This is a genomic window from Microvirga sesbaniae, from assembly GCF_025460805.1.
Classification (GTDB): Bacteria; Pseudomonadota; Alphaproteobacteria; order Rhizobiales; family Beijerinckiaceae; genus Microvirga; species Microvirga sesbaniae.
In genome coordinates this window covers 80,825-136,500 of sequence record NZ_JAMXFJ010000015.1, presented here as the reverse complement: position 1 = coordinate 136,500, position 55,676 = coordinate 80,825, and the positions used below count along the sequence as shown (strand labels likewise).

Below are 55,676 nucleotides of genomic sequence, written 5' to 3'. Positions count from 1 at the left end.
CCTTGTTGTTTGAGACCGCGGTGATCTCTTCCGGATTCAGGCTGCGCGCCACGTCGATGTCGCCCTTCTCGAGGAGCAGGCGCTGGTTTGCCGTTTCCTTGATGTGGCGGTAAATCACGCGGGCGAGCGGGGTCTTCTTCTCGTAGTTCGGGTTGCGCTCAAGGACCAGGACCTCGTTGGCCTTCCAGTCGCGCATGATGTACGGGCCGGAGCCCGCATACTTGGTCTTCAGCCAGTTATAGCCCCAGTCGCCGTCCTTCTCGTTCTGCGTCAGCAGCTTCTTGTCGACGATGGAGGCCACCGAGTTGCCGAGGCAGTACAGGACCAGGGTGGGGGCGTAAGGCTTGTCGACCTCGAACGTCAGCTCAAGCGGGCCAGTCTGCTTGACCTTGTCCTTCACGTTGTTCTTATCGAGGCCGAACTGGCCCAGGATGAAGGCCGGCGACTTGTCGAGAATGACGGCGCGCTGCAGGGAATAGACCACGTCTTCGGCGGTGATCGGATTGCCGGAGGCGAATTTCCGGTTCGGCTTGATCTTGAACGTGTAGGTCTTGCCGTCCGGCGAGACTGTCCAGGACTCGGCGACCTGGCCCGAAATCTTCGACACGTCCTTGATGTCGTAGGTAATCAGGCGCTCATAGGTGTTGCCGTTGATCTCGGACGCGCTCAGCTCGAAGATCTCGGCGGGATCGAGGGAGATGATGTCGTCCATCTGCCAGGCCTGAACCAGGGTGTCCGGCGGGGTCGCCGCCATCACGGCGGAGAAGGAGGTCGCCATGGTGGCAACCAGAGCTGCGGATAGGAGAAATTTCGGAAGTCGCTTCATGGCCATTCCCTTCGGCGCTCGGAGCGCCTGTTGTTGCGCCAATATGAATGCAAATCACACAACAGCTGTCGAGTCCAGCAACTGGTTTTAAACTGGCAAACGTTGCGCAGTCTGCCCAACGGGCGGGCAGATGCCGATCCGGGTTGGCCTCCGGGGACAAAGTGTGGCAAAGGCGAGCCCGAGTCTCTTTCTGGGTGAACGACCGTGTCTGAAGAAGCCAAGAAATCCGGTGCCAACACCATGTGGGGCGGGCGGTTCTCGTCCTCGCCCAGCGCGCTCATGGAAGCCATCAACGCGTCCATCGATTTCGACAAGCGCCTGGCTTCCCAAGACATCCAGGGCTCCATCGCCCACAGCGCCATGCTGGCCAAGCAAGGAATCATCGCCGAGAGCGACCGGGACGCCATCCATCAGGGGCTCCAGCGGGTCCTGGGCGAGATCGAGTCCGGCTCCTTCACCTTCTCGACGGCGCTCGAAGACATCCACATGAACGTGGAAAGCCGGCTGCGCGAGATCGTCGGCGATCCGGCGGCCCGCCTGCACACGGCCCGCAGCCGCAACGACCAGGTCGCCACCGACACCCGGCTATGGGTGCGCGAGGCCCATGACCGGACCGACGAGCAGCTGACCATCCTGATCAAGGCCCTCCTCGACAAGGCCGAGGCGCACGCCGCCACGGTGATGCCGGGCTTCACCCACCTCCAGAGCGCCCAGCCGGTGACCTTCGGACACCACCTGATGGCCTATGTGGAGATGTTCGGCCGGGACCGGGGCCGGTTCCGGGATTCCCGCCGGCGCCTGAACGAGTGCCCCCTCGGGGCCGGGGCGCTCGCCGGCACGTCCTTCCCTATCGACCGGCACATGACCGCCAGGGCGCTCGGCTTCGACGGTCCGACCCGCAATTCGCTGGATACGGTCTCGGACCGCGACAGCCTGCTGGAGTTCATGGCGGCGGCTTCCATCTGCGCCGTCCATCTGTCGCGTCTGGCGGAAGAAATCATCATCTGGATGTCAGCCCCCTTCGGCTTCGTGCGCCTGCCGGACCGTTGGACCACCGGGTCCAGCATGATGCCGCAGAAGCGCAACCCCGACGCCGCCGAGCTGGTGCGCGGCAAGTGCGGCCGGGTCGTCGGCTCGCTGGTCTCGCTTCTGACCGTCATGAAGGGGCTGCCGCTCGCCTATGCGAAGGACACCCAGGAGGACAAGGAGCCGCTCTTCGACGCCGCCGACACCATCGAGATCGTCCTGGCCGCCATGACCGGCATGATCCAGGACCTGGAGCCGGTGCCCGAGCGCATGGCCGCGGTGGCCGGGGCGGGCTTCTCCACGGCGACCGATCTCGCCGATTGGCTGGTGCGCAGCCTCAACATCCCGTTCCGGGACGCCCATCACGTCACGGGGCGCATCGTCTCGGAGGCGGAGAAGCGCGGCTGCACCCTCGAGGAGCTGCCCCTGGACGCCATGCAGGCCATCGAGCCCAAGATCCACCAGGGCATCTACGACGTGCTGGGGGTCGAAAACTCCGTCCGCTCCCGCACGAGCTTCGGCGGAACCTCTCCGGTCCGGGTCGCCGAGCAGGTCGCCTGGTGGCGGGAGCGGGTCTGACCGGCTCGCCTGTTAACCCTTGTCATTCCGGCCCTGGCGGAAGGGTCCCGCGGGCCCTTGATAGGCCGGGACACCATCGCCATATTGCCGACAGCGGCTCCGTCCGGAGCCACTTGAGTGCCGCATCGGCGGGCTCAAAACCAACCGAAGTGCCTCTAACCTTGGGCTTCGAACATGTCGCGTCAGTCGCCCTTTGGGCATCCGTTCCTGCTAGGCTTCGATGAGATCGAGCAGGCCCTCGACCGTGTCGCCAAGGCGGCGGGAGACGGCTATCCGCCCTACAACATCGAGCGCCTGGCCCGCACGGAGCACGCTCCCGAGCGCCTCCGCATCACCCTGGCCGTCGCCGGTTTCACCCGGGACCAGCTGGAGGTGACCCTGGAGGAGAACCAGCTCGTGATCCGGGGCCGACAGTCCGACGACAAGACAAGGCACTTCCTTCATCGCGGCATCGCCGCCCGTCAGTTCCAGCGCACCTTCCTCCTTGTCGACGGCATGGAGGTCATGGGCGCGGACCTGTCCAACGGGTTGTTGTCGATCGATCTCGTCCGGCCCGAGCCGGAACGGATCGTCCGCAAGATCGACATCATCGCGTCGGACAAGGTGTGACGGCATCCGCACCAAGGAGATGTCCATGAACTTCGATATCAAACACCATGCCGAGCCGGTTCTCGGGGTCGCCGAACTGGCCTCCCTGGGCGTGGGGCAGATGGCTTACGTGAAGCCGCTCGAATCCGACGAGGTGGCGCGGCTGTTCCCCCAGGCTCCCAAGCTCGAGCCCGGCATGCGCCTCTTCGCCCTCCTGTCCGCCAGCGGCGAACCGATCCTGCTGACCGACAACCACGACGCCGCCGTGGCCAATGCCTGGGCGCATGACCTGACGACGGTGAGCCTGCATTAGGGCTCACCGTCTCCCCTGGCATCAGGCAATCCCCTCCACCGCAGCGATCAGCCGTTCGATGTCCTCCGGCCGGGAGAGCCGGTGGTCGCCGTCCTTGATCAGGGTCAGCGACACGCTGTCTCCCGGCAGGTGCTCGACGAGTTCGAGGGCGTGGCTCGACGGCACGTCCGGATCCTCCATGCCCTGCAGGATATGGACCGGGCAACCGGTCCGGATCGGACCTCCGAGGAGGAGATGCCGGCGCCCGTCCTCGATCAGCGTCCATGTGATCGGGTACGGATCGTCGGAATAGGCCGAGGGCCGGTGATAGACCCCGGTGTCCTGCACGCTCTTTTTGAGATCCTCGGGGAAACGCCGCCACATCAGCCGCTCGGTCATGTCGACCGCCGGGGCGATGAGAACGATCCCCGCGGGAGCGATCTCCGGCCGCTTTTCCATGAGGTGCCGGGCTGCGAGCAGGCTGATCCACCCGCCCATGGAGGAGCCGACGAGGACGGGGCGCTCCTTCACGAACCGCTCGATGACGGTCAGGGCATCCTCGAGCCAGCGGGAGATGGTCCCGTCCTCGAAGGCTCCTCCCGACTCGCCATGGCCGCTATAATCGAAGCGCAGGAAGGCGCGGCCATTCGCCTCCGCCCAGGTGTCCAGGGCGGTCGCCTTGGTCGCGCGCATGTCGGACTTGAAGCCCCCGAGCCAGACGACGGGCGGGCCCTTGCCCTCCCGGAACAGGACGGCGATGGGGCGGGCATCCTGGCCAGCCGTGACGCTTTGCGGCATGGTTAACTCATCCTCAACTGCTTTGAAGCAACCGTTTCTAGACGATTCTTTTCAGAAGGCTCTTACATCCGTGAGTTTTTCAGCGCGACCCGGCGGAGGGACGGCTTTTCCATCGTCCCATAGGCACCCGCTCGAGGGCCGGACCATCCTGCAGATCGTGCCCGAACTGGAGGCCGGCGGAGCCGAGCGGACCACCGTCGACATTGCCGAGGGGCTGGTCCATGCCGGGGCCCGCGCCCTCGTGGCCACCGAGGGCGGGCGGCTCGTCGGCGAGCTTCAGACCAAGGGAGGGGTGTGGATCCCGTTCCCGGCGGCGACGAAGAACCCGTTCTCCATGCTCCTCAACGTGCGCAAGCTCGCCCGCATCTGCCACAACGAGCGGGTGTCCCTGGTGCATGCCCGCTCGCGGGCGCCGGCCTGGGTGGGGCTGGGCGCTGCGCGCTCGCTCAACATTCCGTTCGTCACGACCTATCACGGCAGTTATTCCGGCCGCTCCTCGGTCAAGGTCCTCTACAATTCCGTCATGGCCCGGGGGGACGCGGTCATCGCCAATTCCGAGTACACGGGCGAGTTGATCCGCTCTGTCTATCCGCAGGCCGGAGAGCGAATCCGGGTCATCCACCGGGGAACGGATTTCGCCGTGTTCTCCCCGCAGGCCGTGGCGCCGGAGCGGATCGAGGCCCTGCGAAAGGCCTGGGAGGTCTCGCCCCACGAGCGCGTGGTGCTGCTCGCCGCCCGTCTGACCGGGTGGAAGGGCCAGAAGGTGCTGATCGAGGCCGCCGCCAGGCTGCGGGACGCGGGCCTGACGGACGTGGCCTACATCCTCGCCGGGGATCCGCAGGGGCGGGATTCCTACGTGAAGGATCTCGACGGCCTGATCGAGGCCCGGAGGCTGAAGGGCGTCGTGCGCCGGGTCGGGCACTGCACCGACATGCCGGCGGCCTTCCTGGCGGCCTCCGTGGTCACCGTGCCCTCGACCGAGCCCGAGGCCTTCGGCCGCTCGGCCGTGGAGGCGCAGGCCATGGGAACCCCCGTGGTCGTGTCCGATCTCGGGGCCGTGCCCGAGACCGTTCTGTCCCCGCCGGCCGTACCGCCGCACGAGCGCACGGGCTGGCGGATTCCGGCGGGCGATCCCGATGCGCTCGCCGAGGCGGTCGGGGCGGCGCTGAGCCTGGGGGCCAGCGCCAGAATCGCCCTCGGCGCCAGGGCCCGGTCCCATGTGGAGCGTCATTTCTCGCTCGAGCGCATGGTATCGAGCACCCTCGATGTGTATTCGGACCTTCTGACAGGCCGTTTTACCCATAGAACAAGTTGACTTCCCGCGCATTTGCGCGAAATGTCAGTTCATTCGTGGCAAGGCTGAGCATGCACCGCAGGGATTCCTTGGAATCTCCGATCCTCGGCCTAGCCCTCAACAGGAGATACGAGCCATTCGCAGACCAATGAGAGCCATGCCGGTGCCGCAAAAGGACGGACCGCGCGCCAACCGAGACATTCGCGGTGTTCGCGAAGTGCAGCTGATCGACGATGCAGGGCAGAACCGGGGCGTCGTCCCCTTCTTCGATGCCCTCAAGGTGGCCGAAGAGGCCGGCCTCGATCTCGTGGAGATCTCGCCGAACGCCAATCCTCCCGTCTGCAAGATCCTCGATTACGGCAAATTCCGCTTTCTCGAGCAGAAGAAGGCCGCCGAGGCCCGCAAGAAGCAGAAGACGGTCGAGGTCAAGGAAATCAAGCTGCGTCCCGGCATCGACGACCACGATTACGAGGTCAAGATGAAGGCGATGAAGGGCTTCTTCGAGGAAGGCAACAAGGTGAAGATCACCCTGCGCTTCCGCGGCCGCGAGATGGCGCACCAGTCCCTGGGCCTGAAGGTCCTCGATCGGGTCAAGGCCGATGTGGGCGATCTCGCCAAGGTCGAGATGGAGCCGAACTTCGAGGGCCGTCAGGTCGTCATGGTCCTGGCGCCGCGGTAAGCGGTTCCTCCGTCAGAGAAATTCATGGCCGTCGGGGTTCCGGCGGCCATTGCTTTTTGGGCGCGCTTCTGCCATAAGCCGCCCTTCATCGAACCGCCCGGCTGTGAGGGCTGCCGTGGCGGTTCGTTTTGCTCAAGCAGCAAGACTGGGCCTGCAAGGCGGTGAGAACCGCCCCATCGGCCTGACCAAAGGAGAGCCAAATGCCCAAGCTGAAGACGAAGTCTGGCGCGAAAAAGCGCTTCAAGATCACTGGCACCGGCAAGGTCGTCTACGCCCAGGCCGGCAAGCGCCACGGGATGATCAAGCGGTCGAACAAGCAGATCCGCAACCTGCGTGGCACGACCACCCTGTTCGAGGGCGATGCCTACAACGTGAAGAAGTACTTCCTGCCGAACGGCTAAGGCGGTTCTTCCCCCACATCCCGGATTTTGAAGGAGTTTTTCCATGGCCCGCGTCAAACGGGGCGTTACCGCCCACGCCAAGCACAAGAAGGTTTTCAAGGCCGCCAAGGGTTTCTACGGCCGCCGCAAGAACACCATCCGCATCGCCAAGCAGGCGGTCGAGAAGAGCATGCAATATGCCACTCGCGACCGTCGCAACAAGAAGCGCACCTTCCGCGCTCTCTGGATCCAGCGCCTCAACGCTGCCGTCCGCACGCATGGCTTGACCTATTCCCGATTTATCGACGGTCTCGGCAAGGCTGGGATCGAGGTCGATCGCAAGGTCCTGTCCGAAATGGCCATCCACGAGCCGGCGGCTTTCGCCGCCTATGTGGACGCCGCCAAGGCCGCCCTGCCGCAGCAGGCCGCCTAACGGTCGGATAGACCAGCTTCGGTGCGGCTGATCCTTCAGCCGCACCGCCTGACTCCCCCTTCTCCGAGACCATTCGCGCTGACGGCCAAAGGGCTGTCGGTCGCCACCACGCGGCTCGGAAGACTTGACGGTTCCCGCGCCGCGCCTCACTCAAAGCGCTTGCATCTGGCAAGGGACCGATGACTGACCTCAATCAACTCGAACGAGACCTGCTTTCCCAGGTCGATGCCGCCGGCGACGAAGCGGCCCTGGAAACCGTGCGCGTGTCCGCGCTCGGCAAGAAGGGCTCCGTCTCCGAACTGCTGAAAACCCTCGGCGCCATGACGCCGGAGGAGCGCAAGGAACACGGACCGCTCATCAACGGCCTGCGCGACAAGGTTCAGGGCGCCATTGTCGCCAAGAAGGAAACCCTCGCCGAGGCCGCGCTCGAAGCGCGCCTTGCCGCCGAGCGCATCGACGTGACGCTGCCGGTCCCGGAAGCTCCCGAGATTCGCGGGCGCGTCCATCCGATCAGCCAGGTGATCGAGGAACTGACCGCGATCTTCGCCGATATGGGCTTCTCCGTGGCCGAGGGGCCGGACATCGAGACGGATTACCTCAACTTCACGGCGCTCAACTTCCCCGAGGGGCATCCGGCCCGCGAGATGCACGACACCTTCTTCCTCGCCCCAGACGAGAAGGGCGAGCGCAAGGTGCTGCGCACGCACACCTCGCCGGTCCAGATCCGCACCATGACCTCGCAGAAGCCGCCGATCCGGGTGATCATCCCGGGCCGGACCTATCGCCACGACTCGGATCAGACCCACACGCCGATGTTCCACCAGGTGGAAGGCCTCGTCATCGACAAGCAGGCCAACATCGCGCACATGAAGTGGATCCTGGAAGAGTTCTGCAAGGCCTTCTTCGAGGTCGAGCAGGTGAAGATGCGGTTCCGCCCGTCCTTCTTCCCCTTCACGGAACCCTCCGCCGAGGTCGACATCCAGTGCTCGCGCAAGGGCGGCGAAATCCGCTTCGGCGAAGGCACGGACTGGCTCGAGATCCTCGGCTGCGGCATGGTCCATCCGAACGTGCTCCGCAATTGCGGGCTCGATCCGGACGAGTATCAGGGCTTCGCCTGGGGCATGGGGATCGACCGCATCGCCATGCTCAAATACGGCATGCCGGACCTGCGCCCCTTCTTCGAGGCCGATGTGCGCTGGCTGAACCATTACGGCTTCCGCCCGCTCGACATTCCGTCGCTGGTCAGCGGCCTGACTTCCTAAGCGGAGAGCACCCATGAAATTCACCCTCTCCTGGCTGAAGGATCATCTCGAGACCACAGCCTCCCTCGACGAGATCGTCGAGACGCTCACCCGCATCGGCCTCGAGGTCGAAGGGGTCGAGGACAAGGCGAAGTCCCTGGCGCCCTACACGGTGGCCTATGTGATCTCCGCCGAGCAGCACCCGAACGCCGATCGCCTGCGGGTGTGCATGGTCGATACCGGCGCGGGCGCCCCGATCCAGGTGGTCTGCGGCGCCCCGAACGCCCGCACCGGCATGAAGAGCGTGTTCGCGCCGCCCGGCACCTACATTCCGGGCAAGAACATCACGCTCGGCGTCGGCACCATCCGGGGCGTCGAGAGCGCCGGCATGCTGTGCTCGGGATCGGAGCTCGAGATCTCGGACGACCACGACGGCATCATAGATCTGCCCGAGGATGCCCCGGTCGGTCAGCCCTATGCGGCCTATGCGGGCCTCGACGACCCGGTGATCGAGATCAATCTCACGCCGAACCGCCCCGACTGCACGTCGATCCACGGCATCGCCCGGGACTTGGCGGCGGCCGGTCTCGGGACGCTCAAGTCCGATGCCGTCGCGCCCGTCGAGGGCAGGGGGCCCTGCCCGGTCTCCGTGACGATCGAGGACGAGACGCTCTGCCCGGCCTTCGCGCTCCGCCTCGTGCGTGGCGTGAAGAACGGCCCGTCGCCGGACTGGATGCAGCGTCGCCTGCTCTCCATCGGCCTCCGTCCGATCAACGCGCTCGTCGACATCACCAACTACATGACCTTCGATCGGGGCCGTCCGCTCCATGTGTTCGACGCCAGGAAGGTGAAGGGCAACCTGACCGTCCGCCGGGCCAGGGACGGCGAGGAGGTGCTGGCCCTCGACACCCGCACCTACAGGCTCGACCCCGGCGTCGTGGTGATCGCCGACGAGAACGGCGTCGAGTCCATCGGCGGCATCATGGGCGGCGAGCATTCGGGCTGCGACGAGAATACGACCGAGGTGCTGATCGAATCGGCTCTCTGGGACCCGCTCAACATCGCGCAGACCGGCCGCAAGCTCGGCATCATCACCGATGCGCGCTACCGCTTCGAGCGCGGGGTCGATCCGGCCTTCACGGTGCCGGGCCTCGATCTCGCCACCAGGCTCGTCATCGACCTGTGCGGCGGCGAAGCGAGCGAGGCCATGGTGGCCGGACAGGTGCCCGAGAACAAGCGCGTGATCGATTTCCCATGGAGCGAGGTCCCGCGCCTGTCGGGGCTCGACGTCAAGCCTGCCGAGTCCGAGCAGATCCTCACGAAGCTCGGCTTCGCCGTTCAGGGTTCGGGAGAGCGCGTCAGCGTGACGGCGCCGTCCTGGCGCCCGGATATCGAGGGCAAGGCGGATCTCGTCGAGGAGGTCATCCGCATCGCCGGCCTCGACCGCATCGAATCGAAGCCCCTCCCGCGCCTGGAGGACACGGTCGCCAAGCCCATCCTGACCCTCATCCAGAAGCGCACGCGGCTCGCCCGCCGGGCCTTGGCCGTACGGGGGCTGGTGGAGGCCGTGACCTGGTCGTTCATTGCCAGGAGCGAGGCGGAGCTGTTCGGCGGCGGCGACGGCCGGCTGGCGCTCGCCAACCCGATCGCGGCCGAGCTCTCCGACATGCGTCCGAGCCTGCTGCCGGGGCTCCTGAAGGCGGCGCAGCGCAATGCGGACCGGGGCTTTAGCGACGTGGCGCTCTTCGAGGTCGGCCAGACCTTCGCGTCCGACGAGCCGGAGGGCCAGTCGATCAAGGCCGCAGCCGTCCGTCGCGGGACGGCCCGGGCGGAGGGCGTCGGCCGCCATTGGGACGGCGGCGCGCAGAGCGTCGACGCTTTCGACGCCAAGGCGGACGTGCTGGCTCTGCTCGCGGCGTTGGGGATCCCTGCCGGGGGGCTCCAGATCGTCGCCGGTGGTCCGGCCTGGTTCCATCCGGGCCGTTCGGCCACGCTGCAGTTCGGACCCAAGAACGTGGTCGGGGCCTTCGGCGAGGTGCATCCGAAGATCCTGAAGGCGCTGGACCTGAAGGGCCCGCTGGTGGCCTTCGAGCTCAATCTCAACGCGCTGCCGCCGCCCAAGGCCAAGCCGACCAAGATGAAGCCGAAGCTGAGCCTGCCCGATTTCCAGCCTCTCACCCGCGACTTCGCCTTCGTGGTCGGCCGCAACGTGGCCGCGGGCGACATCGTGAAAGCCGCGCAGGGAGCCGAGCGCCAGCTGATCGTGGGCGTCGACGTGTTCGACATCTACGAGGGCACCGGCATCGATCCGGACAAGAAGTCCGTCGCCATCGCGGTCACCCTTCAGCCCACCGAGAAGACGCTCACCGACGTGGAGATCGAGGCCGTGTCGGCCAAGATCGTCGGCGAGGTGTCCAAGAAGACCGGCGCAGTGCTGCGCGGGTAAGAAAAGATCCGCCCGGACGCGGCTCAGGCCGTGTCCGGGCGTTCCGTTCCGCTCAGCGGGTTCGCCTCGTCCCATGCATAGCGAACGGCGTCGAACCGCATCGCGCGCGCATCGACCATCAGCAGGCGCCCGACGAGGCTGTCGCCGAAGCCGACGATCTCGCGGATCACCTCCATGGCCATCAGGCTGCCCATCACTCCGGCGAGAGCCCCGAGAACTCCGGCTTCCGCGCAGGTCGGAATGGCGCCGGCCGGAGGCGGGGAGGGGAAGAGACAGCGATAGGTGGGGTTCGGCTTGCCGTCCTGGCCGGTCTCATGGGCCCGGATCGTGGTGAGCGACCCGTCGAACTGCCCGAGCGCCGCCGTCACCAGGGGCTTCTTCTCGAAAAAGCATGCGTCGGACACCGCGTAGCGGGTGTCGAAATTGTCCGACCCGTCGGCCACGATGTCGTAGCGGCGGATGAGATCCCGCGCGTTCTCCCCCGTCAGACGGACGGGGTGAGGCTCGACCCTCACATGCGGGTTGAGCCGTTCAATCGCCCCGACGGCGCTCTCCACCTTGGGGCGGCCGAGATCCGGCGTGCCATGGATCACCTGCCGCTGCAGGTTTGACAGGCTCACCACGTCGTCGTCCACGACCCCGATGGTGCCGATTCCGGCCGCGGCGAGGTACTGGAGCAGGGGCGCCCCCAGGCCGCCGGCCCCGATCACGAGCACGCGAGCGGCCTTCAGCTTCAGCTGGCCTGGCCCGCCCACGTCGCGCAGGACGAGGTGTCGGGCATAGCGGTCGATTTCGTCCGATGCGAGAGCCATGTCATGACCTTACGGGAATCGGTTTAGCTATCAACTATTCCTTGAAGGAAGTCACATGCCGCCTTGACAGGGGCCTTGGCGTCGTGACCCTTGCCGTGCCATCGTCAGGGGGCAACCGGCAGAAAGCCGGCGTCTAACAGGGAACAAAGCCGATGACAGTTACCAAGTTCGGCCTCGCGCTCGCGGGGCTCGCCTTTTCCGCCTCGGCTGCCTTCGCGCAGCAGGCCGCCTTCAAGCCCGCCGTCGTCTACGATCTGGGCGGCAAGTTCGACAAATCCTTCAACGAGGGCGTTCACACGGGCGCCGAGAAGTTCAAGAAGGACACGGGCACCGACTACCGCGATTTCGAGCCGCAGAACGACGCTCAGCGCGAGCAGGCCCTGCGCCGCTTCGCCCGTGACGGCTTCTCGCCCATCGTGGCCGTCGGCTTCTCCCAGGAGACCGCGCTGAAGAAGGTCGCCGAGGAGTTCCCGAAGACCCAGTTCGCCATCATCGATGCCGTGGTCGAGAAGCCCAACGTGCAGTCCATCGTGTTCAAGGAGCACGAGGGCTCGTTCCTGGTCGGGCTCCTGGCCGCTCAGGCGTCCAAGTCGGGCAAGGTCGGCTTCGTGGGCGGCATGGACATTCCGCTCATCCGCAAGTTCGCCTGCGGCTACGTCCAGGGCGTGAAATACGCCAAGAAGGACGGCGAGGTGTTCCAGAACATGACCGGCACCACGGGGGCGGCCTGGAACGATCCCGTGAAGGGCGGCGAGCTCGCCAAGAGCCAGATCGATCGCGGCGCCGACGTGATCTATCACGCGGCCGGCGGCACCGGGGTGGGTGTCCTGCGCGCCACCGCCGACGCGGGCAAGCTCGGCATCGGCGTGGACTCGAACCAGAACGGCCTGCATCCGGGCAAGATCCTGACCTCCATGGTCAAGCGCGTGGACGTGGCGACCTACAACGCCTTCGATCAGGCCAAGCAGGGCGCGTTCAAGGCCGGCGTGGCAGTTCTGGGTCTGGCCGAGGACGGCGTCGCCTGGGCGCTCGACGACAACAACAAGTCGCTGATCACCGCCGACATGAAGGCCGCCGCCGACAAGGCCGCCGCCGACATCAAGTCCGGCGCCATCAAGGTGCACGACTACATGTCGGACTCCAAGTGCCCGATGTAAGATGAACCTCGTTTCGGCCGCAGGCCCGCAAAGGCCTGCGGCCGAATCTTTTTCGACCGGGTTCTGTTTTTCCGATAAGATCCGGCATTCATGTCCCCATTGCCGGCAGATCAATCGAGGCCGATGTCACCAGCCATTGAACTCATTGCCATCAACAAGAGCTTCGGCGCCGTTCACGCCAACCGGGACGTGAACCTGCGCGTGGAGCGCGGCACGATCCACGGCATCGTCGGCGAGAACGGCGCGGGCAAATCGACCCTGATGTCGATCCTGTACGGCTTCTACGAGGCCGATACCGGGGAGATCCACGTAAACGGCAAGAGAATTTCCATCCGCACGCCGAACGACGCCATTCATGCCGGAATCGGCATGGTCCACCAGCATTTCATGCTGGTGGAGCCCCTGAGCGTCGTCGACAACGTGATGCTCGGCGCCGAAGGCGGCGCCATGCTGCGCGCAGGCGAGGCCAGGGCCCGCGCCGAGCTCGCGCGGCTCGCCAGGGATTACGGCCTCGAGATCGACGTGGACGCGACCGTCGGCGACCTCTCGGTCGGCCTGCAGCAGCGCGTGGAGATCCTGAAGGCCCTCTATCGCGGAGCCGATATCCTGATCCTCGACGAGCCCACCGCCGTGCTGACGCCGGCCGAGGCCGATGCGCTGTTCGTCCTGCTCCGCTCCCTCAAGGAGCAGGGCAAGACCGTCATCCTCATCACGCACAAGCTGCGCGAGATCATGGCGATCACCGATCGGGTCTCGGTCATGCGGCGCGGCGAGATGGTCGCGAGCGTCGAGACGGCCGACACCTCGCCCCCGGAGCTGGCCGAGCTGATGGTCGGTCGTCGCGTGCTCCTGCGCGTCGAGAAGGCGGACAAGACGCCCGGTGCGCCGCTGCTCGAGGTCAAGGACCTCTCGGTCGTCGATTCCCGCGGCGTGGTGCGGGTGGCCAACGCGACCTTCGCCGTGCGCGCGGGGGAGATCGTCGGCGTCGCGGGCGTGGCCGGCAACGGCCAGAGCGAGCTGATGGAAGCGATCGCCGGCATGCGCCATCCCGCGTTCGGCTCGGTCCGGCTCGAGGGACGGGACATTCCGGCCTCGGAGCACAATCCCCACCGCATGCGCCAGCTCGGATTGCTGCACGTGCCCGAGGACCGGCTGCGCATGGGCCTCGTCCCGGCCTTCCCGGCTTTCGAGAGCGCCATCCTGGGCTTCAGCGACGAGCCCCATCTCGGCCGCGGGCCGATCCTCGACCATGACCGCCTGATCGCGGATCTGGCGAAGAAGATGGAGCAGTACGACGTGCGCCCGCCGGCCCCGCGGCTGAAATCCTCGAAATTTTCCGGCGGCAACCAGCAGAAGATCGTGCTGGCGCGCGAGATCGAGCGTAACCCGAAGGTGCTGCTCGTCGGCCAGCCGACCCGCGGCGTCGACATCGGGGCCATCGAGTTCATCCACCGGCGCCTCATCGGCCTGCGCGACGCGGGCGTCGCCATCCTCCTCGTGTCCGTGGAACTCGACGAGATCATGAATCTGTCCGACCGCATCCTCACCATGTGCGGCGGCAGGATCACCGGCGAGCGCCGGGCCTCCGAGACGAACGAGCAGGAGCTCGGCCTGCTCATGGCCGGCGTGACGGACGAGGCGGCGTGATGCAACCACGGCTGACCCTCGTCACGCTCGGCGTCTCCGATCTCGCGAAGTCCCGCGCATTCTATGAGTCCTGGGGCTGGACGGCTTCGAACGCCAGTCAGCCCACCGTTGTCTTTTTCCAGGCGAATGGGTTGGCGCTGGCTTTGTTCGGACGCGCTGCGCTCGCCGAAGACGCCCATGTCGAGGACAAGCCCACGGGCTTTGCCGCCATCACGCTCGCCTACAACGCGCATTCCAGGCAAGAGGCCGACGAGGTCTTCGCCCTTGCCGTGAAGGCGGGCGCGACGCCCATCAAGCCGTTGCAGGACGTGTTCTGGGGCGGTTATTCGGGCTATGTCGCCGATCCCGACGGGCACCTCTGGGAAATCGCCTGGAACCCGTTCTTTCCTCTCGATGAGCAGGGGCACCTGTTCCTGCCGGATAGTCAGACGTGAGCGCTCCACTCGACCTGCCCAAATGGGCCGACACGGTTCTCGTGCCCGCCATCTCCGTGGTGGCGGCTTTCCTCGTCGCCGGCCTCGTCGTGCTCGGCATCGGCGAGAACCCGCTCTCGGCCACCCGCTATCTCATCCAGGGCAGCCTCGGCACCGGGGAGGGGCTCGGCTTCACCCTGTTCTACATGACCGATTTCATCTTCGTCGGACTGGCGGTCGCGGTGGCCTACCATGCCGGGCTTTTCAACATCGGCGGCGAAGGGCAGGCGACCCTGGCGGGTCTGGGCATCGCGCTCGTGCTCAACAACCTGACCTTTCTGCCGGGCTTCCTGCTCATCCCGCTCGGCATTCTCGGGGCCGCGGCCTTCGGGGCGGCCTGGGCGGCCGTTCCCGGCTATCTCCAGGCGAAGCGCGGCAGCCACATCGTCATCACGACGATCATGTTCAACTGGCTGGCCAGCGTGCTCATCGTCTACCTCCTGGTGAACGTGCTGCGCGAGCCGCAATCCATGAACCCGGAAACCCGCGCCTTCCCTGAACAGTCCTATATTCCGTTCATGCACGACGTCTTCGCCGCGTTCGGCATCGAGATCCCGGCCTCGCAGCTCAATCTGACGCTCGTGGTCGCCCTGGCCGCGTCCTACTTCGTCTGGCTCCTCATCTACCGCTCGCGCCTGGGCTACGCGATCCGCGTCGTCGGATCGAACCCGACGGCGGCCGTCTATGCGGGCATCTCGCCCGCGCGCATCATCATCGTCGCGATGGTCATCTCCGGTGCGCTGGCGGGAGGCCTCGCGGTCAACGAGCTCATGGGCTATCAGCATCGCCTGCTGCTGGAATTCACCTCCGGCTACGGCTTCGTCGGCATCGCCGTGGCCCTCATGGGGCGGGCGCATCCCGTCGGCATCATCCTGGCCTCGCTCCTCTTCGGCATTCTCTACCAGGGCGGCGCCGAACTGGCCTTCGAGCAGCCGGCCATCACCCGCGACATGGTGGTGGTGATCGGCGGCATCATCATCCTGTTCGCGGGCGCCCTCGACGGGCTCTTCCGGCGCGCCGTGGCGCATCTGTTCACGCGCCAGAAGCTGGCGAGGGCCTGAGCCATGGATCTCAGCTCTCTCGTCACGGTCTTCGACTCGGCCCTGCGGCTCTCGATCCCGCTTCTCGCCGCGTGCCTGGCCGGGCTCTGGTCCGAACGCTCCGGCGTGGTGGATATCGGCCTCGAGGGCAAGATGCTGGTGGCGGCTTTTGCCGCGGCGGCGGCAGCCTATGCCTTCGGGTCTGCCTGGATCGGGCTTGTCGCCGGGATCGGCGCATCGGTGGTCTTCGGTCTCATCCACGGCTTCGCCTCCATCAGCCAGCGCGGCAACCAGATCGTCTCCGGCGTCGCCATCAACATGCTGGCCGCAGGGCTGACGGCCATCGTGGGCAATGCCTGGTACGGCCAGGGCGGGCGTACGCCGCCGCTCGAGGGCGTGCAGCGGTTCGGCGATGCGATCTTCGGCCATTCGGCCCTGGTCTACATCGTGCTGCTGGCCGTGCCGCTCACCTGGTTCGTGCTGGGGCGGACCCGCTTCGGTCTTCGCCTGCGCGCGGTCGGCGAGAACCCGGCCGCGGTCGATACGGCGGGCATCTCGGTGACCGGCCTGCGCTATACCGCCGTGATCATCGGCGGCGTCCTCTGCGGCATCGGCGGAACCTATCTCTCGGTCGGCCAATCGGCGGGCTTCCTGCCCAACATGACGGCCGGCAAGGGCTTCATTGCGCTCGCGGCCCTGATTTTCGCCAAGTGGCGGGCCTGGCCGGCGCTCGGTGCGTGCTTCCTGTTCGGGCTGCTCGATGCCATCGCGATCCGCCTGCAGGGAATCTCGCTGCCCGGCATCGGCGAGGTTCCGGTCCAGGCGATCCAGGCGCTGCCCTATCTCATGACCGTCATCCTGCTCGCCGGCGTCATCGGCAAGGCGATCCCGCCCCGGGCCGCGGGCGTGCCTTATGTGAAGGAGCGCTGACCATGGCATCGCTGGACACTCTGTTCGAGGCCGCCAAGGCGATTCAGGCCAGGGCCTATGCGCCCTATTCGCGCTTCAAGGTCGGGGCTGCGATCGCCACGCCCGGAGGTCGGGTCTTCACCGGATGCAACGTGGAGAACGCAGCCTATCCGGTCGGCTCCTGCGCGGAAGCCGGAGCCATCTCGGCGATGATCGCGGCCGGGGAAGGCCGCATCGCCGAAATCGTGGTGATGGGGGAGGGCGAGCACCTCGTCACGCCCTGCGGCGGCTGCCGCCAGCGCATCCGCGAGTTCGCCGCGCCCGACACGCCCATTCACATTGCCGGTCCCGAGGGAATCCGGAAGCGCTTCACGCTCGACGAGCTGTTGCCCTTTTCCTTCGGGCCCGACAATTTGACGGATCGCTAGATCGGATCCGAAGCCTTTTGCGACGATGAAAGGATGGCCTGCCGTTCAGGCCTGAAACGATGACGATGCACCAGATGATTCAGGAAGCGGCCGAATTTGTCCGTGCCCGTGGCTTCGACGGCCATTTCGACGCGGCATTCGTGCTCGGCACGGGGCTCGGAACCCTCGTCGACGAGCTGAGCGATGCGGTCAGCCTCCCATACGCTGAGATCCCGCATTTTCCGGGAAGCGGGGTTTCCGGCCATGCCGGCAAGCTCGTGACCGGATCCCTCGAAGGCAAGCGGGTGCTCCTGTTCCAGGGCCGCGCTCATTACTACGAAACGGGCGATGCAGGGGCGATGCGCATTCCGGTCGCCCTCGTGAAGGAGCTTGGCATTCCGGTTTTCGTGGCCACCAATGCCGCAGGATCGGTGCGCCCCGATATTCGTCCCGGAAGCCTCGTGGCGATCAGCGATCACCTGAACCTCTCGGGCGGCAATCCGCTCCTGCGGGATCACTCCGAGGGCCGCTTCGTCTCGCTCACCAACGCCTACGACTCGGACCTGCGCCAGATCCTGCAGCGCGCCGCGCGTAAGAGCGGCATCGACCTGCCCGAAGGCGTCTATGCGTGGCTCTCCGGCCCGAGCTTCGAGACCCCGGCCGAAATCAGGATGGTGCAGATCCTCGGCGGTGACCTGGTCGGCATGTCGACGGTGCCGGAGGTGATCCTCGCCCGCTATCACGGCCTGAAGGCCGCGGCCGTCTCGGTCGTCACGAACCTTGCCGCCGGCATCGAAGGCGCTTCGCCCTCCCATCAGGAAACCAAGGATACGGCGGCGGAAGCGTCAGAGAAGTTCAAGCGTCTCATCCGGTCCTTCGTTGCGGAGCTGCCCCATGTCTGATGCGACCATCGCAAGCCGCGCCCTGCGCAGTCTCGATCTCACCGACCTGACGGAGACCTGCACCGATCAGGCCATCGACGCGCTCTGCAAGAGGGCGGTTGATCCGCATGGGCCGGTGGCGGCCGTCTGCGTGTGGCCGCAATTCGTGAAGCGTTCGCAGGAAAACCTGCGGGGATCGCCCGTGCGCATCGCCACGGTGGTGAATTTCCCCGCCGGAGGCGAGGACGTGAGCCGCGTCACCGACGATACGCAGGAAGCCCTTTCCGACGGCGCCAACGAGATCGACCTCGTGCTGCCTTACGGTGCCGTGCGCCGCGGTGACTTGGCCGTGGCGACCGAGATGGTGGAGGCGGTGCGCGATCTCGTCGATCAGGGACGCCTGCTGAAGGTGATCCTTGAAACGGGCGAGCTGAAGGATCCGCACCTGATCGAGACCGCAAGCCGCATCGCCATCGCGGCGGGAGCGGACTTCATCAAGACGTCGACCGGCAAGACGCCTGTTTCGGCGACGCCCGAGGCCGCCGAGATCATGCTCAATGCGATCAGGGCGTCAGGCCGGTCCGTCGGGCTCAAGCCCTCCGGGGGCATCCGCACGGTTGCGGACGCGAAGATCTATCTCGACCTCGCCGACCGCGTCATGGGCCCGGGCTGGGCGACGCCGCGGACATTCCGCATCGGCGCGAGCAGCGTCTACGACGCGCTCATCGCCGCCATCGAAGGACGGGCCGGCACGGCGGCCACCGGAACCTACTGACATGACGCTTCTGCCCCAGGAAATCATCCGCCACAAGCGCGACGGCGGCACGCTCGATCCCGAGCACATCGAGCACTTCATCGAGGGCCTCACGGCAGGCCGCGTCACCGAAGGGCAGGCGGCGTCCTTCGCCATGGCGATCTTCTTTCAGGGGCTGTCCGTGCCGGAGCGCGTGGCCCTGACGCGCGCGATGATGCATTCGGGCACGGTGCTCACCTGGGATCTGCCGGGCCCGGTTCTCGACAAGCATTCGACGGGAGGCGTCGGCGACACGGTGAGCCTCGCGCTCGGTCCCGCGGTCGCGGCCTGCGGCGGCTATGTGCCGATGATTTCCGGACGCGGCCTCGGCCACACGGGCGGCACCCTCGACAAGTTCGACTCCATCCCGGGCTATGTCACGCAGCCCGATATCGACACGTTCAGGCGCGTCACGCGGGAGGTCGGCTGCGCCATCATCGGCCAGACGGCCGATCTCGCGCCGGCCGACAAGCGCCTCTACGCCATCCGTGACGTGACCGCGACGGTCGAGTCGATCGATCTCATCACCGCGTCGATCCTCTCGAAGAAGCTGGCGGCGGGGCTCCAGGGCCTCGTGATGGACGTGAAGTTCGGCACCGGCGCCTTCATGGACAATGCCGAGGATGCGCGCAAGCTCGCCGAGAGCCTCGTGCTCGTGGCCAATGGGGCGGGCCTTCCCACAAGCGCGCTTCTCACCGACATGAACGAGTCGCTGGCTTCTGCGGCCGGCAATGCGGTGGAGATGGCCTATGCGGTCGATTACCTGACGGGACGGCGCCGCGAGAAGCGCTTCCACGAGGTGACGGTGGAACTCTCCGCCGAGATGCTGCTGCTCGGCAAGCTTGCCGCCACCATCGAGGAGGCGCGCGACAGGATCGAACGCGCGATCTCGTCCGGGAAAGCGGCAGAAGTGTTCCAGCGCATGGTGGTCGCTCTCGGCGGTCCTGGCGATTTCCTGGAAAGGCACAAGAGCCATCTGCAGGCTGCGCCGGTCGTTCGTGACATCCACGCCGAGCATGCCGGAGTCGTGCAGAAGGTGGCCGCGCGCGGCATCGGCGTCGCCGTCGTGGCCCTCGGCGGAGGCCGCACCCGTCCGCAGGATCCGATCGATCACGCAGTGGGCCTCACTTACCTCGCGGCCATCGGCGAGACGGTCGACGCCCATCGCCCGATCGCTATCGTGCATGCCCGCACCGAAGCAGCGGCAGACGCGGCCGCGCGGGCGGTGCGCGCCGCCTACGTGATCGGCGAGGGCAAGGCTGCCCCCGGTCCCACGATTCTCGACCGGATCGGAGCGAGCGCATGAGCCTTCTTGTCGCCGTCACCTGGGAGACGCAGCCCTGGGTCGAGCGCTTCCGGCGCCACCTGCCGGATCGGGACATCGCCGTGCTGGGCGAGGATTTCGACAGGAGCGCCATCCGCTATGTGGCGACCTGGGGCCCGAAGCCCGGGAGCCTGTCCAACCTGTCGAGCCTCGAGGCGATCTTCTCGCTGGGCGCGGGCGTCGATCACCTGATGAGCTATCCGAATCTGCCCGACGTGCCCATCGTGCGCGTGGCGCAGGACGATCTCACCCATCGCATGAGCGAGTACATGGTGCTCCATTGCCTCATGCACCTGCGCGAGCAGCGCCGCTTCGACGAGGACCAGAAGGCGAAGCGCTGGAACCCCGACCGGGCGCCGCCGATCGCCGGAGACGTGCGCGTCGGCATCATGGGGTTCGGGGTGCTGGGGCAGGATTCCGCGCGCAAGCTGACGATGATGGGCTTCGATGTGGCCGGCTGGAGCCGCACGCCGAAAGCCGTCGAAGGCTTCGAGGTCTATGCGGGCGAGGGGGGATTGACCCCGTTCCTGAACCGAACCGACATCCTCATCGCGCTCATGCCGCTCACGCCGGACACGAAGGGCATCCTCAATCGCTCCCTGTTCGAGAAACTCCCACGCGACGGCAGGCTCGGCGGCCCGATCCTGATCAATGCGGGGCGCGGCAAGCTGCAAGTCGAGGCGGACATCCTCTCCTGCCTCGACGACGGCACGCTGATGGCGGCGACCCTCGACGTGTTCGAGACGGAGCCCCTGCCGGAGGCATCACCCCTCTGGTCGCATCCGCGCGTGACGATCACCCCGCACAACTCGGCGACGAGCGAGCCGGAAGCGACGGCGCGCTACATCGCGCGGCAGATCCGCCGCCATGAGGCCGGGGAGGCGTTCGAGAATGTCGTTGATCGGACGCGGGGCTATTAGAGCATTTTTCGGTGAAGTGGATTCGGTTCACCGTCAAAAAATGCGGCTCGGCAACGAAGAGAGATGATTCCACGTGAGTGGAAGCAGCTCCAATGAAGGCCCGTGACGTCAACGTCATCACCGGCCTTGTGCCGGTGATCCCGATTGGTTGTCGCGCCGCGCCTTTCCGTAGCGGGATGGCCGAGACAGGCCCGGCCATGACGAGAGAAATCGCCGAGAGGACAGTCCCGGCTGCGAGAGTTCAGCCGAGCCGCTTGATCGAGCTGATCGGCCCGTAGCTCGTCCGGCGGATACGCTCCTCGGCGACCGCGAGCGGCTCGATCATCACGGTCATGCTGTGGCCGGTGGCGTGGATGACGTTCGTGGCGTCCATCATCAGCCCCACATGGCCCTTCCAGAACACGAGATCGCCGCGCTGGAGGCCGCTGAGGCCCGGTGTCACCGCGACGGGCGTCCCGAGTGCGCGCTCCTGCATGTCGCTGTCGCGCGGAGCCTCGATGCCGGCGGCAGCCAGCACGGTCTGGGCCAGTCCCGAGCAGTCGATGCCGAGGCTCGTCTTGCCGCCCCAGAGATAGGGCGTGTGCAGGAAGCGCTCGGCGACGCTCACGTAATCGTCTTCGAACGTGTCGAGCCCGTCCAGGTGCGGGGCGAAGACCCAGCCGCCGGTGGCAAGCCGCGCGTAATCGCCCTGTGTTTCCGTCACGGCCACCGTGGAGTTCAGCGTCAGGTAGTCCTGAAAAGGCAGTTTCAGGTTGGGGCCCGGGTAGATGAAGGTCCGGATCGCCCGGACCCTGTGGGTTGGCGCGTCTCTGGCTTCCCCTAGAGCAACGCTCGACAGATAGCCCACATAGCCGTCGCCATGGAGTTGCACCCAGGCCCAGCCCTCGTGCTCGTCGTAGACGGTCACGCTTTCCCCAAAGATCGCCTGCGTGTCGACGGGCGCTTCGCGGGAGGGATGGCGGTGCAGGGGCGAGAACGGGGAGACGATGCGCCTGACCGTCCCGGTGGTGAAACGTTCGGCCTCGACCTGCCCGCGCAGGCGTTCATCGGCCAGGTCTGCGCGGACGGGCGTGATGCGGCGGTCGAAACTCATCGGGACGGCTCCGGAACGATCATGCCATCTTCTACCCTGTTCGAGGCATTTCTGCCATCCGGTCAGACGCCATAGCGCTCCTTCAGGAGAGCATACATGGCGCGGGCCGCCTGAACCTCGCCGCCTTCGGGCCGCGCGGGCCTGGTGGAATTGTTCCAGGCGAAGATGTCGAAATGCACGTGCGCCTGCGCGGACGACACGAAGCGCCGCAGGAACAGGGCCGCCGTGATGGAGCCGCCCATGGGCCCGCCGGTGTTGTTCATGTCGGCGAACTTGGAATCGAGCTGGCTCTGGTAGGGCGCCCAGAGCGGCATGCGCCATACGGGATCGTTCTCCGCCATGCCGTGGCGGGCGATGTCGGCGGCCAGCGCATCGTCATCGGTGTAGAAGGGCGGCAGCTCGGGCCCCAGCGCCACGCGGGCAGCCCCCGTGAGGGTGGCGAAATCGACCAGGAGGTCGGGGCTCTCCTCGTCCGCGAGCGCCAGGGCATCGGCCAGGATGAGCCGGCCTTCCGCATCGGTGTTGCCGATCTCCACCGTGATGCCCTTGCGGCTCGGCAGAATGTCTCCCGGCCGGAACGCGTTACCGGAGATGGAGTTCTCGACCGCCGGAATCAGCACGCGCAGGCGCACGGGCAGCCCGGCATCCATGATCATCGAGGCGAGCGCGAGGGTGGCGGCCGCACCGCCCATGTCCTTGCGCATGAGCAGCATCGAGGAGGCGGGCTTGATGTCGAGACCGCCGGTATCGAAAGCGACGCCCTTGCCCACCAGGGTGACGCGCGGCGCATCGGCCTTGCCCCAGGTGAAATCGATCAGGCGCGGCGGCGTGATCGAGGCACGGCCGACCGCATGGATCATCGGGAAGTTTCGCGCCAGAAGATCGTCGCCCACGATGCTGGTGAAGGCGGCGCCGTGCCGCTCGGCCAGTTCCCGTGCGGCCGCCTCGATTCCGTCGGGGCCGAGATCGCTGGTGGGCGTATTGACGAGGTCACGGCTGGCATAGACCGCGTCCGCGATGTGCGAGATCTCGTCGGCCTCGACGCCCTTCGGCGTCACGAGGCGAACCGACTTCTCGCCGCGCTTGCGATAGCGGTCGAAGCTGTAGCTGCCCAGAAGCCACGCGAGGGTCGCGAGCGTCGGGTTCGGCGGGTCGGTCTCGAAGCGGTAGTCCCCGTCGGGCAAAAGGGTCGGGAGCTTGCCGACGAGGAACGGATCGCTGTGCCTGGCATCCGTGCCGTTCAGGCCGAAGACGACGCCCGCGAGGCCGCCGTCCGTGTTGGGGAGCAGGCAGTGGCTCCCGGCCTTGCCCTCGAAGCCCTGCGCCTTCGCAAAACCCCGAGCGATCGGCGGGAGCTGCCCGGCGATCTCCGGCCAGGTCCGTTCGCTCACGAGCCAGATGGGCGTCGAGGCGTCATTTGCGGAGACGAGGAGGGGATGGGGCATGAGGTTCGACCTGGACCGTTGAGAACGATGGTTTGGGATGAGGTTTTAAGTGTGGAAGCGACCCGTGTCACCCCGGAGGGCTTCTGACGCCTTCGTGGGTGAGCGCCAGGCACGGGAGCGGCGTAACCGGGTGAGACCAGCCCGTCACACCCGTCCCGTCATGGCCGGGCTTGCCCAGGCCATCCCGATCCGCTGGGGCTCGGCGCCTTTCCGCATCGGGATCACCGGCGCAAGGCCGGTGATGACGCGGGGGAACGATTGGCCGGGAATCCTGCAAGCACATCGCTCCGACCGTGCGGCCTCCACCCTTCATGCCGCCGCAAGGGGGCAGGATCCCTGTCCGGGACGATCGGAAGCGTCACCCCAGGGCGTGCTGGCGCACGATCCGGGCCAGGCCGGCGATGAGGGCCTGCTGCGTGTCCTTGGTCCTCGTCTCGATGCCGTGCCGCTTGAGCGCGTGGGCGTAGAGCTCGGCGCGCTCCGGCGCGGCCAGGATCGTCACGGAGGCGGGGCGGCCGAACTGCGCCAGCGCGCCGTTGATCTCGTCGCCGGTCAGCAAACCGGAGAGATAAGGCGCCAGGAGGTTGCTGTTCATCCGCCCCGACACCACGGAGGCGCGGGCGCTGAACAGGAGGTGGAGCAGGCCGACCCTGTTCGCGCCGCTGTTGCGCTCGGCGGCATCCAGGCCGATGTCGAAGCCTGCCGGGTCTTCCGGCGCGGTGGCCGGTCGACCGATCATGGAGTGCTCGCGCAGGAGAGCGTACATCTCGCCGGTCATATAGGTGGCGAAACGCTCGATGCGCCCGTCCCTCATCTCGATCCATTTCGGGTGGGTGCCCGCCGAGCAGATCAACCCGTTCTCGATTCCGGCGCCGAGGACCAGCGTCTCCTCGCCGCGCATCACGTCGGCGGCGCCGGGAGCGGGCTCGCAGAACAGGCCGGGAATGATATAGCCCCGGCGGCCGTTCTCCAGATCCACCGGCACGAGCGCCCGGGCGATCTCGGCCGGGCCGGCCGGGCAGGTGGCATAAGGCGCCTCGACCCAGCCCTCGCGGCTTCCCACCATGCCGACGAGCAGCACCGGCGCATCCGGCTCGGCCTTCAGCCAATGCCCGCACTGGCGCAGGAACACGTCCCGGTGCTGGCCTTGTCGGAGGGCCGAGACGCCCTCGTTCGACGAGACCTGATCGAGAATGGTCTCGTCCTCGATCAGATAGCCACGAAAGCGGGTCGTTCCCCAATCGGCGACGATGAAGCGCAAGATGGACGATCCTTGATTAGCGCGTTCCGTACATCCGGTCGCCGGCATCGCCGAGGCCCGGCACGATGTAGCCGTGATCGTTCAGCCGCTCGTCGATGGACGCGGTCCAGATATGCACGTCCGGATGCGCGCCGCGCAGCTTCTCGATGCCCTCCGGCGCCGCGAGCAGGCAGACGAAGCGCAGGTCCTTGGCGCCGCGCTCCTTCAGCCGGTCGATGGCCGCCACCGCGGAGTTGGCCGTCGCCAGCATCGGGTCGAGCACCAGCACCATGCGGTCGGCGAGGTCGCTGGGAGCCTTGAAGTAGTATTCCACCGCCTGGAGCGATTCCGGATCACGGTAGAGGCCGATATGGGCGACGCGGGCGGCGGGAACCAGGGTGAGCATGCCGTCGAGGAAGCCGACGCCCGCGCGCAGGATGGGGGCGAAAACGAGCTTCTTGCCGGCGATCTGCGCGCCTTCCATGGTGGTGAGCGGCGTCTCGATCTGGATGCGCTCCATGGGCAGGTCTCGGGTGACCTCGTAGCAGAGCAGCATGCCGATTTCGTTGAGGAGCTGGCGGAAGCCCTTCGTCGAGCGCTCCCTGTCCCGCATCAGGGTCAGCTTGTGCTGAACCAGCGGATGATCGACCACCGTGACGCCCTGCATGCTTTTTCCCTCTTTGATCGTCGTCTGCTGATTCATCTAAAACACTGTCCCGTCACTGATCACGCTGAGAGGGGGCGAGCCGTCGCCGCGCTTCTCCTTCGCCAGTCTCCGCCCCGTCGCCCAGGTGCCGCCTTCCAGCACCTTGGCCAGGGGAAAATCTCCCGCGGCGAATCCTAGCTTCGCCCGGATGGGTTCGGCAATGCGGTCGAGAAGAGCGACGGTCAAGGCCCGCCATTCCACCACGAGCCTGGAATCCACCGCGTGGGAGCGGTCGGCATCGGCCGGATCCTTCAGGGCGATCACGCCCGTGTCGAGGAAGAGGCCGCCATTGCGGTATTCGGGCAGGCCCGTGAGGCCATCGATGTCGACGACCGTGAAGCTCGCCCATTCGAGCGGCTCGATCAGCGAATAGGACAGCCACTGGGACAGCTTGTGGAACGGGATCAATCCGTTCGTGGCATCCGGCGCCTCCACCAGGGGATGGCGCCAGGTGTCGCCGAGATCGATCCCGCCCAGGCTGATCCGTCCCGGCCAGATCGGTCCGAGATGGGTGAGCAGCGCCTCGAGAATGGATGTGGCCCTGATCTCGTCGTTCTCGGCGGTCGCCGCGATCACGTCGAACAGCCCGCCGGGCCTCGGATCGTCGACCTGCCCGAAGATGTCCGGGTTCGTCGCGACGACGCGGCCCAGGCGGTTGAGCAGGGCGGCGCGGCCTTCGAGCCCGACCAGCGGATTGTCACCCGAGACCTGGAAGCCTTCCGCCAGATCCTCGGCCGTGAGGGTCATCAGCACGTCCGCATCCACGCGGAACGGATCTTCCGGCCTGCTGGAGAAGGCACCGCTCACGAACAGGTCGAAGCTCGCCACCGCGAGGCCTTCGGAACGGATATAGGTCTCGCCCGTGCGGCCCTCCTCGTAGCGCCATTGCGCGCCCGCGCCTGCGTCGAGCAGGACGGACACGATGGCGAGGTCGAAGGCCGAGCGGGCCATGTCGGCGGCGGTTTCCCAGGGAGCGCCGTGCATCACCGCATCCCAGCGCTCGTGGCCGCCGGCGGCGAAATGGCGCCAGCGGGCGTGGAAGGGAATGTCGAGGGACGGGTAGGCGTCGCGGATCGTCGCCACGACCTCGTCGGCGCAGGGTTCGAGCCGGCCGAGATCGACCGTGAAATGATCGAGGCGTCCCTCGAGCCCGGCTCGCAGGAGCTGGTGCGAGCGGTCGCGCACCGCGGCGGCGGTCAGCAGGCTTCGGGCGGCTTTGGTCTCTGAAGACAGGTCAGGCTGGTCCGTCACGCAGGGCTCCGGTGCTCTCGGGTCGGGAGCGATAGCATAGTCTTTCGGCCGCGCAGCATCCCGGCGCGCGACCGTTTGACGAGAAGGTTAAGATGCCGGCGTCAGAACCGCTCCAGATCGCGGCCCTTCACGCGCTCGAGTTCCGATGCATCCGGCGCGCCGTCGGGCGTGTAATAGCCGGCGGCCTTCTTGGCCTCCAGTTCCACCTGCGCGTCCGGCGGCACCAGCTCGGCCGGGATCGGCACGCGCTCGACCACCTCGATGCCCGATCCGGTGATGGCGTCGTATTTCATGTTCGACATGGACATGAGCCGGTCGATGCGCCGAATGCCGAGCCAGTGCAGAACGTCCGGCATCAGCTGCTGGAAGCGCGCATCCTGGACGCCGGCCACGCATTCCGTGCGTTCGAAATAGGTGGAGGCCTGGTCGCCGCCTTCCTGCCGCTTGCGGGCATTGTAGACGAGGAACTTGGTGACCTCGCCGAGTGCCCGGCCTTCCTTGCGGTTATAGGCGATCACGCCGACGCCGCCCTCCTGCGCTTCCCGCACGCATTCCTCGATGCCGTGCACGAGGTAGGGCCGGCAGGTGCAGATGTCGGATCCGAACACGTCCGAGCCGTTGCATTCGTCGTGGACCCGGCAGGCGATGCGGGTCTTCGGGTCGCTCAGGCGCGACACGTCGCCGACCACGTAGACCGTGATGTTGCCGATGGGCGGCAGGAACACGCTCATGTCGGGCCGGGTGACGAGTTCCGGGAACATGCCGCCGGTCTGCTCGAACAGGGTGCGGCGCAACTCGCCCTCGGAGCAGCCGAAGCGCTGCGCGATGCCGGGCAGGTACCAGACCGGATCGACCGCGATCTTCGTGACCGAGATGTCGCCGGATTCGTGCAGGAAGCCACCGTCGGCCTTGAGGCGCTTCGCCCCCATGGCGCCGAGGATCTCGGGCATGTTGAGCCGCGCCTTGGTGACCGCGATGCTCGGGCGGATGTCGAGCCCGCCGGCGATCTCGTCCTTGTAGACCTCGCCGACCAGATGGCCCCAGGGGTCGAGGGACACGATCCGGCCCGGCTCCGACCATTGCGGATGCGGGCCGATCTCGGCGGTCGGGTGCGTGTTGTGAAGATCGGGCCGCGCCAGAGGATTGAGCGCCCGGGCCGAGATGGCGAGCGCCCGGTAGAGCGAATAGGAGCCGCCATGGGCGCCGATCACGTTGCGGTCGGCCGGATTGGTCACGGTTCCGATGATCGGGCCGCGCTCCCGGGGATCTGTCGCCCCCCACTTGATCGGATGCTTGATGGTGCCAGCGTTCGGCTCGGGATGGGAGGTGAGCCGGATATGGGTCGAGCGGTTAGGCGAGGTCATGAACGATCTTCCACGCAAAAACGGGAAGACTCCCTCGACCGATCGTCGGAGAGCCTCCATACGATCCTTGGCAGACTGATCCAAAGTTTCGGTGCCGTCAATGGCGGCAGGCGAAGGTGCGGCAGCTTGGCCTTTCCCGAGGACCGATGCCGCTGTTCATCCGTGGTCACCGGCCTCGTGCCGGTGATCCCGATGCGAGAAGCGCCGCGATTCACCGGATCGGGATGGGCTGGACCGATCCCGGATCGAGTCCGGGGCCGGCCATGACGCGCCGGATCAGAGCCATGGGGTGCCTTTGCCGGCACGCGGCACGCCCAGATGGGCCAGCACGCTCGCGCCGATATCGGCAAAGCTCTCCCGCCGGCCGATCGGGCCCTGGGGCACGCCCGTCCCGAAGCTCAGGATCGGCACGTGCTCGCGGGTGTGGTCGGAGCCCCGCCAGGAGGGATCGTTGCCGTGGTCGGCGGTGATGACCACGAGGTCGCCGTCCTTGAGAGCGGCCTCGATCTCCGGGATGCGCCGGTCGAAGGCCTCGAGGGCGGCGGCATAGCCCGGGATGTCGCGGCGGTGGCCGAACTCGCTGTCGAAATCGACCAGGTTGGCGAAGACGAAGCCGCCGTCCGGCAGGTCCTTGATCGCCGCGATGGCGGCGGACAGGCAGGCGTCGTTGCCGTTGGGCTTGACCTCCCGGCCGGTGCCGCGATGGGCGAAGATGTCGCCGATCTTGCCGACCGTGACCACCGGGCGCCCGGCCTTCGTCAATGTGTCGAGGATGGTGTCGGCCGGCGGCGGCGTGGCGAAGTCCTTGCGGTTGCCGGTGCGCCTGAAGCCCGCTTCCGACGATCCGACGAAGGGCCGGGCGATCACGCGGCCGATCTTGTAGGGGTCGCAGAGCTCGCGCCCGATCCGGCAGAGCTCGTAGAGCCGCTCCAGCCCGAAGGTTTCCTCGTGGGCGGCGATCTGCAGCACGCTGTCGACGGAGGTGTAGAAGATCGGCTTGCCGGTGCGCATGTGCTCGGCGCCGAACTCGTCGATGATGGCGGTGCCGGAGGCGTGCTTGTTCCCGAGAATGCCCGGTAGCGCGCCGCGCGCGATGAACGCCGCGATCAGCTCCTCCGGGAAGGTCGGGACGGTATCGGGGAAGTAGCCCCAGTCGAAGGTGACGGGAACGCCCGCGATCTCCCAATGGCCCGAGGGCGTGTCCTTGCCCTTCGAGGTCTCGACGCCGTAGCCCCAGGAACCCTTGAGGGAGCCCTGGGGCGCGAGGTTCGGCGGCATGCGCCCCGTCGAGGCTTCGCAGGCGAGGCCGAGGCCGAGCGCCGTCATGTGCGGCAGCCGCAGCGGCCCCGCGCGCAGGCCGGCCTGGTCGCCCCGTCCGGCCGCGCAGGCCTCGGCGATGTGCCCGACCGTGTCGGCGCCGGCGTCGCCATAGGCGTCCGCATCCTCGGCTCCGCCGATACCGACCGAATCGAGCACGATGAGAAGAGCGCGAGGCATGTCGTCCTGTCCTTCAAGCCACGAGAATCACGAGTGATACGGCATCGCGGGGAAAGATGCGATGCTCTCTAAGGGTGGGGGTGCCCCCCATGATCGTGCCCCTCATGATCGTGCCCCCCATGGACCTCGATAGGATCATCGAGCGGACATTCCGGGCCGTGATTGTCGGTGCCCGGCCGGTGAACCTCGATCTGCAGGGTCGCATGTCCGATGCCGAAATGGGCTTTCAGCTCCCGCTGCGCCTCGGCCAAGAACCGGTCGCCCGGGTGCCCGCCGGGCATGACGAGATGGGCCGTCATCGCCGTCTCGGTGGTGCTCACCGCCCAGACATGGAGGTGATGGACCCGGGCGACCCCGGGCATGGCCTCCAGGGCATTCCGGACATCGGGCACGGCGATCCCGCGCGGCACGCCGTGAAGGGACAGCGCCAGGGACTGCTTCAGCAATCCCCAGGTGCCCCAGACGATGACGGCCGCGATGACGAGGCTGAGCGCCGGGTCGATCCAGTCGGCGCCGGTCCAGAGGATCGCGAGGCCGCCGAGAACGACCCCGAGGGACACGGCCGCGTCCGCCACCATGTGCAGGAATGCGCCGCGGATGTTCAAGTCGTGCTGGCCGCCCATGAAGAGAAAGGCCGTGAACCCGTTCACCACGATGCCGATTCCGGCCACGATCATCATGGCGCCCGCCGCGACCGGCGTCGGCGCGATGAGCCTCTGGATGGATTCCCACACGATGCCGCCCACCGCGACCAGCAGGAGGAGCGCGTTGAACAGGGCGGCCAGGATGGAGCTCGAGCGCAGCCCGTAGGTGAAGCGCTCCGTGGGCGCGCGACGTGCGAGCAGGGCCGCCCCCCAGGCGATGGCGAGGCCGAGCACGTCGCTCAGGTTGTGGCCGGCATCGGAGAGCAGGGCCATGGAATCGGCCCAGAAGCCGTAGCCCGCCTCGATGGCCACGAAGGCGAGGTTGAGCGCGATCCCGATCGCGAAGGCGCGTCCATGGCCGGCCTGAGGGGCATGGGAATGCCCGTGATGATGGCCGCCTGAATGGTGGTGCGCATGCATGACGGAGAACGTTTGAATCCTATTCTCGAACGGCGTTCGAGGCGGCCGTCTCCAGATTGAAGGCGGCGGCGAAGAGCGCCTTGGTGTAATCGGTGCGGGGCGCGGCGAAGATGCTCTCGGCCGATCCTTCCTCGACGATCCTGCCGTTCTGCATCACCACCACATGGTTCGCGAGCGCCCGCACCACCTTGAGATCGTGGCTGATGAACATGTAGGCAAGATTGCGCCGCTTCTGGAGGTCGCGCAGCAACTCCACGATCTGCGCCTGCACGGACATGTCGAGGGCCGAGGTCGGCTCGTCGAGCATGATGAATTGCGGTTCGAGCGCCATGGCGCGCGCGATGGCGATGCGCTGGCGCTGGCCGCCGGAGAACTCGTGCGGATAGCGGTCCATGGTCGACGGGTCGAGGCCGACATCCTGAAGCGCCTTGGCGACGATCTCGCGGCGCTGGGCGTAGGAGAGCCCCTTGTCCTGGACGAGCAGGCCCTCCTCGACGATCTCGGCCACGGACATCCGCGGCGACAGGGAGCCGTAGGGGTCCTGGAACACCACCTGCAGGTCCTTGCGCATCGGGCGGATCGCCGTTCCGCGCATGCCGTCGATGCGGTTGCCGAGGAAGACGATCGGACCTTCCGACTGCACGAGACGCAGGATGGCGAGGCCGAGCGTGGTCTTGCCCGAGCCGGATTCGCCCACCACCCCGACGGTCTCGCCCCGGCGCACCCGCACGGATACGCCGTCGACCGCTTTCACGTGACCGACGGTCTTCTGGAAGAAGCCGCGCTTGATCGGGAACCAGACCTTGATCGGCCCGGCTTCGACGATGACCGGAGCGTCGTTCGGAACCGGGTTGGCGCGGCCTTTCGGTTCGGCCGCCAGGAGCCTCTGCGTGTAGGGATGCTGCGGGTTGCCGAACACTTCCGCAATCGTGCCCTGCTCGACGATCTTGCCTTTGAGCATCACGCAGACGCGGTCGGCCACCTTTCGCACGATGCCGAGATCGTGCGTGATGAACAGCATCGACATGTTGAGCCTGCTCTTCAGCTCGGCGAGCAGTTTGAGGATCTGCGCCTGCACCGTCACGTCGAGCGCGGTCGTCGGCTCGTCGGCGATGAAGAGGTCGGGTTCGTTGGCGAGCGCCATGGCGATCATCACGCGCTGGCGCTGGCCGCCGGAGAGCTGGTGCGGATAGGCGTCGAGGCGGCTTTCCGCGTCGCGGATGCCCACGAGGGTGAGGAGCTCGAGCGTGCGGGCGCGGGCTTGGCGGTCGGAGAGGCCGCGATGAAGCTTGAGGATCTCGCCGACCTGCCGCTCGATGGTGTGGAGCGGGTTGAGCGACGTCATCGGCTCCTGGAACACCATGGTGATGTCGTCGCCCCGGACCTTGCGCATCTCGTTCTCGTCCGCGGCGATCAGGTCCTTGCCCTTGAACAGGATGCGGCCGGACGGGTGATGGGCGGACGGGTAGGGCAGGAGCTTGAGGGCCGACAGAGCCGTGACGGACTTGCCGGATCCGGACTCGCCTACCAGCGCCACCGTTTCGCCCGGCATGACGTCGAACGACACCCGGTCGAGCGCCAGCATGTCGCCCGCGCCCTGGCGGAACGCGACGGAGAGGTCCTGGACGGAGAGGAGGGGCTCGGTCATCGGAACGTCTTCCGCGGGTCGAAGGCGTCGCGCACCGCTTCGCCGATGAAGATGAGGAGGCTGAGCATGATGGCGATCACGAAGAAGCCGGCGAGGCCGAGCCACGGCGCCTGAAGGTTGGCCTTGCCCTGCGCGAGCAGTTCGCCAAGGGACGGCGAGCCGGGCGGCAGGCCGAAGCCGAGGAAGTCGAGGGAGGTGAGCGTGCTGATCGAGCCGTTGATGATGAACGGCATGAAGGTCAGGGTCGCCACCATGGCGTTCGGCAGGAGGTGCTTGAACATGATGGTGCCGTTGGACAGGCCCAGGGCCCGGGCGGCGCGCACATATTCGAAGTTCCTGGCCCGCAGGAACTCGGCGCGCACCACGCCCACCAGCGACACCCAGGAGAACAGCAGCAGGATGCCGAGCAGCACGAAGAAGCTCGGCGTGATGACGGCCGAGATGATGATCAGGAGATAGAGCGACGGGATCGCCGTCCAGATCTCGATGAAGCGCTGGAACAGGAGGTCGGTCCAGCCGCCGTAATAGCCCTGCACGGCGCCGGCAAGAATGCCCACGATGGATGAAATGCCGGCCAGCGTGAGGCCGAACAGAACCGAGATACGGAAGCCGTAGATCAGGCGGGCGACGACGTCGCGGCCCTGGTCGTCGGTGCCGAGCCAGTTCCACTCGATGTCGCGGCAACCGGTGCCGCCGGTGCGCTCGGCGATGGGGCGGCATTGCGCGTCGGTGAGCATCCAGGTGGGCGGTGCCGGCGCTGGAACGGGAAGGTCGAGATTGTGCGTGTTGTAGGAGAAGCGGATCGGCGCCCAGAACAGCCAGCCGTTCTCCTGGATCTCCTTGGCGATGACCGGATCGCGGTAATCGGTCTGCGCCAGGAAGCCGCCGAACTTCTCCTCCGGATAATCCACGAAGGCCGGATAGAGCAGCTCGCCCTTGTAGGAGGCGAGGATCGGCTTGTCGTTGGCGATCAGCTCCGCAAAGAGGCTCAAGCCGAACAGGATCAGGAAGATCCAGAACGACCAGTAGCCGCGCCGGTTGGCCTTGAAGTTCTGCAGCCGCCGCCGGTTCAGCGGCGAGAGCCTGATGAAGCCCTCTTTCGGCAGGGGCGGGGCGACCGGCGAGGAGGCCGGCGAGACCAGGGGCACGTTCTCGTTCATCTCACGCCTCCCGGGTCTCGAAGTCGATCCGCGGATCGATCCAGGTATAGGTGAGGTCCGAGAGCAGGTTCACTGCCAGGCCCACCAGGGAGAAGATGTAGAGGTTGGCGAACACCACCGGATAGTCGCGGTTCACGATGGACTCGAAGGAGAGGAGCCCGAGGCCGTCGAGGGAGAAGATCGTCTCGATGAGCAGCGCGCCGGCGAAGAAGGCGCCGATGAAGGCTCCCGGGAAGCCCGCGATGACGATCAGCATCGCATTGCGGAACACGTGGCCGTACAGCACCTGTCGCTCGGACAGGCCCTTCATGCGGGCGGTCAGCACGTATTGCTTGCGGATCTCGTCGAGGAACGAGTTCTTGGTGAGAAGCGTCGAGGTGGCGAAGGCGCCGAGCGCCATGGCGGTGATCGGCAGCACCAGGTGCCAGAAGTAATCGGCGATCTGGCTGTACCAGGGCATGAAGGCCCAGTTCTCGGACGTGAGGCCCCGCAGGGGGAAGATCTGCCAGAACGAGCCGCCGGCGAAGAGCACGATCAGCAGGATCGCGAAGAGGAAGCCCGGAATGGCGTAGCCGATGATGACGATGGCGGAGGTCCAGATATCGAAGGAGGAGCCGTCCCGCACGGCCTTCTTGATGCCCAGCGGAATGGAGATCGCATAGGAGAGAAGGGTCATCCACAGGCCCAGGCTGATCGAGACCGGAAGCTTCTCCTTGATGAGCTCCAGGACCGAGATGTCACGGAAATAGCTCTTGCCGAAATCGAAGCGGGCATAGTCCCACAGCATCTTCAGGAAGCGTTCGTAGGCCGGCTTGTCGAAACCGAACTGCGCCTCGAGCTGCTTGATGAATTGCGGGTCGAGCCCCTGGGCGCCGCGGTAGCGCGAGGACGAGGCATCGCCCGCGCCGACCCCGCCGGGGCTCTGAGCGCCGAAATCGCTCCCGCCGCCGGAGATGCGCGAGGAGGCGCCGGAATCCTGGCCCTGAAGCTGCGCGATGATGCGCTCGACAGGGCCGCCGGGCGCGAACTGCACCAGCACGAAGGAGATGAGCATGATCCCGAGGATCGTCGGGATCATGAGAAGTATGCGGCGTGCGATATAGGCCAGCATCAGGTGCCTTTAGGATTGTCGGCCGATGCGGCCAGGAGAGAGGTCGGTGCAGCCGTCTGTATCGTCCAAGCCTTATCCTCTTCCGATCCGCTTCGCCTTCTCGGCGTCGTACCACCAGGTCCCCGGCGCGCCCGAGGCGAAGCGGGGCTTGGTCTGCGGGCGCGAGAACTGGTCCCAATAGGCCAGCCACTCGCTGGCCCGGTACCACATGGGCACCCAATAATGGCCCGAACGGAGGACCCGGTCCAGGGCACGGCAGGCGATGTTCAGCTCCTGACGCGACCGGGCGTTGCCGATCCGCTCGATCAGCGCGTCCACGGCCGGATCGGCGATGCCGGCGAGATTCTGCGCGCCCGGGGTCCTGGCGGACTGGGAGCCGTAGACGGTCCGCAGGCTGTCGCCCGGCGTCGTGGAGCCGACGAGGGCGCGGCTCGTCATGTCGAAATCGTACTCGTTCAGGCGCTGCTGATACTGGGCCGCATCCACGATGCGTGAGCGCGCATCGATGCCGAGGCGCTTCAGGTTGTTCTGGAACGGCTGGGTGTGGGGCTGGAGCGAAGGCTGAAAATCGAGGAACTCGATGGCGAAGGGCTGGCCGTTCGGCAGCTTCAGCACGCCGCCGTCACGCTTGCAGCCCGCCTGCCGCAGGAGCTCGTCGGCCCGGCGCAGCAGCTGCCGGTCCTGCCCGGACCCGTCGGAGACCGGCGGAACGACGGGATCCGCGAAGACCGAGGCCGGCAGCTTGTCGCGGAAGGGCTCGAGCAGGGCGAGTTCCTCCGGCGAGGGCTTGCCCACGGCCTTCATGTCGCTGTTCTCGAAGAACGATGTGGTGCGCCGGTAGAGGCCGAACATGATGTTGGCGTTCGTCCACTCGAAATCGAACGCGAGACCGATGGCCTCGCGGATGCGCGGGTCCTTGAAGGCCTCGCGGCGCGTGTTGAAGTACCAGCCCTGGATGGCAGAAGGAGAATCGTTCGAGATCTCTTCCTTCTTGACCCGGCCTTCGCGCATGGCGGGAAAGTCGTATCCGGTCGTCCAGGTGCGGGAGGTGTATTCCTCGTGATAGTTGAGCGTGCCGTTCTTGAACGCCTCGAACGCGACCGTGCGGTCGCGGAAATACTCGTACCGGATGCGGTCGAAATTGTTCTGCCCCACATTCACCGGCAGGTCCTTGGCCCAGTAATCCGGGACACGCTCGAACTCGATGAAGCGGCCCACCTCGAAGCGGCCGACCTTGTAGGGGCCGGAACCGAGCGGCGCCTCCAGGGTCGAGGCCTCGAAATCCTTGCCCTGCCAGTAGCGCTCGGAGAAGATCGGCATGCCGGCCACGATGAGATGGATGTCGCGGCTGCGCTGCGGCGTGAACTGGACACGCAGGATCTCGTCCGGTTCCGCTTCGGCCGACGCCATTTGGGCCAGGAGCTGGCTGAAGACGGGATGTCCCTTGGCCTTCAGGATGTTGAGCGAGAAGGCCGCATCCCTCGCGGTCAGCTTCGAGCCGTCGTGGAAGCGCGCCTCGGGTCGCAGGACGAAGCGGTAGGTGAGCTTGTCGTCGGAGATGCGGACGCTCTTCGCCACGAGCCCGTAAAGCGCGTCCGGTTCATCGGCCGAACCGGCCATCAGGGTGTCGAACGTCCCGGTCATCCCGGCCGCGCCGTCGCCTCGCAGCACGAAGACATTGAGGGTGTTGAAGGTGTCGAAATTCTGATTGCCGGTGGTCTGCTTGATCTGGATCGCCAACGTGCCGCCCTTGGGGGCGGCGGGGTTCACGTAGTCGAAATGCTTGAAGTCCGGCGCCTGCTTCAGCTCGCCGAAGCTCGAGAGCCCGTGCGTCTCCGTCTCGCCTTCCTGCGCCAGGCCGATGCGCGGCAGCAATGAAAGGGCGGCGCCTGCCGCTCCCGTCTTGAGGATGAGGCGGCGGGTGATCGTTCTCATCGCGGAGCTCCCGTCTTGGCGGCCTTCGCTTCGTCATACCACCAGATGGTCGGGAACGCGGCGCCGCCGAAGCGCGGCATGGTGTCGGGATGGCTGTAGCGGTTCCAGCGCGCCGTGCGCTGCTTCAGCGATGTCCATTGTGGGACCACGTAATCGTGGGCGAGAAGGACGCGGTCGAGAGCCTTGGTGGCGGCGACGAGCTCGTCGCGGTTCTTGGCGAAGATGACCCTGTCGATGAGCGCATCCACGCCGGGATCGGCGATGCCGGCGAGGTTGCGCGAGCCGTCGCGCGCCGCCGCCTGCGAGCCCCAGAACTCGCGTTGCTCGTTGCCGGGCGAGAGCGATTGCGGCCAGAGGCCGGTGGCGATGTCGAAGTCGAAGGACCGGGTGCGGTTCGTGTACTGCACGTCGTCGATGGTGCGCACCGAGGCCGCGATGCCGAGGCGGTCCAGGGACGCCTTGTAGGGCAGGAACACCCGTTCCTCGTTGGGGCTGCTGCTGAGCAGCTCCACGGTCAGGACCTCGCCTTTCGCATTGACGCGGCGGCCGTTCTTGATCTCCCAGCCGGCCTCCTTGAGGAGACGGTCGGCCTCGCGCAGGTTGTTGCGGATCGTCTCGGGCGAGTCGTTGACAGGGTTCGTGTACGGCGTCGTGAAGACGGAGGCCGGGACCTTGTCGCGGACGCTCTCGAGGATCTCCCGCTCCTTGCCTTCAGGCAGTCCGGACGACGCGAGATCGAGCCCGTAGAAATAGCTCGAGGGCCGCTCGTAGAGGCCGTAGAAGATCGTCTTGTTCAGTTCCTCGAACGGGAAGGCGAGGTTGAAGGCACGACGGACGCGCTGATCCTTGAACTTGTCGCGCCGCATGTTGAGCACGAAGGCCTGCATCACGCCCGTGGCGCGGAACGGGAACTCCTCCAGGATCACGCGGCCTTCCTGGCGCGCCGGAAAATCGTAACCGGTCGCCCAGTTGCGCGCGCTGTTCTCCGTGCGAAAGTCGAGGCGGTCGGCCTTGAAGGCTTCGAGCAGCACCGTCGCATCCCGGTAATACTCGTAGCGGATCTCGTCGAAGTTGTTCTGCCCCACATTCACGTTGATCCTCTCGCCCCAATAATCCTTCACGCGCTCGTAGGATGCATTGCGGCCGGGCTCGAAGCTCTTGAGCCGATAGGGGCCGGAGCCGAGGGGCGGCTCCAGCATGGTCTGGGTCACGTCGCGCTTGCGCCCGTCCGGGGCGGTGCCTTCCCACCAGTGCTTCGGCAGGACCGTCAGCTGCCCCATGATCTGCGGCAATTCGCGGTTGCCCTTCTCGTCGAAGGTGAAGCGGACCTCGCGGTCGCTCACCTTCTCGGCCTTCGTCACGTTGGCATAATAGAAGGCATAGGTCGGGCTGTTGGCCTTCAGGCTCTCGAACGAGAAGATCACGTCGTCCGCCGTCACGGGCTTGCCGTCGTGCCAGCGCGCCTCCGGCCGCAGCCGGAAGCTGACGGACGAATAATCCTCGGGAGAGGAGAAGGATTCGGCGAGCAGCCCGTAGGCGGCGTTCGCCTCGTCGAGGGCGGACGTGGTCAGGGTCTCATAGACGAGGCCGAGCCCCTGTTCGGGCGAGCCCTTCACGCCGGCGACCACGATATTGAAGCTGTCGAAGGTGCCGAGCGCGCCCAGGCGCACCAGGCCGCCCTTCGGGGCATTCGGGTTGACGTAATCGAAATGCGCGAAGCCTTGCGGGTATTTGGGCTCGTCGAGCAGAGCCGCTCCGTGCCGCCATGGGGCGTCCTGGGCTGCAAGGGGCGTGAAGGCGAGGCAGGCAGCCAGGAAGCTCGGCAGCAGGGTGCGGATCACACGGCGTCTCCTGAAGGGTGAGGCGTCTGTCGTCCCGTTAGATTTTGTGCGCAACGGGGCGAGCGCAAGGGATAACCCGCAAAACCCCTGAGGCCAAAGAAAAAGCCGGGCGTGAGGCCCGGCTTTCCGAAATGTGATGGGTGCAAGAATCTTACTGAGCGGTCTTACTGAGCGGCCGGCAGCGGAACCGGGCTGTCGGACAGCGTGCGCAGGTAGACCAGCAGATCCGCCCGGTCCTTGGCGCCGGCGAGACCCGCGAAGGCCATGATGGTGCCGGGCGTCGCCTGCTTCGGGTTGTGGACGAAGGCGTCCAGGGCCTCGTAGGTCCAGTTGCCGCCATGGGCCTTCATGCCGGCCGAGTAGTTGAAGCCCTCGTGCGAGGCGACCGGGCGTCCGACGACGCCGTAAAGGTTCGGGCCGACCTTGTTCGGGCCGCCCTTGTCCAGGGTGTGGCAGGCGGCGCACTTCTTGGACTGGGCCTGGCCCTTGGCCGGATCGGCGCTGGCCAGAAGGACCGGAAGCGGCTGCGCCGGCTCGGCGGGAGCGCCGCCGCCGGCGGCGGCCGTCTCTTCGGGAGCCGGGAGGTCGTAACCGGGGACAGCGGGCTTATGGGGAGCAAACAGGCCGCCGGCGATAACGTTGACGCCGACCACGAAGAGAAGCGAACCGAAAACGGCGCCCGCGATCTTATTGGTCTCGATATTCATCAGTTAGGCTCTCCTCGCCTTCGTACACCGGCGAAATCAGCGCAGCAGAACGGATCCGCGGGCGGGTGCCCGCGACAGGGCCGTTGCTTAGCCGTAGAGATGGGGTTTTGACAATGGGGTTTCCAGGAGTTTTCGCCGCCCTCGTGGTCGCAGCACGGGGCGCAAACGCCCGAGGCCGACCGAAGATCCGGTTTCGGCCCGGGACAAACGGTCCCTGCCTTCCCCTTTCGGGTCCGATGTTCTAAGGACGCGCAGTTTCCTCGAAGACCGCACCATGTCCGATCCCCTCGTCCTCATCCCCGCCCGCCTGGCCGCGACCCGGCTGCCGAACAAGCCCCTGGCCGAGATCGCCGGCGAGCCCATGATCGTCCATGTCTGGCGCCGCGCCGTGGAGGCCGGGATCGGACCGGTCGCGGTGGCGACGGATGCGTCCGAGATCGCCGAGGCGGTCGCCCGGGCAGGCGGGCAGGCGGTCATGACCCGGGCCGATCACGCGTCCGGGTCCGACCGCATCTTCGAGGCTGTGGAAAAGCTCGACCCGGAGGGACGGCACGACGTGATCGTGAACGTCCAGGGCGACCTGCCGACCATCGACCCGGCCGCCATCGCGGCCTCCATCGGGCCGCTCGCGGATCCGGCGGTCGACATCGCCACCCTCGTGGCCGTCATCGGGCGCGAGGAGGAGAGAACCAACCCCAACGTGGTCAAGATGGTGGGAAGCCCCCTCTCCGCCGGCCGCTTCCGCGCTCTCTACTTCACCCGGGCGACGGCGCCGTACGGCGACGGTCCGCTCTATCACCACATCGGCCTCTACGCCTATCGCCGCAGGGCGCTTCAGCGCTTCGTCGGCCTGAAGCCGTCGCCCCTGGAGACCCGTGAGAAGCTGGAACAGCTGCGGGCGCTCGAGGCCGGCATGCGCATCGACGCCGTGGTGGTCGACGACGTGCCGCTGGGCGTCGATACCCCGCACGATCTCGACAGGGCGCGCGAGATCCTCGCATCCAGGACCTCGGACCCAAAGGTGGTTTCCGCGTCAGCGAAAACCGGGCCCGTTTTGTTCCGCACGAGGCGCTAGGAGACCATCATGAGCAAGCTGATTTCTTTCCAGGGTGAACTCGGCGCCAATTCCCACACGGCCTGCTCGGAAGCGCGTCCCGACTGGGAGCCTCTCCCGTGCCCGACCTTCGAGGACGCCCTGGCGGCCGTCAACGAAGGCCCGGCGGGCCTCGCCATGATCCCGATCGAGAACTCGATCGCCGGGCGCGTGGCCGACATCCACCATATGCTGCCGACCTCCGGGCTGCATATCGTCGGCGAGCACTTCCTGCCGATCCACTTCCACCTCATGGCGATCCCGGGTGCGGATCTCGGCACGGTCAAGGAGGTCTACAGCCACGTCCATGCGCTGGGCCAGTGTCGCAAGATCATCCGCAAGCTCGGCTTGAAGGCGCACGTGGCCGGCGACACGGCGGGCTCGGCCCGGGAGGTCTCCGAGTGGAAGGACCCGAGCCGGGCGTCGCTCTCGCCCCGCATGGCGGCCGAGATCTACGGCCTGAAGATCCTGGCGGAAAACGTGGAGGACGAGGCCCACAACACCACCCGGTTCGTCGTCCTGTCGAAGACCCCGCAATGGGCGCCCGTCGGGCAGGGGCCGACGGTCACGTCGTTCGTCTTCCGGGTCCGCAACCTGCCGGCGGCGCTCTACAAGGCGCTGGGCGGCTTCGCCACCAACGGCATCAACATGACGAAGCTCGAGAGCTACATGCTCGAGGGCGAGTTCCTGGCGACCCAGTTCTATGCCGAGGTCGACGGCCATCCCGAGGAGACGAACCTCAAGCGCGCCCTAGAGGAACTGGAGTTCTTCTCCCGCGAGCTGCGCATCCTCGGGGTCTATCCGGCCGATCCGTTCCGGGAGAAGATCCGGGAAGCCGCCGAATGAGCATCCTCATCCGCGATGCGGTCGAGGGGGATGTGGACGGCATCGCCCGGGTCCACGTCCAGGCGTGGCGCGAATCCTACAGGGACTTCCTGAGCCCCGAGGCGCTCGCCGGCCTCTCCGTCGATCCCGTCATGGCCGGGCTTGTCCCGGCCATCCCGATGCGGTGAGGCGCGGCGCTTCTCATGATCGGGATCACCGGCACAGGGCCGGTGATGACGGGGAGAGGGTGACCATCGCCTTGGCGCGCCCCTTCCCACGACCCACCCACGTCATGGCCGGCCTTGTGCCGGCCATCCCGATACGAAAAAAGCGCGGCGGTCCAAAGGATCGAGACCCGCGGGACGAGCCCGGTGACGACGGGCGGAGAGTGGCCGTCCGGAGCGGTGCGCGGCTCGTCAGTCCTTCACCCATTCCCGGACGATGTGGTTCGCGATCGCGATGGGGGCGGGCGCGGCGAAGTGCTCGTGCCGGCCCTCCAGCATCAGCCTCACGTCGTCCTTGGAGAACCAGCGGGCATCCTCGAGCTCCTCGCCGTCGAAGGCGATCTCGTCGGTGAGCGCCTCGCCGATGCAGCCGATCATGATGTTGGACGGAAAGGGCCAGGGCTGGGACGTCAGGTAGCGCACGGCGCCCACCCGGATGCCGGCCTCCTCGAACGTCTCCCGCCGGACCGCATCCTCGATGGTCTCGCCCGGCTCCAGAAAGCCCGCCAGGCAGGAATACATCTTCTCGGCGAAGCGCGGCTGGCGGCCCATGAGGCACTTGTCGCCCCGGGTGATCAGCATGATCACCACCGGGTCGGTGCGGGGGAAATGCTGGGCCCCGCAGGCCGCGCAGTCGCGTCGGAAGCCCGCCTGGGCCGGTTGCGTCGGCGCCCCGCAATTGGCGCAGAACCGGTGGCGCCGGTGCCAGTCGAGCAGGGACTTCGCCATGGCGAGCATTCCGAGCTCCTCCGCCGGCACGAGACCGCGCACCGCGATGGAGCGCAGATCCACGACCGCGAAGGCAGGATCGTCCTGGAACGGCTCGGCTGCCTCCGGCGCGGCCAGGGTCGCGACCACCGGTCGCTCGCCGAGAATTCCGAGAAAAACCTGCTCCTGATGGGCCGGGAGGCGGCTCAGGACCGAGGCCGGCAGAAGGCTCGTGCCCGGTTCGCCGGCCTGGAGGACCGGCAGGTCGCCCGCCAGGAGGATCATGGCGGTGCGCGGATCGCGCGCCGCCTTGGCGAGGGCGTCCGGGTCCCGCTCGGCGCTGTGGCGGACGAGCGAGTTCGAGATATAGGCGATGGGTCGGGTCATGGGATCAGGCCGCCGCGAAGAGGGTGGCGGCGCGCTCGATCAGGGCGCTCGCCGCGTGGTCGGGATAGGGCGTGCGGGCGCCATGGCCCCAGACGGGACCTGGCCAGGCGGGATCGGAGCGGAAGCGCCCGACCACATGCACGTGAAGCTGCGTCACGATGTTGCCCAGCGCTCCCACGTTCACCTTGTCGGGTTTGGAGAGTTCGAGCGTGACCCGGGTGGCGATGCGGATCTCCTGCATCAGCTGGACGGCTTGCTCCTCCGACAGGTCCGTGAGCTCGCTCGCCCCCGGGATGCGCGGCACCAGCACGAACCAGGGAAAGCGTGCGTCGTTCAGAAGCAGGACCGACGAGAGGGAGAGGTCCCCGACCGGGATGGTGTCGCCTGCGAGGCGGGAATCGAGCGTGAATGTCATGGGGCTATGTAACCGAGCCCGCGGCTTCGTGTCAGCCTGGTTCCTCGGCTCCGTCCGGAAGCGCCCGGTGGAGAGCGGGGATGACCGGACCTGGGGCCTCGTTTCCAACTTGCGTTTCGCCGCCGATACGCCCATATAGCCGGTGGGAGGTTGGCGAGGGACGTCTCACTCGCCAACCGGGTCAGGTCCGGAAGGAAGCAGCCCTAACGAGACCGAACGGGTCTTCGTCCAGCCTCCCACCCATAAAAATTTCTCCGAAGCCTTGCAGTCGATGGACGATACCACAGCCGGCACGCCCCTGAATGACGAGCCGGCCCTGCCGGGCTTCCCCGCCGCGCCCGCTCCCGCGGCTGCTTCCACGGCGCCGGCTTCCCCCTATCGCGTCCTTGCCCGCAAATACCGCCCCAAGACCTTCGACGACCTGATCGGCCAGGAGGCGATGGTGCGCACCCTCTCGAACGCCTTCGAGACCGGGCGCATCCCGCAGGCCTGGATGCTGACCGGCGTCCGCGGCGTCGGCAAGACCACCACGGCCCGCATCCTGGCCCGCGGCCTCAACTACCAGAGGCAGGACGGTTCCGGCGCGCCCACCATCCACATGCCGGAGTTCGGCGTCCACTGCCAGGCGATCATGGAATCGCGGCACGTGGACGTGCTGGAGATGGACGCGGCCTCGCATACGGGCATCGACGACGTCCGCCAGATCATCGACGGCATCCGCTATTCGCCGGTCTCGGCGCGCTACAAGGTCTACATCATCGACGAGGTCCACATGCTCTCCGAGAAGGCGTTCAACGCCTTCCTGAAGACGCTCGAGGAGCCGCCGCCGCACGCGAAATTCATCTTCGCCACCACGGAGATCCGCAAGGTTCCGGTCACGATCCTGTCCCGCTGCCAGCGCTTCGACCTGCGCCGCATCGAGGCCGACAAGCTCGTGGCCCATCTGGGCCGCATCTGCGCCGCCGAGGCCGTGCAGGCGGACCCGGAGGCGCTTGCCGCCATCGCCCGCGCGGCGGAAGGCTCGGCGCGCGATTCGCTCTCGCTCATGGACCAGGCGATCGCCCACGGGGCCGGCGTGGTGACGCCCGACACCGTGCGCGACATGCTGGGTCTGGCGGACCGCACCCAGGTCATCGACCTGTTCGAGGCCGTGATGCGCGGCGACGTGCCGGCGGCCTTCGCGGGGCTGCGCGCGCAATACGATGCGGGCGCCGATCCGGCCGTGATCCTGTCCGATCTCGCGGCCTTCTCGCACGTGGTCACCCGGCTCAAGCTGATCGCCGAGGCGGCCAAGGATCCCGCTCTCTCCGAGATCGAGCGGACCCGCGGCATGGATTACGCCCGGAAGCTCTCGGTGCGCACCCTGTCCCGCGCCTGGCAGATCCTCCTGAAGGGCATTCCCGAGGTGCAGGCGTCGAACCGTCCCATCGCGGCCGCCGAGATGGTGATCGTGCGCCTCGCCTATGCGGCCGACCTGCCGACGCCCGACGAGGCCCTGCGCGCCCTCAAGGACGGCGCGCCCGTTCCCGCAGGCGGCCCGTCCCCGCCGGCACCCAGGCCGTCCGGTCCCGCCACCTCCGGCTCCATGGCGCTGGCCACGTCCCAGCCGCACCCGCAGCCGCGCCCGCAGGCTGCGCAGACCGAGCCGACCATGCGGCTTCGCCGGTTCGAGGACGTGGTGGCGCTCGCCGGCGAGAAGCGCGAGATCGTGCTCAAGGCGCAGCTCGAACGGGACGTGCGCCTCGTGCGCTTCGAGGAGGGGCGCATCGAGCTCAGCCTCACCGAGACCGGCAGCCGCACCATCGCCAACGACCTCACCCGCGCGCTCCAGCAATGGACGGGCGAGCGCTGGATGGTGGCCCTGTCGTCCGAGGACGGCGGCCAGACCCTGCACGAGAAGGCGGTCGCGGCGGAGCGCGAACGCCGCGAGGGCGCGGCCAACCATCCCCTGGTCCAGGCGGTGCTGACGAAGTTTCCCGGCGCGCAGATCGTGAACGTGATCGAGCGGGCGGAGAAGGCCGGCGAGGATGCGGAAACGGAGATCCTCGGCGAGGCCGATGCCCTGGCCGCCCACGAGACCGAAGAAGACGACGATCTGTTCTAACGCGAGGATACGGTCATGAAGGACATCATGGGACTGATGAAGCAGGCTCAGGCCATGCAGCAGAAGCTGCAGGACGCCCAGGCCGAGCTCGACACCCTCGAGGTCGACGGCACCGCCGGCGGCGGCGTCGTGACCGTGAAGGTCACCGGCAAGGGCAGCCTCAAGTCGATCAATATCGATCCCTCGCTCATGAACCCCGACGAGAAGGAGATCCTGGAGGATCTCATCGTGGCGGCCATGAACGATGCCCGCGGCAAGGCCGACCGGGCCGCCCAGGAACGCATGGAGAGCCTTACCAAGGGCCTGCCCCTGCCGCCCGGCCTGAAGCTGTTCTGAGCAGAGCATCGCGCGAAGACGCGGATGCCGGCTCTTCGCATCGGGCGATGCGATACAACGAAGAGAACCTGAATGGCCCAGCACGTTGCCGGTCCTGAGATCGAGCGCCTGATCCAGCTCCTCGCCCGTCTCCCGGGCCTGGGGCCGCGCTCCGCCAGGCGCGCGGCGCTCCATCTCATCAAGAAGCGCGAGACGCTGCTCAACCCGCTGAGCGATGCCATGCGCATCGCCAACGAGCGCATCGTCGTGTGCTCGTCCTGCGGCAACGTCGATACGTCGGATCCCTGCACCATCTGCCGGGACGCCAAGCGCGATCCCTCCATCCTGGTGGTCGTGGAGGATGTGTCGGATCTCTGGGCGCTGGAGCGTTCCGGGGCGATCAACGCCCGCTACCACGTGCTCGGCGGCGTCCTCTCGCCGCTGGACGGCGTGCGGCCCGAGCACCTGAACCTGGAGCGCCTCGTCGCCCGGGCCTCGGAGCCCGGCGTCTCGGAGGTCATCCTGGCCCTGAATGCCACCGTGGACGGCCAGACCACGGCCCATTACATCACCGAGCTTCTCGCGCATCTGCCCGTGAAGGTCACGAAGCTCGCCCACGGGGTGCCGGTCGGCGGCGAGCTCGACTATCTCGACGAGGGCACGCTCTCGGCGGCGATCCGGCAGCGCACGTCGTTCTGAGGCGAGCCTGAATCGTCCCCAATGTCATCACCGGCCCCGTGCCGGTGATCTCGATCGATTGAGACGCTGCGTTTTTCCTCATCGGGATGGCCGGAACAAGTCCGGCCATGACGTGAGAGGGTGTCATCCCCGGCGGCCGGACAATGTCGGCTCTCACGTGAGCGGCATATGATGACGTGACAGGTGCGGGCGCCGTTGCTAATCAGGCGGCAACGAAACCCCTTGCCCCGAGTTGCCCATGTCCGCCGCTGATCTCGCCCGTACCATCGACGCCGCCTGGGAGGACCGGGCCCATGTGAGCCCGTCCACCACGGGCGCCGTGCGCGAGGCCGTCGAGGAATCGATGAACCTTCTCGATTCCGGCAAGGCCCGGGTGGCCGAGAAGACCGGCGGCGAGTGGCAGGTGCATCAATGGCTGAAGAAGGCGGTGCTTCTGTCCTTCCGCCTCAACGACATGGGCATCATCAAGGGCGGCCCCGGCAACGCGGTCTGGTGGGACAAGGTGCCGTCCAAGTTCGACGGCTGGTCCGAGGCCGAGTTCAAGGCGGCGGGCTTCCGGGCCGTTCCGAACTGCACCGTGCGCCGCGGCGCCTATGTGGCGCCCGGCGTGGTGCTGATGCCGTCCTTCGTCAATCTCGGCGCCTATGTGGACGAGGGCACCATGGTCGACACCTGGGCGACGGTCGGCTCCTGCGCGCAGATCGGCAAGAACGTGCACCTCTCCGGCGGTGTCGGGATCGGCGGCGTGCTGGAGCCGCTCCAGGCCAATCCGACCATCATCGAGGACAACTGCTTCATCGGGGCCCGCTCCGAGGTGGTGGAAGGCGTGATCGTGGGCGAGGGCTCGGTGCTCTCCATGGGCGTGTTCATCTCGGCCTCGACCAAGATCATCGACCGCACCACCGGCGAGGTCTTCGTCGGCCGCGTGCCGCCGTATTCGGTCGTCGTTCCAGGCTCGCTGCCCGGCAAGCCGCTCCCGGACGGCACCCCGGGCCCATCCCTCTATTGCGCGGTGATCGTGAAGCGCGTCGACGCGCAGACCCGGGCCAAGACGGGGATCAACGAGCTGTTGCGGGACTGATCCGATGGAACGCTCGCCGCTGTCCCTGGCCCAATCGCTCCTCCGTTGCCCCTCCGTGACTCCGGAGGAGGGCGGGGCGCTCGCCTTCATCGAAGGCGTGCTCAAGGAGGCGGGCTTCGAGGTCCATCGTCCGGTGTTCTCCGAACCCGGGACGCCGGATGTGGAAAACCTCTATGCCCGCTACGGCACGGGTGAGCCCTATCTGCTCTTCGCCGGACATACCGACGTGGTGCCGCCCGGCGATGCGAGCCGGTGGCAATACGATCCGTTCGGCGGCGAGATCCACGGCGGCGAGCTCTATGGGCGCGGCGCGGTCGACATGAAAGGCGGCATCGCCTGCATGATGGCGGCGGCGCTCGATTTCATCCGGGCGAACCCGGACTTCACGGGCTCCATCGGCTTCCTGATCACGGGAGACGAGGAGGGGCCGGCCGTCAACGGCACGGTGAAGCTCCTCGAATGGGCGAAGGGCCGCGGCGAGCGGTTCGACCATTGCATCCTCGGCGAGCCGACCAATCCGAACCAGCTCGGCGACATGATCAAGATCGGTCGGCGCGGGTCGCTCACGGGCCGGATCGTCGTCGAGGGCAAGCAGGGGCACGTGGCCTATCCGCACCTGGCGGACAATCCCATCCCCGGGATGATGCGCCTGCTCGAGGGGCTTCTGAAGGAGCCGCTCGACCGGGGCACGGAGCATTTCGACGCCTCGAACCTGGAGGTGACCACCGTCGACGTGGGCAACCCGGCGGCCAACGTGATTCCGGCCGAGGCGCGGGCCACCTTCAACGTCCGCTTCAACGACCTCTGGACCCCGCACAGCCTGGAGGCGGACATCGAGCGCCGCCTGCGCGAGGCCGCCGGCAACACGGTGCGCTACGCCCTGACGGTCGAGCCGACCAATGCGGTCGCTTTCCTGACGCCGCCGAACGACTTCGTGGGCTTCGTCGCCGACGCCATCAAGGCTGCGACCGGCTCGCAGCCGAAACTGTCCACCACGGGCGGCACGTCGGACGCTCGCTTCATTGTGAAACATTGCCCGGTCGTCGAGTTCGGCCTCGTCGGACAGACCATGCACCAGATCGACGAGCGGGTGGCCGTGGCCGACTTGGATCGTCTCGCAACGATTTACCGCAAGGTGCTGGATTCCTACTTCGCCGCATGAGACAGGGCGGAAACCTTGACTATTTAGACTAAAGTCGAGGAATTGCCGGAACGTTTTGCGAGGTCCGTCCATTTCCGAGGGCAACCGCCTTCGAACATTGGGGCCACACATGATCGTCACGGCTGATGAGGTCAACCGCTCGTTCAGGGGAACGCTCGACCTGCTCAACAGCAGGTCCGAGGGGCTGAAGTCCTTCGACATGAGCGAGCGGGGCTTCTGGCGCTCCTTCATGGCGATCTGGCTGACACTGCCGGCCTATGTGGTGTCCCTGGCCTTCGAGCGCCTCCGTCTCGGGCTCCTGCAGCCGGACCGGTCCCTTCTCGACAGCTTCTGGATCGATCTCGTGGTGGCCCTGGGCCACGTGGCGGGCTTCATCGCCCTGCCGGCCGCCATGATCTGGATCGCCCGCTGGTTCCGGCTCGAGAAGTCCTATGTGCCCTTCGTGATCGTCACCAACTGGATCTCTGTCATCGGCATGCTGGTGCTCTCCGTCCCGGCCATGCTCATGCTGCTCGGCTGGGCGCCGCCCGGGCTCGCCAGCCTGTTCGCCCTCGCGTTTGCGATCATCATCGTGAGGCTGCAATGGTTCGCCACCAAGGCGACGCTGGGGCTCGCCAGCCTTCCCGCCCTCGGCATCGTGGTGCTCGGCATCGTGCTCAACGGCTTCGTCGGATCGGCGATGCGGACGCTTCTAGGCTAAGTCCGGATAATCGACCCCGATCAGGTAGAGACCCGTGGACGGCGCCATGGGCCCGCAGCGCCTGCGGTCCCGTGCGTCGAGAGCCGCGCGGACGTCCGCCACGGACCAGCGCCCGGCGCCGGCGCGCTCAAGGGTGCCCGTCATCGAGCGCACCTGGTGGTGCAGGAACGAGCGCGCGGAGGCGTAGATCCTGATCTCGTCGCCGATCCGCTCCACGTCGAGCCGGTCGAGGGTCCGGACCGGGCTGTTCGCCTGGCACTCGGCCGCCCGGAACGTGGTGAAATCATGCCGTCCGATCAGCTCTTGCGCGGCCTCATGCATCATGTCCGCATCGAGCGCCCAGGCCACGTGCCAGACCCGGGTCGCATCCAGAGTCGGCGGCGCCCGGCGGTTGAGGATGCGGTAGACGTAGTGGCGCTTCACGGCGGACAGGCGGGCGTTGAAGGTCTCGGGGACGATCTGGGCCGAGACGATCGCGACCGGCGCAGGCCTGAGGTGGGAATTGGTGGCATCCCGCACCGTGTCCGGCCGCCACTCCTTGTCGAGATCCACATGCACGACCTGATGGGTGGCGTGAACGCCCGAATCCGTTCGTCCGGCGCAATGGACGCGAACGGACGAACCGGCGAAGCGCGCGATCGCATCCTCCACCGCCTGCTGCACGGAGAGACCGTTCGTCTGATGCTGCCAACCGGTGAAGGGCGTGCCGTCGTATTCGACGACAAGCTTGTAGCGAGGCATGTTATTCCAGCTCTGCGAAGGCCCGGGCATAGGACACCGGACCATGGGCGCCCGTCCCCGCGTCGGACAGGGCGAGGGCCTGAAGATAGGGGCCGTCATAAGGGGTTTGCAGATTCCCGGCCAATTTCGGATCGAACCCGAAGCGGCCGTAGTAATGCGGCTCGCCCAGCACCAGGACGAGATCGCAGCCGCGGTCCGCCAGCCGCTTCAGCCCGCCCCGGACAAGGGCCGCGCCGATGCCCTGCTTCTGGAAGGAGGGGGCCACGGCCAGTGGGGCGAGGACCGCCGCTCGGATCGACGCCATCTCGTGCAGGACCAGCCGGGAATAGGCGATGTGCCCGACCGGCTCGTCGCCATGGGCGATCAGGGACAGGATGAGATCGCCGTCCTCATGCATGTGCTGGACGAGATCGGCCTCGGCCGATTGTCCGAACGCCGCGGAATAGATGGCGTAGACGGCAGACCAATCGGCGCTTTCCTCCAGACGGATCCCCATGACGGACCTCATGCAAATTTGGCGCCCGGACCAAGCCTTACCCCGCGCAGGAACTCCTCGAAAGCCACGGGTCCCTTGCCGGCGCGCTGGACCTGGATCAGGCGGATCGCCCCTTCGCCACAGGATATCGTACCATCGTGGTCGATCAGTGTCGCGGGCGAACCCGACCCTGTGGCGAGGGTCGCCCGCAACACCTTCACGCGTTCCGGACCCTTGCCGAAATCGGCCGTGAAATAGGCCCCCGGAAAAGGCGAGAGCCCGCGGACGTGATCGTGCACCGCCTGGGCGGGCTGCGTCCAGTCGATCAGAGCTTCCTCGTTCCTGAGCTTGTGGGCATAGGTCACGCCTTCGTCGGGCTGAGGCGTGAAGCCCAGGCCGCCACGGGACAGGGCCGCGAGAGCCCGCACCATCAGGTCGGCGCCGAGAACCATGAGCCTGTCGTGCAGCTCGCCCGCATTCATGTCCGGCGCGATCGCCACCCGCTCGACCATGGCGACCGGACCCGTGTCGAGACCCTCCTCCATCCTCATGACGGCGACGCCGGTCTCCCGGTCGCCGGCCATGATCGCGCGCTGGATCGGCGCCGCGCCGCGCCAGCGGGGGAGAAGGGAGGCATGGAGGTTGAGGCAGCCCAGCTCAGGCGCCTCCAGGACGGCCTTCGGCAGCAGCATGCCGTAGGCGACCACCACGGCCACGTCGGCATTGTGGCTGCGGAAGATCTCGGCGGCCTCGTCCGTGCGCAGGGTCTTCGGCGTCAGCACCGGGAAGCCGAACCGGTCCGCCATCGCGTGGACCGGGGAGGGCTTCAACTCCATGCCGCGACCGGCGGCCGCGGGCGGGCGGGTATAGACGGCCACCACGTCGTGGCCCTGGCCGACGATCTCGGACAAGGTGGGCACGGCGAAATCGGGCGTGCCCATGAAGACGACGCGCAGGCTCATGCCCCGGCCTCGCGCTTGGCGGCCTTCTTGAACTTGGTCATGATCCGGTCGCGCTTGAGCTTCGAGAGATAATCGATGAACAGAACCCCGTTGAGGTGGTCGATCTCGTGCTGCACGCAGGTTGCCAGGAGCCCGTCCGCATCCTGCTCGATCGTCTCGCCCTGGAGGTTCATGTAGCGGAACCGCACCCGGTCCGGCCGCTCGACCTCCTCGTAATATTCCGGGATCGACAGGCAGCCTTCCTCGTAAATCCGCTTTTCCTCCGAGGCCCAGACGATCTCGGGATTGAGGAGCACCAGCGGCTGGCGCTCGTCCTCGGATTTCGACACGTCCATGGTCACCATGCGCACCGGCACGCCGATCTGGATGGCGGCAAGGCCGACGCCGGGAGCGTCGTACATGGTCTCCAGCATGTCGTCCGCCAGCCGGCGGATCTCGCCCGTGATTTCCTGAACGGGCTCGGAAACCAGGCGGAGCTTGGAATCGGGGATGATGACGAGGGGTCTGATGCTCATGATCGCGGGAGATAAGCGGTTGGACGAGGATGGTCAAATCGTTCGTCTTATGTTCGGATGCATCCGTCAACCGGAACCTTAAGCTCCATGAACGACGTCGTCCTGATCCTCGGCCGGACATCCCTGACTCTGGGGCAGATCGTCGTGGGGATCGCGGGTCTGAGCCTCGCTCTGCTCGTGCTCGTGACCGTGCTTCTCCTGAGCACCCGGCGGGAGAGGGCGCTGGAAGCCGCCGTCGCGGCCGAGCGGGCGCGGGAGATGGACGACAAGGTCGCCGAGCTCACCCGCACCCAGTCGGAGATGACCGGACGGATGCGCACCATGGCGGAGGTCTTCGGCACCCGCCAGAGCGATTTCGTCCGCATGATCTCGGAGCGGATCGACGGCTTGCAGCATCGGGTCGGGCAGGGCCTGGAGGCCTCCACGCGCCATCAGACGGATAACCTCTCCAGGCTGAACGAGCGGCTCGCCGTGATCGATGCCGCGCAGCAGAACCTGACAAGCCTCACGGGCGAGATCGTCGGGCTCAAGGATATCCTGTCCAACAAGCAGACCCGGGGCGCCTATGGGCAGGGGCGGATGGAGGCGATCGTCCGTGACGGGCTGCCGGCCAACGCCTTCGCGTTTCAGGCCACCCTGTCGAACCGCACGAGGCCCGATTGCCTCGTGCGCCTGCCGGGCGACGAGCGCGGCCTCGTGATCGATGCCAAGTTCCCCCTGGAGGGCTTCACCCTGTTCCGCGAGGCCAAGGGCGACGAGGCCCGCAGCCGCGCGGCCGCCAGGGTCCGCAACGACATGCTCGTCCATGTGAGGGACATTGCGGAGAAATACCTGATCCCCGGCGAGACGCAGGACATCGCGATGCTGTTCGTCCCGGCGGAATCCATCTATGCGGACCTCGCCGAGCATTTCGACGACGTGGTCCAGAAGGCCCACCGCGCCCGGGTCGTCATCGTGTCGCCCTCGCTCCTGACGCTCGCCATCCAGGTCATGCAGGCGCTGGTCCGCGATGCCCGCATCCGCGAGGAGGCGCGGGTGATCCAGGTCGAGGTGCAGAAGCTCCTCGAGGACGTGGTGCGCCTCGATTCCCGTGTCGCGAAGCTCGACGCGCATTTCCGGCAGGCGCAGGAGGACGTGACCCAGATCAGGGTCTCGACCGACAAGATCGCGAAGCGCGGTCAGAAGATCGAGACCCTCGAGTTCGAGGACGGGGAGGCCGAGGCCCGGGCCGAGTGGCTGCGCCTCCAGGGCCGGAATCTGCGCGCCGTCGAATAGGCCGGGAACCGGCTTTCTCCCGCGACGTTCTCCCCAGGCTGAACGATGCGCCAGGCGGATGATGGCGCTCGCATGTAGGCTTACCTCAGAACTCGGGAAGGATTGCGCTATGGGCCTTTTGTCGAAGGACATCAAGTCGTTGGATGATCTCTTCATCCACACCCTGCAGGATATCTACTACGCCGAGCAGCAGATCACGAAGGCGCTGCCGGAGATGATCGAGAAGGCGAGCGACCCGCAGCTGAAGCAGGCGTTCCAGACCCATCTCGGCGAAACCCAGCAGCAGATCCAGATGGTCGAGCAGGTGTTCCGGATGCACGGCCACGATCCGAAGGGCGTGACCTGCCCGGCCATCGACGGCATCATCGACGAGGCTCAGGAGATCGCCGGCGACATCGACGATCCTCAGGTTCTCGACGCGGCGCTCCTGGCGGCCGCTCAGGCCGTCGAACACTACGAGATCACCCGCTACGGCACCCTCGTGGCCTGGGCCAAGCAGCTCGGCCGCGAGGATTGCGCCGGCGTCCTGCACCAGATCCTGGATCAGGAAAAGTCCACGGACCAGAAGCTCAACCGGATCGCCGAGAGCAAGATCAACACGAAGGCTGCGTAAGCCCTCGATCGTTGAACGGGAATGGCCTCCGAACGGAGGCCATTTTCGTTTTGCGGTCCCATGAAAGCGGCCGCTCCCACCTCCCGTTGGGCCATGTCCGCAGGTCATGGCACCTTCCACCCGCCATGGCCACCTCCCACGTCATCGCCGGCCTTGTGCGGGTGACGACGTGGAACGCCGCGCTTTTCGGATCGGGATGGCCGAGACAGGCCCGGCCATGACGTGGAGAGTGAGGTGCGTGCGCGAGGCGCCGTCCGGCTCTTCCATCCCACCCCACAACCATCGCGCCGGCCCGCCACTCGCGCCACCCGCGATCCCGCCTCAGGCCCGCAGCCGGTGCTCTTTGCCATCGGCACAGGTCAGCCATCCGCCCGCGGCGTGACGCTCTCCCGTCCCGCCACCCTCCGCGCGTCATGGCCGGTCTTGTGCCGGCCATCCCGACGCGGAAAAGCGCCACGCTCTCCAGAAGCGAGATCACCGGGACGAGCCCGGCGATGACGTGGAGGATGACCATCGCAGCATCATCACCGGAACCGGGCGTCGGACAGGACTGCCGATCACGCCCGGCTCTATGGCGCCGGCAACGCGTAGGCGCGCAGGAAGTCCGCCAGATCGTTGGTGATGTAGTCGATGTCCGGCGTCTGGACGGCCTCCTGCTCGAAACGTTCCCGGAACGGATCGAAGGTCTTGGGAACGATGAGCGTGGTCGTCATGCCGAGCTCGTGCGGGACGGTCAGGTTCTTGGCGATGTCCTCGAACATGGCGGAGCGCGAGGGCTCGACCCCATGCTTCTCGAGGAAGATCTCGTAGGCGCGCCGGTCCGGCTTCGGCACGAAGTTCGAGGCCGCGATGTCGAACACGTCCTCGAAATGGTCCAGGATGCCGATCTTCCTGGCCACGTTCTCCGCGTGCTTGCGCGAGCCGTTGGTCAGGATGAGCTTGCGGCCCGGCAGCCTCTCGATGGCCTCGCCCAGGCTGTGGTTCAGCTCGATATCCGTATGGTCGATGTCGTGGGCGAAATCGAGAAAATCGTGCGGATCGATGTCGTACTCGTCGATCAGCGCCCTCAGGGTCGTGCCGTACTTGTGATAGAAGTACTTCTGCAGCGCCTGGGCGGACAGGCCGTCGAGCCCGAACAGCTCGGTGATGTAGAGGGTGATGCGCTGGTCGATCTGCGGCCAGACCCGCGAGGTGTGCGGATAGAGCGTATTGTCCAGGTCGAAGACCCAGGTCTCCACATGCGAGAAGGGCCGGGAGCCGGCGGATGACAGGTGGTTTTCGGCGGACGGTTTCGCGTTCATGGATCCCAAAGACGACAATGGGGCCGTGCGGCCCCACTGATGGAATATAGGCGTTTTCCGCCGATCCGTGAAGGGCGACGCTTTACCCCCTCCGGATCAGGGTGCCGGCGCCGTGGTCGGTGAACAGTTCCAGGAGCACCGCGTGGGGCACCTTGCCGTCGAGAATGACGACCGCCTCGACGCCCTTTTCCAGGGCGTAGATGCAGGTCTCGATCTTCGGGATCATGCCGTCCGTGATCGTGCCGTCGGCGATCAGGCGGCGGCAATCCTCGATGGTCATCTCCGGGATCAGGTTCTTGTTCTTGTCCAGAACGCCCGGGACATCCGTCAGGAGCAGGAGGCGCTTGGCCGTCAGGGCCCCGGCGATGGCTCCGGCGAAGGTGTCGGCATTCACGTTGTAGGTCTGGCCGTCGTGTCCGGTCGCCACCGGGGCCAGAACCGGGATGAGCTCGGCCTGGAGCACCTGGTCCAGCACCGCCCGGTTCACGTGTTCCGGCTCGCCGACGAATCCGAGATCCACCACCTTCTCGATGTTGGAATCCGGGTCGACCGCCGTGCGGGTCACCTTGCGGGCCGTGACCATGTTGCCGTCCTTGCCCGACAGCCCGACCGCCTTGCCGCCCTCGGCCCCGATCCAGCCGACGATCTGCTTGTTGATCGAGCCGGCAAGAACCATTTCGACCACCTCGACCGTGGCCGCATCGGTGACGCGGAGGCCGCCCTTGAACTCGGACTTGATGCCGAGCTTCTCGAGCATTCGGCCGATCTGCGGCCCGCCGCCATGGACCACGATGGGCTTGATGCCCGACTGCTCGAGCAGGACCACGTCCTCGGCGAAGTCCTCGGCGGCCGCCCGGTCGCCCATGGCGTGGCCGCCATACTTGATCACGACCACCTGCTGGTCGTAGCGCTGCATGTGCGGCAGGGCCTGCACGAGCACTTCGGCCTGCACGTGGACGTCGGGGAGGGGCGTGGACGGATCGGACATGAACGGCTCCGGCGGGGGATCAGGATCGAACGGCCTGCCTTCTAGAGCATCGGGCCCAAAAGTGGAATGCACTTTTGGGCCCGATG

The 55,676-nt window shown here is 66.8% G+C and carries 54 protein-coding genes, 1 other RNA gene and 1 pseudogene (1 of these 56 cut by a window edge); 31 read left to right on the top strand and 25 right to left on the bottom strand.

The window, feature by feature from the left end; all coding sequences use genetic code 11:
• Window positions 1-826: the 5' portion of an ABC transporter substrate-binding protein gene (locus OCW50_RS20135; protein WP_373371476.1), read on the bottom strand. The gene continues 770 nt to the left of window position 1, outside the view; only the first 826 of its 1,596 coding nucleotides appear in the window; its start codon is at window positions 824-826; the stop codon falls past the left edge of the window.
• A 240-nt stretch (window positions 827-1,066) separates the two neighbouring features.
• Between OCW50_RS20135 and argH the strand changes: the two genes are divergently transcribed.
• The 3 genes from argH to OCW50_RS20120 all read left to right on the top strand — a co-directional run bounded on the left by argH (window position 1,067) and on the right by OCW50_RS20120 (window position 3,332).
• The gene (gene argH, locus OCW50_RS20130; RefSeq protein WP_262298721.1) at window positions 1,067-2,431 is read left to right on the top strand and encodes an argininosuccinate lyase; all 1,365 of its coding nucleotides are present in this window, start codon (window positions 1,067-1,069) and stop codon (window positions 2,429-2,431) included.
• Window positions 2,432-2,605: 174 nt separating this feature from the next.
• Window positions 2,606-3,040 (top strand): Hsp20 family protein, encoded by a 435-nt coding sequence (locus OCW50_RS20125; RefSeq protein ID WP_262029997.1) that lies wholly within the window; start codon window positions 2,606-2,608, stop codon window positions 3,038-3,040.
• A gap of 25 nt (window positions 3,041-3,065) precedes the next feature.
• Window positions 3,066-3,332: a BQ00720 family protein gene (locus OCW50_RS20120; RefSeq protein WP_262270662.1), complete on the top strand. Its 267-nt coding sequence runs from the start codon at window positions 3,066-3,068 to the stop codon at window positions 3,330-3,332.
• Between the two features lie 21 nt (window positions 3,333-3,353).
• Here the strand turns inward: OCW50_RS20120 and OCW50_RS20115 are convergent, their stop codons facing one another.
• Entirely contained in the window at window positions 3,354-4,109 is a 756-nt protein-coding gene (locus OCW50_RS20115) for an alpha/beta hydrolase (RefSeq protein ID WP_262298707.1), read from the bottom strand.
• Window positions 4,110-4,179: 70 nt separating this feature from the next.
• Here OCW50_RS20115 and OCW50_RS20110 point away from each other — a divergent pair, with 70 nt between their 5' ends.
• The 6 genes from OCW50_RS20110 to pheT all read left to right on the top strand — a co-directional run bounded on the left by OCW50_RS20110 (window position 4,180) and on the right by pheT (window position 10,582).
• Entirely contained in the window at window positions 4,180-5,424 is a 1,245-nt protein-coding gene (locus tag OCW50_RS20110; protein ID WP_262298706.1) for a glycosyltransferase family 4 protein, read from the top strand.
• 136 nt (window positions 5,425-5,560) lie between these two features.
• A complete protein-coding gene (infC, locus tag OCW50_RS20105) occupies window positions 5,561-6,082 on the top strand; it encodes a translation initiation factor IF-3 (RefSeq protein WP_245435431.1) in 522 nt (173 codons plus the stop codon).
• Window positions 6,083-6,282: 200 nt separating this feature from the next.
• Window positions 6,283-6,483, top strand: coding sequence for a 50S ribosomal protein L35 (rpmI, locus tag OCW50_RS20100; protein ID WP_047187697.1), 201 nt, complete (start codon window positions 6,283-6,285; stop codon window positions 6,481-6,483).
• A 43-nt stretch (window positions 6,484-6,526) separates the two neighbouring features.
• Window positions 6,527-6,895 (top strand): 50S ribosomal protein L20, encoded by a 369-nt coding sequence (gene rplT, locus OCW50_RS20095; protein WP_009494554.1) that lies wholly within the window; start codon window positions 6,527-6,529, stop codon window positions 6,893-6,895.
• A 179-nt stretch (window positions 6,896-7,074) separates the two neighbouring features.
• Complete coding sequence (pheS, locus tag OCW50_RS20090) at window positions 7,075-8,157, top strand: phenylalanine--tRNA ligase subunit alpha (protein WP_262298705.1); 1,083 nt, start codon at window positions 7,075-7,077, stop codon at window positions 8,155-8,157.
• A 13-nt stretch (window positions 8,158-8,170) separates the two neighbouring features.
• Window positions 8,171-10,582 carry a phenylalanine--tRNA ligase subunit beta gene (gene pheT, locus OCW50_RS20085; protein WP_262298704.1) on the top strand — a complete coding sequence of 804 codons (2,412 nt, stop codon included), beginning with the start codon at window positions 8,171-8,173 and terminating at the stop codon, window positions 10,580-10,582.
• Between the two features lie 23 nt (window positions 10,583-10,605).
• On the opposite strand, the gene OCW50_RS20080 is transcribed toward pheT, so the two are convergent.
• On the bottom strand, window positions 10,606-11,394 hold the full coding sequence (locus OCW50_RS20080; protein WP_262270667.1) for a HesA/MoeB/ThiF family protein: 789 nt from the start codon (window positions 11,392-11,394) through the stop codon (window positions 10,606-10,608).
• 152 nt (window positions 11,395-11,546) lie between these two features.
• Here OCW50_RS20080 and OCW50_RS20075 point away from each other — a divergent pair, with 152 nt between their 5' ends.
• The 10 genes from OCW50_RS20075 (at window position 11,547) to OCW50_RS20030 (ending at window position 20,945) form a co-directional block, all read left to right on the top strand.
• On the top strand, window positions 11,547-12,551 hold the full coding sequence (locus tag OCW50_RS20075; protein ID WP_262298703.1) for a BMP family lipoprotein: 1,005 nt from the start codon (window positions 11,547-11,549) through the stop codon (window positions 12,549-12,551).
• Between the two features lie 123 nt (window positions 12,552-12,674).
• Window positions 12,675-14,198 (top strand): ABC transporter ATP-binding protein, encoded by a 1,524-nt coding sequence (locus tag OCW50_RS20070; protein WP_262298702.1) that lies wholly within the window; start codon window positions 12,675-12,677, stop codon window positions 14,196-14,198.
• A complete protein-coding gene (locus OCW50_RS20065; RefSeq protein ID WP_262270670.1) occupies window positions 14,198-14,632 on the top strand; it encodes a VOC family protein in 435 nt (144 codons plus the stop codon). Before OCW50_RS20070 ends, OCW50_RS20065 begins: the two co-directional genes overlap by 1 nt.
• Window positions 14,629-15,732, top strand: coding sequence for an ABC transporter permease (locus OCW50_RS20060; protein WP_262298701.1), 1,104 nt, complete (start codon window positions 14,629-14,631; stop codon window positions 15,730-15,732). The genes OCW50_RS20065 and OCW50_RS20060 overlap by 4 nt, the downstream gene beginning before the upstream one ends.
• A 3-nt stretch (window positions 15,733-15,735) precedes the next feature.
• A complete protein-coding gene (locus OCW50_RS20055) occupies window positions 15,736-16,641 on the top strand; it encodes an ABC transporter permease (protein ID WP_262270672.1) in 906 nt (301 codons plus the stop codon).
• 2 nt (window positions 16,642-16,643) lie between these two features.
• Entirely contained in the window at window positions 16,644-17,048 is a 405-nt protein-coding gene (locus OCW50_RS20050; protein ID WP_262298700.1) for a cytidine deaminase, read from the top strand.
• Between the two features lie 59 nt (window positions 17,049-17,107).
• Window positions 17,108-17,929, top strand: a complete 822-nt coding sequence (locus OCW50_RS20045) for a purine-nucleoside phosphorylase (protein WP_262298699.1) — start codon at window positions 17,108-17,110, stop codon at window positions 17,927-17,929.
• Window positions 17,922-18,683, top strand: a complete 762-nt coding sequence (gene deoC / locus OCW50_RS20040; RefSeq protein WP_262298698.1) for a deoxyribose-phosphate aldolase — start codon at window positions 17,922-17,924, stop codon at window positions 18,681-18,683. The genes OCW50_RS20045 and deoC overlap by 8 nt, the downstream gene beginning before the upstream one ends.
• Before the next feature lies 1 nt (window position 18,684).
• The gene (deoA, locus tag OCW50_RS20035) at window positions 18,685-20,007 is read left to right on the top strand and encodes a thymidine phosphorylase (protein ID WP_262298697.1); all 1,323 of its coding nucleotides are present in this window, start codon (window positions 18,685-18,687) and stop codon (window positions 20,005-20,007) included.
• Window positions 20,004-20,945, top strand: a complete 942-nt coding sequence (locus OCW50_RS20030; RefSeq protein WP_262298696.1) for a 2-hydroxyacid dehydrogenase — start codon at window positions 20,004-20,006, stop codon at window positions 20,943-20,945. Before deoA ends, OCW50_RS20030 begins: the two co-directional genes overlap by 4 nt.
• Before the next feature lie 241 nt (window positions 20,946-21,186).
• On the opposite strand, the gene OCW50_RS20025 is transcribed toward OCW50_RS20030, so the two are convergent.
• The 14 genes from OCW50_RS20025 to OCW50_RS19960 form a co-directional block, all read right to left on the bottom strand.
• A complete protein-coding gene (locus tag OCW50_RS20025) occupies window positions 21,187-22,038 on the bottom strand; it encodes a C40 family peptidase (protein WP_262298695.1) in 852 nt (283 codons plus the stop codon).
• Window positions 22,039-22,100: 62 nt separating this feature from the next.
• Entirely contained in the window at window positions 22,101-23,483 is a 1,383-nt protein-coding gene (locus OCW50_RS20020) for a leucyl aminopeptidase family protein (RefSeq protein WP_262298694.1), read from the bottom strand.
• A 358-nt stretch (window positions 23,484-23,841) separates the two neighbouring features.
• A complete protein-coding gene (locus OCW50_RS20015) occupies window positions 23,842-24,744 on the bottom strand; it encodes a 2-dehydro-3-deoxygalactonokinase (RefSeq protein WP_262298693.1) in 903 nt (300 codons plus the stop codon).
• Between the two features lie 16 nt (window positions 24,745-24,760).
• Window positions 24,761-25,390: a uracil phosphoribosyltransferase gene (gene upp / locus OCW50_RS20010; protein ID WP_262270693.1), complete on the bottom strand. Its 630-nt coding sequence runs from the start codon at window positions 25,388-25,390 to the stop codon at window positions 24,761-24,763.
• 36 nt (window positions 25,391-25,426) lie between these two features.
• Complete coding sequence (locus OCW50_RS20005; protein ID WP_262298692.1) at window positions 25,427-26,680, bottom strand: URC4/urg3 family protein; 1,254 nt, start codon at window positions 26,678-26,680, stop codon at window positions 25,427-25,429.
• A 101-nt stretch (window positions 26,681-26,781) separates the two neighbouring features.
• Window positions 26,782-28,044: a GTP cyclohydrolase II gene (locus OCW50_RS20000; protein ID WP_262270682.1), complete on the bottom strand. Its 1,263-nt coding sequence runs from the start codon at window positions 28,042-28,044 to the stop codon at window positions 26,782-26,784.
• A 276-nt stretch (window positions 28,045-28,320) separates the two neighbouring features.
• On the bottom strand, window positions 28,321-29,541 hold the full coding sequence (locus OCW50_RS19995; RefSeq protein WP_262298691.1) for a phosphopentomutase: 1,221 nt from the start codon (window positions 29,539-29,541) through the stop codon (window positions 28,321-28,323).
• 68 nt (window positions 29,542-29,609) lie between these two features.
• The gene (locus OCW50_RS19990) at window positions 29,610-30,605 is read right to left on the bottom strand and encodes a cation diffusion facilitator family transporter (RefSeq protein WP_262298690.1); all 996 of its coding nucleotides are present in this window, start codon (window positions 30,603-30,605) and stop codon (window positions 29,610-29,612) included.
• 19 nt (window positions 30,606-30,624) lie between these two features.
• Entirely contained in the window at window positions 30,625-32,253 is a 1,629-nt protein-coding gene (locus OCW50_RS19985) for an ABC transporter ATP-binding protein (protein ID WP_262298689.1), read from the bottom strand.
• The gene (locus tag OCW50_RS19980; RefSeq protein WP_262298688.1) at window positions 32,250-33,413 is read right to left on the bottom strand and encodes an ABC transporter permease; all 1,164 of its coding nucleotides are present in this window, start codon (window positions 33,411-33,413) and stop codon (window positions 32,250-32,252) included. The genes OCW50_RS19985 and OCW50_RS19980 overlap by 4 nt, the downstream gene beginning before the upstream one ends.
• 1 nt (window position 33,414) lies before the next feature.
• Complete coding sequence (locus OCW50_RS19975) at window positions 33,415-34,524, bottom strand: microcin C ABC transporter permease YejB (RefSeq protein WP_262270687.1); 1,110 nt, start codon at window positions 34,522-34,524, stop codon at window positions 33,415-33,417.
• Window positions 34,525-34,596: 72 nt separating this feature from the next.
• Window positions 34,597-36,459 (bottom strand): extracellular solute-binding protein, encoded by a 1,863-nt coding sequence (locus OCW50_RS19970; protein ID WP_262298687.1) that lies wholly within the window; start codon window positions 36,457-36,459, stop codon window positions 34,597-34,599.
• Window positions 36,456-38,300, bottom strand: coding sequence for an extracellular solute-binding protein (locus OCW50_RS19965; protein ID WP_262298686.1), 1,845 nt, complete (start codon window positions 38,298-38,300; stop codon window positions 36,456-36,458). Before OCW50_RS19965 ends, OCW50_RS19970 begins: the two co-directional genes overlap by 4 nt.
• A 164-nt stretch (window positions 38,301-38,464) precedes the next feature.
• Window positions 38,465-39,007, bottom strand: coding sequence for a c-type cytochrome (locus tag OCW50_RS19960; RefSeq protein WP_262298685.1), 543 nt, complete (start codon window positions 39,005-39,007; stop codon window positions 38,465-38,467).
• 274 nt (window positions 39,008-39,281) lie between these two features.
• Between OCW50_RS19960 and OCW50_RS19955 the strand changes: the two genes are divergently transcribed.
• From OCW50_RS19955 to OCW50_RS19945, 3 genes are read left to right on the top strand one after another with little or no spacing between them, the layout of a single operon-like run.
• Window positions 39,282-40,082: a 3-deoxy-manno-octulosonate cytidylyltransferase gene (locus tag OCW50_RS19955; protein WP_262298684.1), complete on the top strand. Its 801-nt coding sequence runs from the start codon at window positions 39,282-39,284 to the stop codon at window positions 40,080-40,082.
• 9 nt (window positions 40,083-40,091) lie between these two features.
• Window positions 40,092-40,946 carry a prephenate dehydratase gene (locus tag OCW50_RS19950; RefSeq protein WP_373371475.1) on the top strand — a complete coding sequence of 285 codons (855 nt, stop codon included), beginning with the start codon at window positions 40,092-40,094 and terminating at the stop codon, window positions 40,944-40,946.
• Window positions 40,943-41,113 (top strand): hypothetical protein, encoded by a 171-nt coding sequence (locus OCW50_RS19945; RefSeq protein ID WP_262298683.1) that lies wholly within the window; start codon window positions 40,943-40,945, stop codon window positions 41,111-41,113. The genes OCW50_RS19950 and OCW50_RS19945 overlap by 4 nt, the downstream gene beginning before the upstream one ends.
• 228 nt (window positions 41,114-41,341) lie before the next feature.
• Here the strand turns inward: OCW50_RS19945 and nudC are convergent, their stop codons facing one another.
• A complete protein-coding gene (gene nudC, locus OCW50_RS19940) occupies window positions 41,342-42,244 on the bottom strand; it encodes an NAD(+) diphosphatase (RefSeq protein WP_262298682.1) in 903 nt (300 codons plus the stop codon).
• Window positions 42,245-42,248: 4 nt separating this feature from the next.
• Window positions 42,249-42,659, bottom strand: a complete 411-nt coding sequence (locus tag OCW50_RS19935; protein ID WP_262298681.1) for an HIT family protein — start codon at window positions 42,657-42,659, stop codon at window positions 42,249-42,251.
• A gap of 144 nt (window positions 42,660-42,803) precedes the next feature.
• On the opposite strand from OCW50_RS19935, the gene ffs reads away from it, so the two are divergent.
• The 7 genes from ffs (at window position 42,804) to OCW50_RS19900 (ending at window position 48,720) form a co-directional block, all read left to right on the top strand.
• Window positions 42,804-42,900, top strand: an RNA gene (gene ffs / locus OCW50_RS19930) — signal recognition particle sRNA small type.
• Window positions 42,901-42,930: 30 nt separating this feature from the next.
• Complete coding sequence (locus tag OCW50_RS19925) at window positions 42,931-44,763, top strand: DNA polymerase III subunit gamma/tau (RefSeq protein ID WP_262298680.1); 1,833 nt, start codon at window positions 42,931-42,933, stop codon at window positions 44,761-44,763.
• A gap of 15 nt (window positions 44,764-44,778) precedes the next feature.
• Window positions 44,779-45,099 (top strand): YbaB/EbfC family nucleoid-associated protein, encoded by a 321-nt coding sequence (locus OCW50_RS19920; RefSeq protein WP_210811983.1) that lies wholly within the window; start codon window positions 44,779-44,781, stop codon window positions 45,097-45,099.
• Between the two features lie 72 nt (window positions 45,100-45,171).
• Window positions 45,172-45,777, top strand: a complete 606-nt coding sequence (gene recR / locus OCW50_RS19915) for a recombination mediator RecR (protein ID WP_262298679.1) — start codon at window positions 45,172-45,174, stop codon at window positions 45,775-45,777.
• Between the two features lie 238 nt (window positions 45,778-46,015).
• Window positions 46,016-46,858: a 2,3,4,5-tetrahydropyridine-2,6-dicarboxylate N-succinyltransferase gene (gene dapD, locus OCW50_RS19910; RefSeq protein ID WP_262298678.1), complete on the top strand. Its 843-nt coding sequence runs from the start codon at window positions 46,016-46,018 to the stop codon at window positions 46,856-46,858.
• Between the two features lie 4 nt (window positions 46,859-46,862).
• Window positions 46,863-48,020, top strand: a complete 1,158-nt coding sequence (gene dapE / locus OCW50_RS19905) for a succinyl-diaminopimelate desuccinylase (RefSeq protein WP_262298677.1) — start codon at window positions 46,863-46,865, stop codon at window positions 48,018-48,020.
• A 109-nt stretch (window positions 48,021-48,129) separates the two neighbouring features.
• Window positions 48,130-48,720, top strand: coding sequence for a hypothetical protein (locus tag OCW50_RS19900; RefSeq protein ID WP_262298676.1), 591 nt, complete (start codon window positions 48,130-48,132; stop codon window positions 48,718-48,720).
• Here OCW50_RS19900 and truA read toward each other — a convergent pair.
• The 4 genes from truA to def are packed head-to-tail and all read right to left on the bottom strand — an operon-like array spanning window position 48,712 to window position 51,413.
• Complete coding sequence (truA, locus tag OCW50_RS19895) at window positions 48,712-49,461, bottom strand: tRNA pseudouridine(38-40) synthase TruA (protein ID WP_262298675.1); 750 nt, start codon at window positions 49,459-49,461, stop codon at window positions 48,712-48,714. The genes OCW50_RS19900 and truA overlap by 9 nt on opposite strands.
• A 1-nt stretch (window position 49,462) precedes the next feature.
• Entirely contained in the window at window positions 49,463-49,957 is a 495-nt protein-coding gene (locus OCW50_RS19890) for a GNAT family N-acetyltransferase (RefSeq protein ID WP_262298674.1), read from the bottom strand.
• An 8-nt stretch (window positions 49,958-49,965) separates the two neighbouring features.
• Window positions 49,966-50,898: a methionyl-tRNA formyltransferase gene (gene fmt / locus OCW50_RS19885; protein ID WP_262298673.1), complete on the bottom strand. Its 933-nt coding sequence runs from the start codon at window positions 50,896-50,898 to the stop codon at window positions 49,966-49,968.
• Window positions 50,895-51,413: a peptide deformylase gene (def, locus tag OCW50_RS19880; RefSeq protein WP_262298672.1), complete on the bottom strand. Its 519-nt coding sequence runs from the start codon at window positions 51,411-51,413 to the stop codon at window positions 50,895-50,897. Before def ends, fmt begins: the two co-directional genes overlap by 4 nt.
• Before the next feature lie 87 nt (window positions 51,414-51,500).
• Between def and OCW50_RS19875 the strand changes: the two are divergent.
• Both OCW50_RS19875 and OCW50_RS19870 read left to right on the top strand, forming a co-directional pair.
• Window positions 51,501-52,750 (top strand): annotated as a pseudogene (locus OCW50_RS19875) (DNA recombination protein RmuC).
• 47 nt (window positions 52,751-52,797) lie between these two features.
• The gene (locus OCW50_RS19870; protein WP_173948416.1) at window positions 52,798-53,301 is read left to right on the top strand and encodes a YciE/YciF ferroxidase family protein; all 504 of its coding nucleotides are present in this window, start codon (window positions 52,798-52,800) and stop codon (window positions 53,299-53,301) included.
• Between the two features lie 569 nt (window positions 53,302-53,870).
• On the opposite strand, the gene OCW50_RS19865 is transcribed toward OCW50_RS19870, so the two are convergent.
• The gene (locus OCW50_RS19865; RefSeq protein ID WP_262269775.1) at window positions 53,871-54,602 is read right to left on the bottom strand and encodes a pyrimidine 5'-nucleotidase; all 732 of its coding nucleotides are present in this window, start codon (window positions 54,600-54,602) and stop codon (window positions 53,871-53,873) included.
• Between the two features lie 82 nt (window positions 54,603-54,684).
• Window positions 54,685-55,590, bottom strand: coding sequence for an acetylglutamate kinase (gene argB, locus OCW50_RS19860; RefSeq protein WP_210807925.1), 906 nt, complete (start codon window positions 55,588-55,590; stop codon window positions 54,685-54,687).
• Between the last annotated feature and the right edge of the window lie 86 nt (window positions 55,591-55,676).

Bases quoted from the DNA above. Each gene is read 5' to 3' on its own strand.
- recR (WP_262298679.1), top strand. From the start codon at position 45,172: ATGGCCCAGCACGTTGCCGGTCCTGAGATCGAGCGCCTGATCCAGCTC.
- OCW50_RS20125 (WP_262029997.1), top strand. From the start codon at position 2,606: ATGTCGCGTCAGTCGCCCTTTGGGCATCCGTTCCTGCTAGGCTTCGAT.
- OCW50_RS20070 (WP_262298702.1), top strand. From the start codon at position 12,675: ATGTCACCAGCCATTGAACTCATTGCCATCAACAAGAGCTTCGGCGCC.
- OCW50_RS20000 (WP_262270682.1), bottom strand. From the start codon at position 28,044: ATGACCTCGCCTAACCGCTCGACCCATATCCGGCTCACCTCCCATCCC.
- OCW50_RS19985 (WP_262298689.1), bottom strand. From the start codon at position 32,253: ATGACCGAGCCCCTCCTCTCCGTCCAGGACCTCTCCGTCGCGTTCCGC.
- deoA (WP_262298697.1), top strand. From the start codon at position 18,685: ATGACGCTTCTGCCCCAGGAAATCATCCGCCACAAGCGCGACGGCGGC.
- def (WP_262298672.1), bottom strand. From the start codon at position 51,413: ATGAGCATCAGACCCCTCGTCATCATCCCCGATTCCAAGCTCCGCCTG.
- OCW50_RS19935 (WP_262298681.1), bottom strand. From the start codon at position 42,659: ATGACATTCACGCTCGATTCCCGCCTCGCAGGCGACACCATCCCGGTC.
- OCW50_RS20055 (WP_262270672.1), top strand. From the start codon at position 15,736: ATGGATCTCAGCTCTCTCGTCACGGTCTTCGACTCGGCCCTGCGGCTC.
- OCW50_RS20020 (WP_262298694.1), bottom strand. From the start codon at position 23,483: ATGCCCCATCCCCTCCTCGTCTCCGCAAATGACGCCTCGACGCCCATC.
- OCW50_RS19945 (WP_262298683.1), top strand. From the start codon at position 40,943: ATGAGCATCCTCATCCGCGATGCGGTCGAGGGGGATGTGGACGGCATC.
- pheS (WP_262298705.1), top strand. From the start codon at position 7,075: ATGACTGACCTCAATCAACTCGAACGAGACCTGCTTTCCCAGGTCGAT.
- OCW50_RS19970 (WP_262298687.1), bottom strand. From the start codon at position 36,459: ATGAGAACGATCACCCGCCGCCTCATCCTCAAGACGGGAGCGGCAGGC.
- OCW50_RS19900 (WP_262298676.1), top strand. From the start codon at position 48,130: ATGATCGTCACGGCTGATGAGGTCAACCGCTCGTTCAGGGGAACGCTC.
- OCW50_RS20080 (WP_262270667.1), bottom strand. From the start codon at position 11,394: ATGGCTCTCGCATCGGACGAAATCGACCGCTATGCCCGACACCTCGTC.
- argH (WP_262298721.1), top strand. From the start codon at position 1,067: ATGTGGGGCGGGCGGTTCTCGTCCTCGCCCAGCGCGCTCATGGAAGCC.
- OCW50_RS20115 (WP_262298707.1), bottom strand. From the start codon at position 4,109: ATGCCGCAAAGCGTCACGGCTGGCCAGGATGCCCGCCCCATCGCCGTC.
- deoC (WP_262298698.1), top strand. From the start codon at position 17,922: ATGTCTGATGCGACCATCGCAAGCCGCGCCCTGCGCAGTCTCGATCTC.
- OCW50_RS20065 (WP_262270670.1), top strand. From the start codon at position 14,198: ATGCAACCACGGCTGACCCTCGTCACGCTCGGCGTCTCCGATCTCGCG.
- OCW50_RS19955 (WP_262298684.1), top strand. From the start codon at position 39,282: ATGTCCGATCCCCTCGTCCTCATCCCCGCCCGCCTGGCCGCGACCCGG.
- upp (WP_262270693.1), bottom strand. From the start codon at position 25,390: ATGCAGGGCGTCACGGTGGTCGATCATCCGCTGGTTCAGCACAAGCTG.
- OCW50_RS20030 (WP_262298696.1), top strand. From the start codon at position 20,004: ATGAGCCTTCTTGTCGCCGTCACCTGGGAGACGCAGCCCTGGGTCGAG.
- OCW50_RS19960 (WP_262298685.1), bottom strand. From the start codon at position 39,007: ATGAATATCGAGACCAATAAGATCGCGGGCGCCGTTTTCGGTTCGCTT.
- OCW50_RS19865 (WP_262269775.1), bottom strand. From the start codon at position 54,602: ATGAACGCGAAACCGTCCGCCGAAAACCACCTGTCATCCGCCGGCTCC.
- fmt (WP_262298673.1), bottom strand. From the start codon at position 50,898: ATGAGCCTGCGCGTCGTCTTCATGGGCACGCCCGATTTCGCCGTGCCC.
- OCW50_RS20120 (WP_262270662.1), top strand. From the start codon at position 3,066: ATGAACTTCGATATCAAACACCATGCCGAGCCGGTTCTCGGGGTCGCC.
- rpmI (WP_047187697.1), top strand. From the start codon at position 6,283: ATGCCCAAGCTGAAGACGAAGTCTGGCGCGAAAAAGCGCTTCAAGATC.
- OCW50_RS20050 (WP_262298700.1), top strand. From the start codon at position 16,644: ATGGCATCGCTGGACACTCTGTTCGAGGCCGCCAAGGCGATTCAGGCC.
- rplT (WP_009494554.1), top strand. From the start codon at position 6,527: ATGGCCCGCGTCAAACGGGGCGTTACCGCCCACGCCAAGCACAAGAAG.
- dapD (WP_262298678.1), top strand. From the start codon at position 46,016: ATGTCCGCCGCTGATCTCGCCCGTACCATCGACGCCGCCTGGGAGGAC.
- OCW50_RS19870 (WP_173948416.1), top strand. From the start codon at position 52,798: ATGGGCCTTTTGTCGAAGGACATCAAGTCGTTGGATGATCTCTTCATC.
- OCW50_RS19950 (WP_373371475.1), top strand. From the start codon at position 40,092: ATGAGCAAGCTGATTTCTTTCCAGGGTGAACTCGGCGCCAATTCCCAC.
- truA (WP_262298675.1), bottom strand. From the start codon at position 49,461: ATGCCTCGCTACAAGCTTGTCGTCGAATACGACGGCACGCCCTTCACC.
- dapE (WP_262298677.1), top strand. From the start codon at position 46,863: ATGGAACGCTCGCCGCTGTCCCTGGCCCAATCGCTCCTCCGTTGCCCC.
- OCW50_RS19980 (WP_262298688.1), bottom strand. From the start codon at position 33,413: ATGAACGAGAACGTGCCCCTGGTCTCGCCGGCCTCCTCGCCGGTCGCC.
- argB (WP_210807925.1), bottom strand. From the start codon at position 55,590: ATGTCCGATCCGTCCACGCCCCTCCCCGACGTCCACGTGCAGGCCGAA.
- OCW50_RS20075 (WP_262298703.1), top strand. From the start codon at position 11,547: ATGACAGTTACCAAGTTCGGCCTCGCGCTCGCGGGGCTCGCCTTTTCC.
- OCW50_RS19990 (WP_262298690.1), bottom strand. From the start codon at position 30,605: ATGCATGCGCACCACCATTCAGGCGGCCATCATCACGGGCATTCCCAT.
- OCW50_RS20025 (WP_262298695.1), bottom strand. From the start codon at position 22,038: ATGAGTTTCGACCGCCGCATCACGCCCGTCCGCGCAGACCTGGCCGAT.
- OCW50_RS20045 (WP_262298699.1), top strand. From the start codon at position 17,108: ATGACGATGCACCAGATGATTCAGGAAGCGGCCGAATTTGTCCGTGCC.
- nudC (WP_262298682.1), bottom strand. From the start codon at position 42,244: ATGACCCGACCCATCGCCTATATCTCGAACTCGCTCGTCCGCCACAGC.
- OCW50_RS19975 (WP_262270687.1), bottom strand. From the start codon at position 34,524: ATGCTGGCCTATATCGCACGCCGCATACTTCTCATGATCCCGACGATC.
- infC (WP_245435431.1), top strand. From the start codon at position 5,561: ATGCCGGTGCCGCAAAAGGACGGACCGCGCGCCAACCGAGACATTCGC.
- OCW50_RS19925 (WP_262298680.1), top strand. From the start codon at position 42,931: ATGGACGATACCACAGCCGGCACGCCCCTGAATGACGAGCCGGCCCTG.
- OCW50_RS19995 (WP_262298691.1), bottom strand. From the start codon at position 29,541: ATGCCTCGCGCTCTTCTCATCGTGCTCGATTCGGTCGGTATCGGCGGA.
- OCW50_RS19920 (WP_210811983.1), top strand. From the start codon at position 44,779: ATGAAGGACATCATGGGACTGATGAAGCAGGCTCAGGCCATGCAGCAG.
- OCW50_RS19890 (WP_262298674.1), bottom strand. From the start codon at position 49,957: ATGGGGATCCGTCTGGAGGAAAGCGCCGATTGGTCTGCCGTCTACGCC.
- pheT (WP_262298704.1), top strand. From the start codon at position 8,171: ATGAAATTCACCCTCTCCTGGCTGAAGGATCATCTCGAGACCACAGCC.